This is a genomic window from Pseudomonas sp. Pse1 (assembly GCF_024519635.1).
Taxonomy (GTDB): Bacteria; Pseudomonadota; Gammaproteobacteria; order Pseudomonadales; family Pseudomonadaceae; genus Aquipseudomonas.
Map to the genome: position 1 here is coordinate 56,279 of NZ_JALJRO010000002.1, position 55,142 is coordinate 111,420.

Annotated in this window: 53 protein-coding genes (2 of these 53 running past the window's edge); 17 read left to right on the forward strand and 36 right to left on the reverse strand. The window is 61.1% G+C overall.

Annotated elements, in window-relative coordinates; all coding sequences use genetic code 11:
• The 3 genes from NR126_RS02915 to NR126_RS02925 all read right to left on the reverse strand — a co-directional run.
• A protein-coding gene (locus NR126_RS02915; protein ID WP_256829646.1) for an SdiA-regulated domain-containing protein crosses the window boundary here: on the reverse strand, positions 1 to 244 show its 5' portion. It extends 674 nt beyond the left edge of the window; the window shows 244 of its 918 coding nt (coding positions 1-244); it begins with the start codon at positions 242 to 244; its stop codon lies beyond the left edge, outside the window.
• Between the two features lie 223 nt (positions 245 to 467).
• Positions 468 to 1,133 carry a fumarylacetoacetate hydrolase family protein gene (locus NR126_RS02920; RefSeq protein WP_027616947.1) on the reverse strand — a complete coding sequence of 222 codons (666 nt, stop codon included), beginning with the start codon at positions 1,131 to 1,133 and terminating at the stop codon, positions 468 to 470.
• A 25-nt stretch (positions 1,134 to 1,158) separates the two neighbouring features.
• Positions 1,159 to 2,553, reverse strand: a complete 1,395-nt coding sequence (locus NR126_RS02925) for an FAD-binding oxidoreductase (protein ID WP_105753622.1) — start codon at positions 2,551 to 2,553, stop codon at positions 1,159 to 1,161.
• A 204-nt stretch (positions 2,554 to 2,757) separates the two neighbouring features.
• Here NR126_RS02925 and serA point away from each other — a divergent pair, with 204 nt between their 5' ends.
• Positions 2,758 to 3,987 (forward strand): phosphoglycerate dehydrogenase, encoded by a 1,230-nt coding sequence (gene serA / locus NR126_RS02930; protein WP_027616945.1) that lies wholly within the window; start codon positions 2,758 to 2,760, stop codon positions 3,985 to 3,987.
• Positions 3,988 to 4,046: 59 nt separating this feature from the next.
• Here serA and NR126_RS02935 read toward each other — a convergent pair whose 3' ends face one another.
• On the reverse strand, positions 4,047 to 4,469 hold the full coding sequence (locus NR126_RS02935) for a DUF4399 domain-containing protein (protein ID WP_027616944.1): 423 nt from the start codon (positions 4,467 to 4,469) through the stop codon (positions 4,047 to 4,049).
• A 131-nt stretch (positions 4,470 to 4,600) separates the two neighbouring features.
• On the opposite strand from NR126_RS02935, the gene NR126_RS02940 reads away from it, so the two are divergent.
• Complete coding sequence (locus NR126_RS02940) at positions 4,601 to 5,374, forward strand: transporter substrate-binding domain-containing protein (protein WP_027616943.1); 774 nt, start codon at positions 4,601 to 4,603, stop codon at positions 5,372 to 5,374.
• A gap of 12 nt (positions 5,375 to 5,386) precedes the next feature.
• On the opposite strand, the gene NR126_RS02945 is transcribed toward NR126_RS02940, so the two are convergent.
• Positions 5,387 to 5,872, reverse strand: a complete 486-nt coding sequence (locus NR126_RS02945) for a DUF523 domain-containing protein (RefSeq protein ID WP_105753620.1) — start codon at positions 5,870 to 5,872, stop codon at positions 5,387 to 5,389.
• Positions 5,873 to 5,874: 2 nt separating this feature from the next.
• Positions 5,875 to 6,507 carry a 2OG-Fe(II) oxygenase gene (locus NR126_RS02950; RefSeq protein WP_256829648.1) on the reverse strand — a complete coding sequence of 211 codons (633 nt, stop codon included), beginning with the start codon at positions 6,505 to 6,507 and terminating at the stop codon, positions 5,875 to 5,877.
• Positions 6,508 to 6,639: 132 nt separating this feature from the next.
• Here NR126_RS02950 and NR126_RS02955 point away from each other — a divergent pair, with 132 nt between their 5' ends.
• Complete coding sequence (locus NR126_RS02955; protein WP_027616940.1) at positions 6,640 to 7,392, forward strand: DUF2059 domain-containing protein; 753 nt, start codon at positions 6,640 to 6,642, stop codon at positions 7,390 to 7,392.
• A gap of 59 nt (positions 7,393 to 7,451) precedes the next feature.
• Here the strand turns inward: NR126_RS02955 and NR126_RS02960 are convergent, their stop codons facing one another.
• Entirely contained in the window at positions 7,452 to 8,399 is a 948-nt protein-coding gene (locus NR126_RS02960) for an alpha/beta hydrolase (protein WP_027616939.1), read from the reverse strand.
• 109 nt (positions 8,400 to 8,508) lie between these two features.
• Between NR126_RS02960 and NR126_RS02965 the strand changes: the two genes are divergently transcribed.
• Together NR126_RS02965 and NR126_RS02970 are read left to right on the forward strand one after the other, a co-directional pair.
• The gene (locus NR126_RS02965) at positions 8,509 to 9,087 is read left to right on the forward strand and encodes a DUF6436 domain-containing protein (RefSeq protein ID WP_027616938.1); all 579 of its coding nucleotides are present in this window, start codon (positions 8,509 to 8,511) and stop codon (positions 9,085 to 9,087) included.
• 103 nt (positions 9,088 to 9,190) lie between these two features.
• A complete protein-coding gene (locus tag NR126_RS02970) occupies positions 9,191 to 11,590 on the forward strand; it encodes a penicillin acylase family protein (RefSeq protein ID WP_256829649.1) in 2,400 nt (799 codons plus the stop codon).
• Between the two features lie 10 nt (positions 11,591 to 11,600).
• Here the strand turns inward: NR126_RS02970 and NR126_RS02975 are convergent, their stop codons facing one another.
• Entirely contained in the window at positions 11,601 to 12,506 is a 906-nt protein-coding gene (locus NR126_RS02975) for an AraC family transcriptional regulator (protein ID WP_027616936.1), read from the reverse strand.
• 111 nt (positions 12,507 to 12,617) lie between these two features.
• Here NR126_RS02975 and NR126_RS02980 point away from each other — a divergent pair, with 111 nt between their 5' ends.
• Positions 12,618 to 12,959 carry a carboxymuconolactone decarboxylase family protein gene (locus tag NR126_RS02980; protein ID WP_027616935.1) on the forward strand — a complete coding sequence of 114 codons (342 nt, stop codon included), beginning with the start codon at positions 12,618 to 12,620 and terminating at the stop codon, positions 12,957 to 12,959.
• 59 nt (positions 12,960 to 13,018) lie between these two features.
• Here NR126_RS02980 and NR126_RS02985 read toward each other — a convergent pair whose 3' ends face one another.
• The 7 genes from NR126_RS02985 to NR126_RS03015 form a co-directional block, all read right to left on the reverse strand.
• On the reverse strand, positions 13,019 to 13,900 hold the full coding sequence (locus NR126_RS02985; RefSeq protein ID WP_027616934.1) for an ABC transporter permease subunit: 882 nt from the start codon (positions 13,898 to 13,900) through the stop codon (positions 13,019 to 13,021).
• Positions 13,897 to 14,778 (reverse strand): ABC transporter permease subunit, encoded by an 882-nt coding sequence (locus NR126_RS02990; RefSeq protein WP_327192047.1) that lies wholly within the window; start codon positions 14,776 to 14,778, stop codon positions 13,897 to 13,899. Before NR126_RS02990 ends, NR126_RS02985 begins: the two co-directional genes overlap by 4 nt.
• A gap of 35 nt (positions 14,779 to 14,813) precedes the next feature.
• Positions 14,814 to 15,956 carry an ABC transporter ATP-binding protein gene (locus NR126_RS02995; protein WP_105753616.1) on the reverse strand — a complete coding sequence of 381 codons (1,143 nt, stop codon included), beginning with the start codon at positions 15,954 to 15,956 and terminating at the stop codon, positions 14,814 to 14,816.
• Between the two features lie 74 nt (positions 15,957 to 16,030).
• A complete protein-coding gene (locus NR126_RS03000) occupies positions 16,031 to 17,128 on the reverse strand; it encodes a polyamine ABC transporter substrate-binding protein (protein WP_027616931.1) in 1,098 nt (365 codons plus the stop codon).
• A 177-nt stretch (positions 17,129 to 17,305) separates the two neighbouring features.
• Positions 17,306 to 18,418: a polyamine ABC transporter substrate-binding protein gene (locus NR126_RS03005; RefSeq protein ID WP_027616930.1), complete on the reverse strand. Its 1,113-nt coding sequence runs from the start codon at positions 18,416 to 18,418 to the stop codon at positions 17,306 to 17,308.
• A 169-nt stretch (positions 18,419 to 18,587) separates the two neighbouring features.
• Positions 18,588 to 19,949: an aspartate aminotransferase family protein gene (locus NR126_RS03010; RefSeq protein WP_027616929.1), complete on the reverse strand. Its 1,362-nt coding sequence runs from the start codon at positions 19,947 to 19,949 to the stop codon at positions 18,588 to 18,590.
• A gap of 53 nt (positions 19,950 to 20,002) precedes the next feature.
• Complete coding sequence (locus NR126_RS03015; RefSeq protein WP_256829650.1) at positions 20,003 to 21,361, reverse strand: glutamine synthetase family protein; 1,359 nt, start codon at positions 21,359 to 21,361, stop codon at positions 20,003 to 20,005.
• Positions 21,362 to 22,106: 745 nt separating this feature from the next.
• On the opposite strand from NR126_RS03015, the gene NR126_RS03020 reads away from it, so the two are divergent.
• Both NR126_RS03020 and NR126_RS03025 read left to right on the forward strand, forming a co-directional pair.
• Positions 22,107 to 23,483, forward strand: coding sequence for a glutamine synthetase family protein (locus NR126_RS03020; RefSeq protein WP_027616927.1), 1,377 nt, complete (start codon positions 22,107 to 22,109; stop codon positions 23,481 to 23,483).
• Positions 23,484 to 23,666: 183 nt separating this feature from the next.
• Positions 23,667 to 24,299: a TetR/AcrR family transcriptional regulator gene (locus tag NR126_RS03025; protein WP_027616926.1), complete on the forward strand. Its 633-nt coding sequence runs from the start codon at positions 23,667 to 23,669 to the stop codon at positions 24,297 to 24,299.
• A 48-nt stretch (positions 24,300 to 24,347) separates the two neighbouring features.
• Here the strand turns inward: NR126_RS03025 and NR126_RS03030 are convergent, their stop codons facing one another.
• The 10 genes from NR126_RS03030 to argE all read right to left on the reverse strand — a co-directional run bounded on the left by NR126_RS03030 (position 24,348) and on the right by argE (position 34,577).
• Complete coding sequence (locus tag NR126_RS03030) at positions 24,348 to 24,563, reverse strand: molybdopterin-binding protein (protein ID WP_003213899.1); 216 nt, start codon at positions 24,561 to 24,563, stop codon at positions 24,348 to 24,350.
• A gap of 30 nt (positions 24,564 to 24,593) precedes the next feature.
• The gene (gene ssuB / locus NR126_RS03035; protein WP_027616925.1) at positions 24,594 to 25,400 is read right to left on the reverse strand and encodes an aliphatic sulfonates ABC transporter ATP-binding protein; all 807 of its coding nucleotides are present in this window, start codon (positions 25,398 to 25,400) and stop codon (positions 24,594 to 24,596) included.
• Complete coding sequence (gene ssuC / locus NR126_RS03040; protein ID WP_027616924.1) at positions 25,397 to 26,185, reverse strand: aliphatic sulfonate ABC transporter permease SsuC; 789 nt, start codon at positions 26,183 to 26,185, stop codon at positions 25,397 to 25,399. The genes ssuB and ssuC overlap by 4 nt, the downstream gene beginning before the upstream one ends.
• An 8-nt stretch (positions 26,186 to 26,193) precedes the next feature.
• Positions 26,194 to 27,342 carry an FMNH2-dependent alkanesulfonate monooxygenase gene (ssuD, locus tag NR126_RS03045; protein WP_027616923.1) on the reverse strand — a complete coding sequence of 383 codons (1,149 nt, stop codon included), beginning with the start codon at positions 27,340 to 27,342 and terminating at the stop codon, positions 26,194 to 26,196.
• A 25-nt stretch (positions 27,343 to 27,367) separates the two neighbouring features.
• Entirely contained in the window at positions 27,368 to 28,333 is a 966-nt protein-coding gene (locus NR126_RS03050) for a sulfonate ABC transporter substrate-binding protein (protein ID WP_027616922.1), read from the reverse strand.
• 90 nt (positions 28,334 to 28,423) lie between these two features.
• Entirely contained in the window at positions 28,424 to 29,017 is a 594-nt protein-coding gene (gene ssuE / locus NR126_RS03055) for an NADPH-dependent FMN reductase (protein ID WP_256829651.1), read from the reverse strand.
• Between the two features lie 211 nt (positions 29,018 to 29,228).
• Complete coding sequence (locus NR126_RS03060) at positions 29,229 to 29,867, reverse strand: peroxiredoxin (RefSeq protein ID WP_256829652.1); 639 nt, start codon at positions 29,865 to 29,867, stop codon at positions 29,229 to 29,231.
• Positions 29,868 to 30,152: 285 nt separating this feature from the next.
• On the reverse strand, positions 30,153 to 31,526 hold the full coding sequence (locus NR126_RS03065) for an OprD family porin (protein WP_256829653.1): 1,374 nt from the start codon (positions 31,524 to 31,526) through the stop codon (positions 30,153 to 30,155).
• A 469-nt stretch (positions 31,527 to 31,995) separates the two neighbouring features.
• On the reverse strand, positions 31,996 to 33,294 hold the full coding sequence (gene argA, locus NR126_RS03070; RefSeq protein ID WP_027616918.1) for an amino-acid N-acetyltransferase: 1,299 nt from the start codon (positions 33,292 to 33,294) through the stop codon (positions 31,996 to 31,998).
• Between the two features lie 134 nt (positions 33,295 to 33,428).
• Complete coding sequence (gene argE / locus NR126_RS03075; RefSeq protein WP_027616917.1) at positions 33,429 to 34,577, reverse strand: acetylornithine deacetylase; 1,149 nt, start codon at positions 34,575 to 34,577, stop codon at positions 33,429 to 33,431.
• A 138-nt stretch (positions 34,578 to 34,715) separates the two neighbouring features.
• On the opposite strand from argE, the gene NR126_RS03080 reads away from it, so the two are divergent.
• Positions 34,716 to 36,083 carry an inorganic triphosphatase gene (locus NR126_RS03080; protein ID WP_027616916.1) on the forward strand — a complete coding sequence of 456 codons (1,368 nt, stop codon included), beginning with the start codon at positions 34,716 to 34,718 and terminating at the stop codon, positions 36,081 to 36,083.
• 124 nt (positions 36,084 to 36,207) lie between these two features.
• Here the strand turns inward: NR126_RS03080 and NR126_RS03085 are convergent, their stop codons facing one another.
• On the reverse strand, positions 36,208 to 36,672 hold the full coding sequence (locus tag NR126_RS03085; protein ID WP_027616915.1) for an Lrp/AsnC family transcriptional regulator: 465 nt from the start codon (positions 36,670 to 36,672) through the stop codon (positions 36,208 to 36,210).
• Between the two features lie 125 nt (positions 36,673 to 36,797).
• On the opposite strand from NR126_RS03085, the gene NR126_RS03090 reads away from it, so the two are divergent.
• From NR126_RS03090 to NR126_RS03110, 5 genes are all read left to right on the forward strand, one after another.
• Entirely contained in the window at positions 36,798 to 37,136 is a 339-nt protein-coding gene (locus tag NR126_RS03090; RefSeq protein ID WP_027616914.1) for a hypothetical protein, read from the forward strand.
• A 111-nt stretch (positions 37,137 to 37,247) separates the two neighbouring features.
• On the forward strand, positions 37,248 to 39,029 hold the full coding sequence (locus NR126_RS03095) for a GspE/PulE family protein (RefSeq protein WP_256829655.1): 1,782 nt from the start codon (positions 37,248 to 37,250) through the stop codon (positions 39,027 to 39,029).
• Positions 39,030 to 39,099: 70 nt separating this feature from the next.
• Positions 39,100 to 40,020: an SPFH domain-containing protein gene (locus NR126_RS03100; RefSeq protein ID WP_027616912.1), complete on the forward strand. Its 921-nt coding sequence runs from the start codon at positions 39,100 to 39,102 to the stop codon at positions 40,018 to 40,020.
• Positions 40,021 to 40,030: 10 nt separating this feature from the next.
• On the forward strand, positions 40,031 to 40,480 hold the full coding sequence (locus NR126_RS03105; RefSeq protein WP_027616911.1) for an NfeD family protein: 450 nt from the start codon (positions 40,031 to 40,033) through the stop codon (positions 40,478 to 40,480).
• 72 nt (positions 40,481 to 40,552) lie between these two features.
• Positions 40,553 to 40,867 carry a DUF2388 domain-containing protein gene (locus tag NR126_RS03110; RefSeq protein WP_027616910.1) on the forward strand — a complete coding sequence of 105 codons (315 nt, stop codon included), beginning with the start codon at positions 40,553 to 40,555 and terminating at the stop codon, positions 40,865 to 40,867.
• A gap of 70 nt (positions 40,868 to 40,937) precedes the next feature.
• On the opposite strand, the gene gcvP is transcribed toward NR126_RS03110, so the two are convergent.
• Entirely contained in the window at positions 40,938 to 43,811 is a 2,874-nt protein-coding gene (gene gcvP, locus NR126_RS03115; RefSeq protein ID WP_256829656.1) for an aminomethyl-transferring glycine dehydrogenase, read from the reverse strand.
• A gap of 151 nt (positions 43,812 to 43,962) precedes the next feature.
• On the opposite strand from gcvP, the gene NR126_RS03120 reads away from it, so the two are divergent.
• A complete protein-coding gene (locus tag NR126_RS03120; RefSeq protein WP_256829657.1) occupies positions 43,963 to 45,102 on the forward strand; it encodes a DegT/DnrJ/EryC1/StrS aminotransferase family protein in 1,140 nt (379 codons plus the stop codon).
• A gap of 44 nt (positions 45,103 to 45,146) precedes the next feature.
• Here NR126_RS03120 and gcvH read toward each other — a convergent pair whose 3' ends face one another.
• From gcvH to NR126_RS03165, 9 genes are all read right to left on the reverse strand, one after another.
• Positions 45,147 to 45,530 (reverse strand): glycine cleavage system protein GcvH, encoded by a 384-nt coding sequence (gene gcvH / locus NR126_RS03125; RefSeq protein WP_105753611.1) that lies wholly within the window; start codon positions 45,528 to 45,530, stop codon positions 45,147 to 45,149.
• Between the two features lie 51 nt (positions 45,531 to 45,581).
• On the reverse strand, positions 45,582 to 46,664 hold the full coding sequence (gene gcvT, locus NR126_RS03130) for a glycine cleavage system aminomethyltransferase GcvT (protein ID WP_256829658.1): 1,083 nt from the start codon (positions 46,662 to 46,664) through the stop codon (positions 45,582 to 45,584).
• A 155-nt stretch (positions 46,665 to 46,819) separates the two neighbouring features.
• Positions 46,820 to 48,436, reverse strand: coding sequence for an iron ABC transporter permease (locus tag NR126_RS03135; protein WP_027616905.1), 1,617 nt, complete (start codon positions 48,434 to 48,436; stop codon positions 46,820 to 46,822).
• Positions 48,437 to 48,538: 102 nt separating this feature from the next.
• Positions 48,539 to 49,540: an extracellular solute-binding protein gene (locus NR126_RS03140; RefSeq protein ID WP_027616904.1), complete on the reverse strand. Its 1,002-nt coding sequence runs from the start codon at positions 49,538 to 49,540 to the stop codon at positions 48,539 to 48,541.
• Positions 49,541 to 49,647: 107 nt separating this feature from the next.
• Entirely contained in the window at positions 49,648 to 50,865 is a 1,218-nt protein-coding gene (locus NR126_RS03145; protein WP_256829811.1) for a 2-octaprenyl-3-methyl-6-methoxy-1,4-benzoquinol hydroxylase, read from the reverse strand.
• Positions 50,866 to 50,874: 9 nt separating this feature from the next.
• Complete coding sequence (locus tag NR126_RS03150; RefSeq protein WP_027616902.1) at positions 50,875 to 51,360, reverse strand: DUF4442 domain-containing protein; 486 nt, start codon at positions 51,358 to 51,360, stop codon at positions 50,875 to 50,877.
• Positions 51,353 to 52,540, reverse strand: coding sequence for a 2-octaprenyl-6-methoxyphenyl hydroxylase (ubiH, locus tag NR126_RS03155; protein WP_256829659.1), 1,188 nt, complete (start codon positions 52,538 to 52,540; stop codon positions 51,353 to 51,355). Before ubiH ends, NR126_RS03150 begins: the two co-directional genes overlap by 8 nt.
• The gene (pepP, locus tag NR126_RS03160; RefSeq protein ID WP_027616900.1) at positions 52,537 to 53,871 is read right to left on the reverse strand and encodes a Xaa-Pro aminopeptidase; all 1,335 of its coding nucleotides are present in this window, start codon (positions 53,869 to 53,871) and stop codon (positions 52,537 to 52,539) included. The genes ubiH and pepP overlap by 4 nt, the downstream gene beginning before the upstream one ends.
• Before the next feature lie 31 nt (positions 53,872 to 53,902).
• Positions 53,903 to 54,463, reverse strand: a complete 561-nt coding sequence (locus tag NR126_RS03165; protein ID WP_027616899.1) for a YecA family protein — start codon at positions 54,461 to 54,463, stop codon at positions 53,903 to 53,905.
• Between the two features lie 164 nt (positions 54,464 to 54,627).
• Here NR126_RS03165 and NR126_RS03170 point away from each other — a divergent pair, with 164 nt between their 5' ends.
• Together NR126_RS03170 and NR126_RS03175 are read left to right on the forward strand one after the other, a co-directional pair.
• Positions 54,628 to 54,837 (forward strand): TIGR02449 family protein, encoded by a 210-nt coding sequence (locus NR126_RS03170; protein WP_027616898.1) that lies wholly within the window; start codon positions 54,628 to 54,630, stop codon positions 54,835 to 54,837.
• Positions 54,834 to 55,142 carry the 5' portion of a cell division protein ZapA gene (locus NR126_RS03175; protein WP_027616897.1) on the forward strand. 9 nt of this gene lie beyond the right edge of the window, so only the first 309 of its 318 coding nucleotides appear in the window; the start codon lies at positions 54,834 to 54,836; the stop codon falls past the right edge of the window. Before NR126_RS03170 ends, NR126_RS03175 begins: the two co-directional genes overlap by 4 nt.

Sequence of the window (55,142 nt, forward strand, 5' to 3'; positions counted from 1 at the left end):
TGCGCACTGGATCGAAGGTCAACGCCGAGACGTCGTCGTCCAGGCCGTCAATCACCTTGGCTTCGATCACCACTCGGTAATCATTGAGCGCCATCGACTGCTCGGAGAGCGGGTGCAGCCAGCTTTGCAGATTGAACCAGGCGCGCTCGTAGAGACGGTAATACTGGCCCGCCACGCCCAGCGCCAGCACGACGGCGACCAACAGAATCAAGGCAAGCGGTTTGGGACGGGCAAGTCGGCGCATTCAGGCGGGCTCAAAAGCGAAACGGGCGGATGAAATATCACGCCTGGATGAATTCAAGCTTAATAGCCGTAGGCCATTGCCTACAACCTTGCAGGAAAACACCCTGTAGCTGGCTTGCCAGCGAAAAACGTCAACGATGCCCAGTCCACCCCCGATGAAACGCGGTGTCCTGGCTATCTTCGCTGGCAAGCCAGGTCCTACAAGGGTTCCGTTCAGGCTGGATTTAGCGAACGCTACTGGTAAAACGACTGGCACCCGGCAGTTCCAGCACCAACTCATCACCCACGTTCAGCGGACCGACACCCACCGGGGTGCCGGTGAGGATCACGTCGCCGGCCTGCAGCGAGAAGCAACCGGCCATGTGCTGGATCATCGGCACGATCGGGTTGAGCATGGCGCTGCTGTTGCCGTCCTGGCGCACTTCACCGTTGATGGTCAGGCGAATGCCGATGTCGGTCAGGTCGGCAAAGGTGCTGCCGACCACGAACGGTGCGATTACCGCCGCACCGTCAAATGACTTGGCGATTTCCCACGGCAGGCCCTTGGATTTCAGCTCGGCCTGCTTGTCCCGCAGGGTCAGGTCCAGGGCCGGGGCGAAGCCGGAGATCGCGTCCAGCACTTCCTCGACGCTCGGTTTGGTCGACAAGGGCTTGCCGATCAACACAGCGATTTCCGCCTCGTAATGCACCGAGCCACGCTCAGTGGGAATTGCGAAACCGCCTTCCAGCGGCACCACGCAACTGCCCGGTTTGATGAACAGCAGCGGCTCGGTCGGCACCGGGTTATCCAGTTCCTTGGCGTGTTCGGCGTAGTTACGCCCGATGCACACCACTTTCCCGAGCGGGAAATGAATGCGGGTACCGTCGACATACTGGTGCTGATAGCTCATTACCGCCTCCTGCCTCAAGGTTTGTTCAAACGGCGAAGATCTTGCCCGGGTTCATGATGCCGTTCGGGTCGAATACCGCTTTTACTGCTTTCATATATTCAATTTCAACCGGCGAACGGCTGTAGGTCAGGTAATCGCGCTTAGTCATACCGACGCCGTGCTCGGCAGAAATCGAACCGTTGTACTTCTCGACGGTTTCGAACACCCACTTGTTCACGGTCGCGCACTTGGCAAAGAACTCGTCCTTGCTGAGGTTTTCCGGCTTGAGGATGTTCAGGTGCAGGTTGCCGTCGCCAATGTGGCCGAACCAGACGATTTCGAAATCCGGGTAGTGTTCGCCGACGATCGCGTCGATTTCCTTGAGGAACGCCGGGACTTTCGACACGGTCACCGAAATGTCGTTCTTGTACGGGGTCCAGTGGGAAATGGTCTCGGAGATGTACTCGCGCAGTTTCCACAGGTTGTGCAGCTGGGTTTCGCTCTGGCTCATCACGCCGTCCAGCACCCAACCCTGCTCCACGCAGTGCTCGAAGGTTTCCAGGGCGTGGTTGGCCACTTCTTCGGTGGTCGCTTCGAATTCCAGCAGCGCGTAGAACGGGCAGTCGGATTCGAACGGCGCCGGTACGTCGCCGCGATCGAGGACTTTGGCCAGGGCCTTGTCGGAGAAAAACTCGAAGGCAGTCAGGTCCAGCTTGCTCTGGAAGGCGTGCAGCACCGGCATGATCGAGTCGAAATCAGCGGTGCCGAGCACCATCGCGGTGAGATTTTTCGGCGCGCGATCCAGGCGCATGGTCGCCTCGACCACGAAGCCCAGGGTGCCTTCGGCGCCGATGAACAGCTGGCGCATGTCATAGCCGGTGGCGTTCTTGATCAGGTCGCGGTTCAGTTCCAGCACATCACCCTTGCCGGTGACGACTTTCATGCCGGCCACCCAGTTGCGGGTCATGCCGTAGCGAATCACCTTGATCCCGCCGGCATTGGTGCCGATATTGCCGCCAATCTGGCTGGAACCCGACGAAGCGAAGTCCACCGGGTAGTACAGGCCCTTTTCTTCCGCAACGTTCTGCAATTGCTTGGTGACCACACCTGGCTGGCATATGGCCGTGCGGTCGGTCAGGTTCACCTCGAGGACCTGGTTCATGTAGTCGAACGACACCACCACTTCGCCATTGGCCGCCACCGCAGCGGCGGACAGCCCGGTACGACCACCGGACGGCACCAGCGCCACTTTGTGTTTGTTGGCCCACAGGACGATGGCCTGGACCTGCTCGGTGGTCTTGGGGAACACGATGGCAGTCGGGGCCGGGGCGAAATGCTTGGTCCAATCCTTACCGTAAGCATTCAGGGAGTCGGCGTCGGTCAGCACCTTGCCAGGCTCAACCAGGGTCTTCAGCTCATCAATCAGGGCAGGATTGGTCATCGACAGAACTCTCGAACAATTCATGGTCATCCTGAGAACGCTTCACGTCGCAGGAATGAGTGTTTAGCGGGGCGCATATGCTAGCATACCGACCCCGCAGCATAGTGCCCAAAGGCTGTTCTGCGGCGACGGCTTTCCTGCCGTCCGGGTCAGCATCTGCTGGCTATCTCCTGCCATTTTTCTCCGGGATACAGGTTTACGCAGATGAGCAAGACTTCTCTCGATAAGAGCAAGATCAAGTTCCTTCTTCTCGAAGGCGTCCACCAATCGGCTGTCGACGTCCTCAAGGCGGCGGGCTACACCAGCATCGAGTACCTCACAGGTTCTCTGCCGGAAGCCCAGCTCAAGGAAAAGATCGCTGATGCGCACTTCATCGGCATTCGCTCCCGTACTCAACTGACCGAAGAGATCTTCGATCACGCGAAGAAGCTGGTGGCTGTCGGCTGTTTCTGCATCGGCACCAACCAGGTGGACCTCAACGCCGCCCGCGAGCGCGGTATTGCCGTGTTCAACGCGCCGTACTCCAACACCCGCTCCGTTGCCGAGTTGGTGCTGGCCGAAGCGATTCTGCTGCTGCGTGGCATCCCCGAGAAGAACGCTTCCTGCCACCGTGGCGGCTGGATCAAGAGCGCGGCCAACTCCTTCGAAATCCGTGGCAAGAAGCTGGGTATCGTCGGTTATGGCTCGATCGGTACTCAACTGTCGGTCCTGGCTGAAGGCCTGGGCATGCAGGTGTACTTCTACGACACCGTGACCAAGCTGCCACTGGGTAACGCCACCCAGGTCGGCAACCTGCACGAGCTGTTGGGCATGTCCGACATCGTCACCCTGCACGTACCGGAAACCGCTGCGACCCAGTGGATGATCGGCGAGAAGGAAATCCGCGCAATCAAGAAAGGCGGGATCCTGATCAACGCCGCGCGCGGCACCGTGGTCGAGTTGGACCACCTGGCCGCTGCGATCAAGGACAAGCACCTGATCGGCGCTGCCATCGACGTGTTCCCGGTCGAGCCACGCTCCAACGACGAAGAGTTCGAGAGCCCGCTGCGTGGCCTGGACAACGTGATCCTGACCCCGCACATCGGTGGTTCCACCGCTGAAGCGCAAGCCAACATCGGCCTGGAAGTCGCTGAGAAGCTGGTGAAGTACAGCGACAACGGTACTTCGGTATCGTCCGTGAACTTCCCGGAAGTGGCTTTGCCGGCTCACCCTGGCAAGCACCGTCTGCTGCACATCCACGAGAACATCCCGGGTGTGATGAGCGAGATCAACAAGGTCTTCGCCGAAAACGGCATCAACATTTCCGGTCAGTTCCTGCAGACCAACGAGAAAGTCGGCTACGTCGTGATCGACGTCGACGCCGAGTACTCGGACCTGGCGCAAGAGAAGCTGCAGCACATCAACGGCACTATTCGTTGCCGCGTGCTGTTCTAACGCTCAAGCGTCAATAAAAAGGGAGCTCCGCGGAGCTCCCTTTTTTTCGCCTGGACGTTTTACTTGACCGTGATGGTGATCTTTTCCGAAAGGATAGGCGGGTCGAACGCCATGTGATTCTTGTCGCCCAGCTCCAGTTGCAGGGTGTGCTCGCCAGGGGTCAGGGTCAGTTCGCCCTGGGTTTGCGCCTTGCCGAAATGCACGTGGTTGGCATCAGCCGGGATCACTTTGCCAGCGGCAATCGGGGCGGTATCAATCAGCACGTGGTGGTGACCGGAATTGGGGGTGGCATCACCTGCCGGGGCCAGGGAGACATCTTCGACAGCGAACTTAATCTGGAAGGTCTGCGGCACGGTGCCGCCATCTGCCGGCGAAACAATGGAGACCTTAGCGCCCTCCGGAGCAGGCGTCGCGGCGCTGGCCAGCATCGAAGCACCGAGCAGCATCCCTGCAAAAACAGCACGTGACATAAAGGTTTTCATTCTTTTCTCCAGTTTTATGCTTAATCTTTATGAATGTGACAACTTCGTAGCAATTTGTTGTCGAAGGACCTCAACACCATAGCAAAGCGCGCCGAAGCAGCGCGTCGCACATAACGAATCAAGGAGAGACCATGCGCTTTTTGCCTGGCCTGATGCTGTTGCTGCCCCTTCTGAGCCCCCTTGCTCACGCTGAACTGATCGACGACGTCAACGATCGCGGTGAACTGCGCATCGCCCTGGAAGCCAATACTCCGCCCTTCAACTATAAGGACGACGGCAAACTTACCGGCTTCGAAGTCGAGCTAGGCCAACTGCTGGCCAGCGAGCTGGATGTACGCGCCGACTTCGTGGTGACCGACTCCACCGACCTGCTGCCCGGTGTCGAGAGCGGCCGCTACGATATCGCCATCAACCACATAGCACTGACCCCGGAACTCAAGGATCGTTTCGATATCAGCGAACCTTACAGCTATTCAAGCGCACAATTGATCGTGCGCCAGGAAGAACAACGTCCGCTGGGCTCGTTACCGGCGCTCAATGGCAAGGTGCTGGGCGTGGCCCAGGGCAGTCAGTTTGTCGATCAAGCGCGCAGTGTCGAAGGCGTCGACCTGCGCAGTTACCCGGATGCGCAACAGCCGCTCAAGGAAGTGGCGGACAAACAATTGGACGCGGCCATCAGCGATCGCCTGCTGATTCCCTACGCAATCCGCGACAGCCGATTGCCGGTGAAGGAAGGGGCAAAAATCGGCCCGACGCTGAGCCTGGTGATCCCGTTCCAGAAAGGCAACCCGGCATTCCAGGCGACCCTCGCCGGGGCTTTGGAGCGAATCAAGAAAGACGGACGCCTGATGGCCTTGTCCGAGAAGTGGTTCGGCATGGATGCAACCCAGCCACCGAAGCCTTGACCAGGCCGGCCCTCAGTCCAGCGCTGCCAGGGCGCTGGCCGCTTCGGCCAGTTGCGATTCGTTGAACACCCGGACCCCGTGACGGCTCAACAAGGCGGCGGTGACGCCCTCACCGCTGACCTTGACCCCGCTGAACGTGCCGTCATAGGTCAGCAGGTTGCCGCATGAAGGGCTGTTGGCCTTGAGCACGGCGATGTGGATGCCATGTTGCTGCACCAGCGCCAGAGCCTGCCGCGCACCGGACAGGAACTCGGCACTGACATCTTCACCCTCGGTGGTGATGACCCGGGCACTGCCGTCGAGCACCTCGACACCCTGTCCGCCCGGAATCTCAGCCGCCGCCCGAGGGGTAGGCAAGCCGCCCGCCACTTCAGGGCACAACGGCACCACCCGACCTTCGGCGATCCACTGCTGCAGCTGATCGAATGGTCCGCTGGCGCCGCCGTCGTAGCGCACGCGATGGCCCAACAGGCAGCGGCTGACGAGAATTTTCTGCATGCTCAAAATGGATCGTTGCCGCGACGGCGAAACCAGCCGGTCAACGACAAGCGTTCGCGGGTTGCCGGCAATACCTCATGGGGCACCTGGCCCGAAAGAAACACCACCAGGCAGCCGCCCACAGGGTCCACATCGTGTGCCGCGTCGTCCTCCAGGTACATACGCAGTTGACCGCCATGCTCCGGCATCCAGGCATCGTTGAGATAGATCACCGCCGAGACCATGCGCCGATCGTCGTCGCGAAAGCGGTCAACGTGGCGGCGGTAGAAGGCGCCGGGCGGGTACAGGGCGAAGTGGCTTTCGAAGTCCTCGAGACCGAGGAACAGGCCACGGTTGAGCGCCTCGCGCAGGCTGTCCATCAAGCTCAGATAGCTATCGCAGGCATCGGCCTGGCCGGGCTCCAGCCATTGAATATGATCGCCGCGAATACCCTCGCGAACCTCCGAAGCGGGGCCACGGCCCACCGCCGCCGGCGCCAGTTCGCCCTCGGCCGCACGTTTACGGCACTCGGCCGCCAGCTCCCCGGTCAAAGCCAGAGGCAGGAACAGGTTCTGCTGCGACCAGCCGTGAGTGGCGAGGTCGTCAACGATACGCAGCAATAGCGGGTGATCAGAGGGTATGGGCATGGCGCGCATAGTATTCCTGCGCCAGCAAATCCGACAGTGCCGGATAGCGGAGGATCGTCGGATATGCAGGTGAACCTGATACGAATTCTCGACAACCTGTGTCTGGCCCCGGAGAATAGTCGACTGCCGACAGGAGTCCTTATGCGCCGTTTGCTTTTTTCACTGTTGATGCTCTGTACTTTCCCCTCCTGGGCAGACGGCTACGACCAGTTGTACAAGGTCGCTGGCTGGCCGGACCAGCGCGCGCATTTCAGCGATGCCCTCACTGCCGCCCAACAACGCTACCAAAACAGTCTGCCGCCGGCGGTGTTCCAGGCGCTGGTCAACAACAGCAACCAGCGCTTTGCGCCACAGGCTGTGGATCAGCGCGCGCAGGCACAATTGCGCAAGAATCTCGCCGACCCGAAGCCGGCGCTGGCGTTTTTCCAGTCGGCGCTGGGGCGCAAGATCATTGCCGCTGAGTTGCTGGCGACGCGCCGCGATCAGTTGGCGAAGAACGCCAAGGGCTTGCCTAAGATCGAAGCCAGCGACACCCGCCAGTTGATCGTCGGCCACCTGGCCCAGGCGCTGCCAGCCCGCGAAGCCGGCGCCGAAGTCAGCCTGGCGATTGCCGGTGTGGCGGCGGACAGCCTGAGCCAGATGATTCCCGGCCTGCTCGGCGGCGGCCAGGCCCAGAGCATGCTCAACGGCCAGCGCCAGCGCCTGATGGAACAGATCGGCAGCGACCTCAACAACACCCTGCTGTACGTCTATCGCGACCTGTCGGATGCCGAGCTTGAGGAGTTTGCCAACTTCGCTGAATCCACCGAAGGCAAGGCTTATTACCAAGCGGCGCTGGCGGCGATTCGGGCGGGGTTGGCGGTGGGGCAAAGTGCTTCGAGTCTGGCTCCGTAATTTACGCGGTCTGTTAAACCGCTATCGCGAGCCTGCTCGCGATAGCGGTTTAACAGACACTACAAATTCCGGCCCTTGATCCGCCGACTCAAAAACCCAAAATACTCCTCCCGCAATGCCGCCGTTTCATTCGCCAAATGATGCCGCGCCTCCGGCAACTTCAGCACCTGCGGCCGATCGAACTTGGCCGCCAGCACCTGCAGATTGTGTTGCCAATCCACAGTCATGTCGGCCATCCCCTGAATGATCAACGGACGCCGCGGGCTCGCCGGCGCTGCTTCGATGCGCTTGATCCAGCGCGCCAGCGCCCCCACCCAGGCGGTCGGCAGGCGCAATGGTTGCAGCGGATCGGCCTGCAGGAACGGCAGGAACGCCGGGTCGTTGGAGTTCTCACTGAAGCGCCGGGCAATGCCTTTGACGAAAGGCCGCAGCAGGTAATAACTCAGGTGCGACCACCCCCAGGCACGTGGCCGCACCAGCGGCGATAACAGCAGTACCTGGCCTTGTGCCGGGCTGTCGACGCCCTGGTTGAGCACGTGGTCGATGACGATCGCCCCGCCGGTACTCTGCCCGCACAGGTGCCAGGGCTGTGGCAGGTCGATTGAGCGCGCCTCGGCGAACAGGCCTTGCAGGGTGTCCTGGTATTCGGCGAAATCGCGAATGCTCGCACGCTCGCCACTGGACAGGCCGTGCCCCGGCAAATCACAGGCAATCACTGCGAAACCCTGCTCCAGCGCCCATTCGATGACGTGCCGATAGAGCCCGGTGTGATCGTAGAAACCGTGAAACAGGAACAGCGTGGCTTTCGCCCGTTCAGGCCACCAAAGCTGGCTGACGACCTCGTAGCCATCGACCTCGAAACGTCCGAGGCCACGACGCAGCGTGCGTTGCGCGAAATCCAGGCCATAGAAGCGTTGATAGGCCTGCGCCTCGTCCGAGAGCGGCTGCGCACAAGCCAACGGCTGCAAGCTGGCGCGCAAATGATCGGCATTGAAGGTCACAGCCATGAGGAGATTCCAGAGCAGGCGCAGCGCGCGAAACAGACTTTATGGGCCTGCGATATTCTTCTGTCGTGGCAAGCATGGCAAGCTACGCGACCGCCAAGGATGCTTTCACATGCGCCCCCACACCCGCACGACATTGTTTGCCACCCTGATCGCACTGATCTGCGCCGGCGTGCTGTGGGCGGCCTACGACTGGTTCCAGGGCCGCTACCTGCGCGCCTTCAGCGAGCACACCGCCGTATTTTCCGGCGATCCGCTGCGCCTGCCCGACCACCTCGCCGGTCCCGGTTCGATCCGCGTCGTACACTTCTGGGACCCGTCCTGCCCGTGCAACGTCGGCAACCAGCAGCACCTCGCCGAACTGCTCGAACACTACGGGCCCCAGGGCGTGCAATTCTTCGCCGTGCAAAAACCCGGCAGCCAGGGCCAGTTGCCCAGCACCCTCAGTGGCCTGAAAACCCTCGACGTCCTCCCCGGCTCCACCCAGATCCCCGCCAGCCCAGCCGTCGCCATCTGGGACCGCGGCGGCAAACTCGCCTACTTCGGCCCCTACAGCGAAGGCCTGACTTGCAATTCCAGCAACAGCTTCATTGAGCCGATTTTGCAGGCGCTTAGCGAGGGTCGTCCGGTCAATGCCACCAACACCCTGGCGGTGGGGTGTTATTGCCCGTGGGCCAGTGAAACACCCTAGGGCATTCCGGACTTTTCAAGGTCGGACATCCCCGGCAGGCAAGGGCTGTGCTACATCTTGACCGCCCCGACAGGCGGCATTCCAAAAAGAACAAGGAGTCTCCATGAAGCGCGTCATGACCCTGCTGGCCTTGCTGCTCGTCCTGCTCGCCGCAGGCGCCGGCTGGTATGTGTATAGCAAACAACCCACCCGCCAGGGCCAGGTGCAGTTGCAACACCTCGAAGGCGCAGTGACGGTGCGTTATGACGAGCGTGGGGTGCCGCACATTCGGGCCACCAACGAGACCGACCTGTATCGGGCTCTTGGCTATGTGCAGGCTCAAGACCGCTTGTTTCAGATGGAAATCATGCGCCGCCTGGCTCGCGGTGAGTTGGCGGAGGTGTTGGGGCCGAAACTGGTCGACACCGACAAGCTGTTCCGCAGCCTGCGCATCCGCGAGCGTGCCGAAACCTACGTGGCCGCGCTCGACAAGCAATCCCCAGAGTGGAAGGCCCTGCTGGCTTATCTGGACGGGATCAACCAGTATCAAGACAGCCACGCCGCACCGGTGGAGTTCGACGTGTTGGGGATCCGCAAGCGGCCGTTCACCGCCCAGGACAGCATCAGCGCCGCCGGCTACATGGCCTACAGCTTTGCCGCAGCCTTTCGTACCGAGCCGGTGCTGACCTATGTCCGTGATCAACTGGGCAGCGACTACCTGAACATCTTCGACCTCGACTGGCAGCCCAAGGGCGTGCTTGTCGAGAAACCCGGCTCCGCGCCGGCCCTCAGCGCCGCCGACTGGAAGGACCTCAACGCCTTGGCCCGCCTCAGTGAGCAGGCGCTGGCCGAGCACGGCCTGCCGCAGTTCGAGGGCAGCAATGCCTGGGCGATTGCCGGCAGTCGCACCCAAAGTGGAAAACCGCTGCTGGCCGGTGACCCGCACATTCGTTTCTCGGCCCCGGCAGTTTGGTACGAGGCGCAACTGTCGGCGCCCGGCTTTGAACTGTACGGCCACCACCAGGCGCTGGTGCCGTTCGCCTTCCTCGGCCACAACATGGATTTCGGCTGGAGCCTGACCATGTTCCAGAACGATGACCTCGACCTGATCGCCGAGAAGGTCAATCCGGACAATGCCAATCAAGTCTGGTATCGCGGGCAATGGGTGGACCTGGTCAGCACCGAGCAGCAGATCGCGGTGAAGGGTCAGGAGCCGGTGAACCTGACCCTGCGTCAGTCGCCCCACGGGCCGATCATCAACGACGTACTGGGCGCCACCGCCGGCAAGACACCGATTGCCATGTGGTGGGCGTTTCTCGAGACGCAAAACCCGATCCTCGAAGGTTTCTACCAGCTCAACCGCGCCGACACCCTGGCCAAGGCCCGCACCGCCTCCTCCAAGGTCCAGGCACCGGGCCTGAACATCGTCTGGGCCAATGCCAAAGGGGACATCGGCTGGTGGGCCGCCGCGCAATTGCCCAAGCGTCCGGCCGGGGTCAAGCCGGAGTTCATTCTCGACGGCAGCAGCAACCAGGCGGACAAGGACGGTTTCTACCCGTTCAGCGCCAACCCCCAGGAAGAAAACCCGGCACGCGGTTACATCGTTTCCGCCAACTTCCAGCCGCTGTCGCCCACCGGCATGGAGATTCCCGGCTACTACAACCTGGCGGATCGTGGCCAGAAACTGAACCAGCAGTTGAGCGACAACAGCGTGAAGTGGGACGTCGAAGGCACGCAGAAACTGCAACTGGGCACCACTACCCACTATGGTCCGCGCACACTCGCACCGCTGTTACCGGTATTGCGTGAAGTGGTCAGTGATTCCGCGGAGCTGAAACTGCTGGAACAACTGGCGGCGTGGAAAGGTGACTACCCGCTGGATTCCACCAGCGCCACGTTGTTCAACCAGTTCCTCTACGACCTGGCGTATGGCGCGCTGCACGACGAACTAGGCGACAGCTTCTTCGACACCCTGCTCTCGACTCGGGTCATCGATGCCGCCCTGCCCCGGCTGGCCGCCAACGCCGACTCACCCTGGTGGAACAACCGCAGCAGCGGCACCGCGCAAACCCGTGCTGATGTCGTCAAGGCCGCCTGGAACGCCAGCCTCGCCCACCTCAAGGGCACCCTCGGGACAGACAGCACGCAGTGGCAATGGGGCAAGGCCCACACCCTGACTCACGGCCATCCGCTGGGCATGCAAAAGCCGCTGGACCGGATCTTCAACATCGGGCCATTCGAGGCGCCGGGTAGCCATGAAGTGCCGAACAACCTCACCGCAAAAATCGGCCCGGCACCCTGGCCTGTGACCTACGGCCCTTCGACCCGCCGCATCATCGACTTCGCCGACCCGGCCCATGCCCTGACCATCAACCCGATCGGGCAAAGCGGCGTGCCGTTCAACACGCACTATGAGGATCAGGCGGAGGCCTACATCGAAGGGATCTACCATCAGGCGCATTTCAGCGAAGAGGAAGTGGCCGCCAACACCCGCAGCACCTTGAAGCTGTTGCCGGCCCGCTGACACTCGGCGCCTACAGGCTCTGGCGCACCCGCCCCGGGGCCTCGCCGTAAGTGTCCTTGAACTTCTTGCTGAACGCTGCCTGGGATTGATAACCAACCTGGGCGGCGATGTCGTTCAGGCTCAGGCCGGACTGCCCCAAGAGGCTGTACGCCAACTCCATGCGCACCTGGGTCAGCAGCACCCAGGGCGAGACCCCGGCAACCCGCACAAAGGCACGCATGAAGGTGGCCCGCGACATCGTCGCAGCGGCGGCCAGGCTGTCGATGGTCCAGTCGTGCCCGGGATCGGCCAGCATCGCTTGCCAGGCACGGCTCAGGCGCTTGTCCGCGAGCAAGGCCAGGGTGCCGCTCGCCGGCGATTGCCCGGCCAGGTGCGCGCGCAGAATCAGGGTGAACATCGCCGACGACAGCGCATCGACGAAGAACCGTGCACCCGGCTGATTGCCATCCGCTTCGCCGCGCAGCAGTGCAATCAGCGCCACCAGTTGTGCATCGACCTGGCTTTCGCGACTGGAGATCACCAGGTATTCCGGGAGGGCCGAAAACAGCAGGGACTGTGGGTTGTAGTGGAAGCTGCCGCAGAGCATATCGACCTCCGGCTCGTCACTGCCCATGCGGTGCATCGGCAGCAGCCCACCAGCGATCACCCGCGGCACACTGGGGGCGATCCGCGCACCCTCGCTGCGCAGCAGATGGGTCGAGCCACCAGGCAGCAGCAGCACGTCGCCGGCGTTCAGGCGCACCCGCTGCCCGCCGGACAGTTCAGCGTGGCAGGTGCCCGTCAGGACGATGTGATACGGCGCCAGCCCGCGCCGGTCGGCCGGGTGATCCAGCGCCCAGTCGCCCTGGAACTGACAGCGCAGGTCGAGGCTGCCGCGCAGGCTGGCGAGGGCAATCAATTTATCGATCGAGTTCATTTGCGACGATTGGATAAATAACTGAGCGGATCGGGCAAACGCGCCTGACCCGGGTGGACAACACTGTATCTGCCGCAACAGTACACCCCAACCTGCTCAGGAGATAACGCAATGTTCAACAATTGGTCCGAACTGCTGCCCACTATCCAGAAGGCCTTCGGTGGCCTGGGCAAAACCAATCCGAAGATGGTCAAGGCCTATATGGCATTGGGTGAAGCCGCCGAAGAGAACAACGTGCTGGATGCCAAGACCCGCGAGCTGATTTCCATCGCAGTCGCCATTACCACCCGCTGCGACGGTTGCATCGGCGTGCACACCGATGCCGCGATCAAGGCCGGCGCGACCCGTGAGGAGATTGCTGCGACCTTGGCCACGGCGATTTCTCTGAATGCCGGTGCGGCGTACGTGTTCTCGCTGCGTGCGCTGGAGGCGCATGATGCGTTGAAGGGCTGATGGACTGATGGAGAATAATTGTGGGAGCGGGCTTGCCCGCTCCCTTTCCCACTCCCCTATCAAACCGCCTGCGGCCGGCGGACTTCCGGTTGTTTCCAGGAGTCGGCGGCGCTTTCTTCGATGGCTTGCTGAATCGCGCGCTTGCGGTTTTCTTCGGCACGACGGCTGAAGAACCAGACCAGGAAGGTCACGATCGACACCGCCAGCAGGATCAGGCTGGCCACCGCGTTGATCTCCGGCTTCACGCCCAGGCGCACCGCCGAGAACACTTCCATCGGCAAGGTCGTCGAGCCCGGGCCCGAGACGAAGCTGGCGAGCACCAGGTCGTCGAGGGACAGAGCGAACGACATCATGCCGCCCGCCGCCAGCGACGGCGCGATCATCGGGATGGTGATCAGGAAGAACACCTTCCACGGCCGCGCACCGAGGTCCATGGCCGCCTCTTCGATGGACATGTCCAACTCACGCAGACGGGCCGACACCACCACCGCAACATAGGCCGCGCAGAACGTAGTGTGGGCGATCCAGATCGTGACCAGGCCGCGCTCCTGTGGCCAGCCGATCATTTGCGCCATGGCCACGAACAGCAGCAACAGCGACAGACCGGTGATCACTTCCGGCATGACCAAGGGTGCCGTCACCAGGCCGCCGAACAGCGTGCGGCCCTTGAAGTGGGTGATCCGGGTCAGCACAAACGCTGCCAGGGTCCCCAGCGCCACCGCGGCAATCGCGGTGTAGCAGGCGATTTCCAGCGAGCGCACCACCGAGCCCATCAGTTGGGTGTTATCCAGCAGGCCGACGTACCACTTGATCGACCAGCCGCCCCACACCGTCACCAGTTTCGAGGCGTTGAACGAGTAGATCACCAGGATCAGCATCGGCAGGTAGATAAACAACAGACCCACTACCAGCATCAGGCTGGAGAAACGGAAGCGCTTCATTCTTTACCCTCCATTTCCTTGGCCTGACTGCGGTTGAACAGGATGATCGGCACAATCAGGATCGCCAGCATCACCACTGCCAGGGCGGACGCCACCGGCCAGTCACGGTTGTTGAAGAACTCTTGCCAGAGCACTTTACCGATCATCAGGGTTTCCGGACCGCCGAGCAGTTCCGGGATCACGAACTCACCCACTACCGGAATGAACACCAGCATGCAGCCGGCGATGATGCCGTTCTTCGACAGTGGAATAGTGATTTTCCAGAAGCTGTTGAAGGTGCTGGAACCCAGGTCGGAAGCCGCTTCCAATAGGCTGGTATCGTGCTTCACCAGGTTGGCGTAGAGCGGCAGGATCATGAACGGCAGGTACGAATAGACCACGCCGATATACACCGCGAGGTTGGTGTTGAGGATCTGCAGCGGCTCGCTGATAAACCCCATGCTCATCAGGAAACCGTTGAGCAAGCCGTTGTTGCTGAGGATGCCCATCCACGCATAGACGCGGATCAGGATCGCGGTCCAGGTCGGCATCATGATCAGCAGCACCAGCACGGTCTGCATTTCCTTGCGCGCACTGGCGATGGCGTAGGCCATCGGATAACCGATCAACAGGCAAAGGGTGGTGCTGATCAGCGCCATCTTCAACGAGCCGAGGTAGGCGGCGATGTACAGCTCATCCTCGCTGAGCAACACGTAGTTGCCGAGGTTGAGCAGCACCTGCAGCTTCTGTTCAACGAAGCTGTAGATCTCGGTATACGGCGGAATCGCCACGTCTGCTTCGGCGAAGCTGATCTTCAGGACGATGAAGAACGGCAGCATGAAGAACAGGAACAGCCAGAGGAACGGAACCCCGATGACCAACTGCCGGCCACCGGGAATTATTCGATTGAGTCGGCGTTTGAGCTTTCGCATGTTCATGAGCGCAGTACCACGCCGCTGTCGTCTTCCCACCAGACGTAGACCTGGTCACCCCAGGTTGGCCGCTGGCCGCGACGCTCGGCGTTGGCGACGAACGACTGCACCAGCTTGCCGCTCGGCAATTCGACGTAGAACACCGAGTGGCCGCCGAGGTAGGCAATATCGTGGACCTTGCCGCTCGACCAGTTGTACTCGCAGGTCGGCATGTCGGCGGTGACCAGCAGCTTCTCCGGACGAATCGCGTAAGTCACCGACTTGTCCTGGACCGAGGTGCTGATGCCGTGGCCGACGTAGATATTGCGGTCCAGATCCTTGCAGGTGATCAGGGCGTGGCCCTCGGCGTCGTCCACCACTTCACCTTCGAAGATGTTGACGTTGCCGATGAATTCGCAGACCAGGCGGCTGGTCGGAGTTTCGTAGATGTCGATCGGGCTGCCGATCTGCGCGATCCAGCCCAGGTGCATGATCGCGATGCGCTCGGCCATGGTCATGGCCTCTTCCTGGTCGTGGGTCACCATCACGCAGGTCACGCCAACGCGCTCGATGATCTCAACCAGTTCCAACTGCATCTGCGAGCGCAGTTTCTTGTCGAGGGCACCCATCGGTTCGTCGAGCAGCAGCAGCTTCGGACGCTTGGCCAGGGAACGGGCCAGGGCCACACGCTGACGCTGGCCGCCGGAAAGCTGGTGCGGCTTGCGCTTGGCGTACTGGCTCATCTGTACCAGCTTGAGCATCTCCGCCACACGCGCATCGACCTCGGCGGCCGGGATCTTGTCCTGCTTGAGGCCGAAGGCGATGTTCTGCGCCACGGTCATGTGCGGGAACAATGCATAGGACTGGAACATCATGTTGATCGGCCGCTCGTACGGCGGCATATCGGTGATGTCTACACCATCGAGGAAGATTCGCCCTTCGGTCGGTCGCTCGAAACCGGCGAGCATGCGCAGCAAGGTGGATTTGCCCGAACCCGATCCGCCGAGCAAGGCGAAGATTTCGCCTTTCTTGATTTCCAGGGACACGTCGTCCACGGCAATCGTCTCGTCGAACTTCTTCGTGACCCGGTCGATTTTGACCAACACCTGTTTCGGTGTCTGGTCGCCCTCGAGGGCTTTCTTATAGGCGCCGGAGGCAACTGCCATTTACGAAACTCCCAAAACAAAAGAGTGCAGGTCGCTCAAGGTGAGCCAACCTTGGATAGTTTGAGCCTTTGTCACTATTTACCCGACTTGACCTTGGTCCAGCTGCGGGTCATCAGCCGTTGAATGTTCGGCGGTAGTTCGATCGACACGTAGGTCTTGTCGAGCACGGCCTGGGGTGGATACACCGATTCGTCTTCGCGGATCGACTGCTCCATCAATTTGTCCGACGCCGGGTTCGGGTTGGCGTAGCCCACGTAGTCGCTGACCTGGGCGATCACCTCTGGCTTGAGCAGGTAATTGATGAAGGCATGGGCCTGTTTGACGTTGGCCGAATCCTTGGGAATCGCCAGCATGTCGAACCACAGAGCGCCGCCCTCTTTCGGAATCGAGTAAGCGATGTTCACGCCCTTCTTCGCTTCCGCCGCGCGGTTTTTCGCCTGGAACATGTCGCCGGAGAAGCCGATGGCGACGCAGATGTCGCCGTTGGCCAGGTCGCCGATGTACTTGGAGGAGTGGAAGTAGGTCACATAAGGGCGCACCGCGAGCAACTTGGCTTCGGCCTTTTTGTAGTCCTCAGGGTTGGTGCTGTTGGCATCCAGGCCCATGTAGTTGAGGACCGTCGGCATCATCTCGTCAGCCGAATCGAGGAAGGCCACACCGCAGCTTTGCAGCTTCTTGATGTTTTCCGGCTCGAACACCGCCGCCCAGGAGTCGATTTTGTCGACGCCCAGCACCTCTTTGATTTTGTCGACGTTGTAGCCGATGCCGTTGGTACCCCACAGGTACGGTACGGCATACAGGTTGCCCGGGTCGTTCTGTTCCAGGCGCTTGAGCAGCACCGGATCGAGGTTGCTGTAGTTCGGCAACAGCGACTTGTCGAGCTTCTGGAACGCCCCGGCCTTGATCTGCTTGCCCAGGAAGTGGTTGGACGGCACCACCACGTCATAGCCGGTGCGCCCGGCCAGCAACTTGCCTTCCAGGGTCTCGTTGGAATCGAACACGTCGTACACCGGCTTGATACCGGTGGCTTTCTGGAAGTCCGCCAGGGTGGTCTCGCCGATGTAATCCGACCAGTTATAAATATGCACGGTGCCGGCGGCTTGAACACTGGCAGCCAGTGTCAACCCGGCGCCAACCAGCATGGCTTTGCGCAACAAAGAAAAAATGGCCACGTGGAGGTCCTCTCTCAAATTAGTTGGGCGCAAGTTGCCCAGCGTTACCGGACAGTCTGGACTGCCTGGGAACAAAACCGGCGCGCAACTTACCCTCGATAAACCGATCCAGCAAACTTTAAAAAGATCCTTGTACGAACGAGCCTGTCGAATCGACAGGCTCGCTCCTACAGATACTTATTTACCCGATTTGATCTTGGTCCAGCTGCGAGTCAGGATCCGCTGGGTCGCGGCCGGCAGGTCGGCAATCGCGTACAGCTTGGCCAGCACGTCTGCCGGTGGGTAAACGCCCGGGTCACTGGTGATGTCTTTATCAACCAGTGGGGTTGCAGCGGCGTTACCGTTCGGGAAGCGTACGGCGTTGGTGATTTCCGCCATGATTTCCGGCTTCTGCAGGAAGGTCATGAACTTGTAGGCGCCTTCGACGTTTTCGGCATCTTTAGGGATGGCGACCATATCGTAGAAGCTGCCTGCACCTTCTTTGGGAATGTTGTAGCTGACCTTGACCTTGTCACCGGCTTCGGCGGCGCGAGTCTTGGCCTGATAGATGTCACCCGAGTAGCCGATCGCCACGCAGATGTTGCCGTTGGCCAGGTCGGAAATGTACTTGGAGGAGTGGAAGTAACCGATCGAAGGACGAACTTTGAGGAACAGTGCCTCGGCCTCGGCCAGTTGTTTCTTGTCCTGGCTGTCGGTCGGGTAGCCCAGGTAGTGCAGGGCCACCGGGATCATCTCGGTTGGCGAATCCAGCACGCTGATGCCACAGGATTTCAGCTTGGCGGCGTTTTCCGGTTTGAAGATCAGGTCCCAGGAATTGGTCGGTGCATCCGGACCCAGCGCGGCCTTGACCTTCTCGGCGTTGAAGCCGATGCCGATCGAGCCCCACATGTACGGGAAGGCGTGCTCGTTACCCGGGTCGCTGACCGAAACGGCCTTGAGCAGATCGGTGTTCAGGTTCTTCCAGTTCGGCAGCTTGGACTTGTCCAGCTTCTGGTAGACGCCGGCCTTGATCTGCTTGGCCAGGAAGTTGTTCGAAGGCACCACGATGTCGTAACCGGACTTGCCGGCCAGCAACTTGGCTTCGAGGGTTTCGTTACTGTCGAAGACGTCGTAGACAACCTTGATGCCCGACTCGTCTTCAAACTTCTTGATGGTGTCCGGCGCGATGTAATCGGACCAGTTGTACACGTGCAAGACTTTGTCATCTGCCTGAACCGCGCCCGCCATGATGCCCATCAGGGACATGGCAAGGAGTGTCTTGCCGGCGAGCTTTTTACCGAGTGCCTTCATGCGTAATGCTCCAAATTTTTGCTTTTTTGAACCACCTGTTCCGCGCCGAACCCGGGCATTTGGAACGGTGGCTAGTCTGGCAACATCCATGGCGGTCTTTCAAGGAAAGGCCAAGCTTTCTGACCGCTCTGAGCGAAAGTTCATACAACTCCCGCTCAGAGCCTAGCACTTAGCCCTGCAACACACTCAGGGTCAGGTCCAGGCACTTGCGTGCCTTGCTCACCAGCTCATCGATTTCCGCCTTGGTAATCACCAGTGGCGGCGCGATGATCATGGTGTCGCCAACCGCGCGCATGATCAGCCCGTTGTCGAAGCAGAACTGCCGGCAGATCATGCCCACGCCCTTGCCTTCGTAACGTTTGCGCGTGGCTTTGTCCTGAACCAGTTCGATAGCGCCCAGCAACCCTACCCCGCGAACTTCACCCACCAATGGATGATCGTTGAGTTCACGCAGACGCTTTTGCAAATACGGTGCCGTTTCTTCCTGAACGCGCTCGATAATCTTCTCTTCGCGCATGATGCGGATGTTTTCCAGGGCAACAGCCGCCGCTACCGGGTGACCGGAGTAGGTGAATCCGTGGTTGAAATCGCCGCCTTCGTTCAGCACTTCGACCACAGAATCGCGCACGATCAGACCACCCATCGGGATGTAGCCGGAAGTCAGGCCCTTGGCGATGGTCATCATGTCGGGCTTGAGGTCGTAGAAATCGCTGCCGAACCACTCGCCGGTACGGCCGAAACCGCAAATCACTTCATCGGCGACGAACAGGATGTCGTACTTGGCGAGGATTTCCTTGATGCGCGGCCAGTAGCTTTCTGGCGGCACGATCACGCCGCCGGCGCCCTGGATCGGCTCGGCAATGAAGGCGCCGACGTTGTCGACACCGACTTCGAGAATCTTTTCTTCCAACTGGTTGGCAGCCCAGATCCCGAATTCTTCCGGGGTCATGTCGCCGCCTTCACCGAACCAGTACGGCTGCGGAATGTGCACGATGCCCGGGATCGGCAAGTCGCCCTGTTCGTGCATGTAGGTCATGCCGCCCAGGCTGGCGCCGGCCACGGTCGAACCGTGGTAGCCGTTCTTGCGGCTGATAATGACTTTCTTGTTTGGCTGACCTTTGATCGCCCAGTAGTGGCGAACCATGCGCAGCATGGTGTCATTGCCTTCGGAGCCGGAACCGGTGAAGAACACGTGGTTCATGCCTGCTGGCGCGATATCGGAAATTGCCTTGGCCAGTTCGAGGACGGGCGGGTGAGCGGTCTGGAAAAACAGGTTGTAGTACGGCAACTCGCGCATCTGCTTGCTGGCAGCCTCGGCCAACTCGTCGCGGCCGTAACCGATGGCCACGCACCACAGGCCGGCCATGCCGTCGAGGATCTGATTGCCTTCGCTGTCCCACAGGTAAACGCCCTTGGCGCTGGTGATGACACGCGGGCCTTTTTCCTTCAATTGCTTGAAGTCACTGAAGGGGGCCAGGTGGTGTTCGGCGCTCAGGTTCTGCCATTCACGGGTTTGCGGGTTGTTGCTCATAAAGCTCTCCTAGTGAGGTTGGAGTGCGGCTTTTGAGGGCCGCACCCGGCGTGTCAGACGGCGAACAACAGGAATTCCCGTTCCCATGAGCTGATCACGCGCTTGAAGTTTTCATGCTCGGCCCGCTTGACCGCGACGTAGCCAGTGATGAAGTTGTGACCCAGGTACTTCTCGATGGTCTTGCTGTTTTCCATGCGTTCCAGAGCGTCTTCGATGGTCAGCGGCAGACGCAGGTTGCGCCGCTCGTAACCACGACCCACCACAGGCGCGCTTGGGTTGATACCTTCGACCATGCCGATGTAGCCGCACAGCAGGCTCGCGGCAATCGCCAGGTACGGGTTGGCGTCGGCACCCGGCAGGCGGTTTTCCACCCGACGGTTTTGAGGGCCGGCATCCGGCACCCGCAGGCCCACGGTACGGTTTTCTTCGCCCCACTCGACGTTCACCGGCGCCGAAGTGTCCGGCAGGAAGCGGCGGAACGAGTTGACGTTGGGCGCGAACAGCGGCAGCAGTTCAGGGATGAATTTCTGCAGGCCGCCGATGTGGTTGAGGAACAACTGGCTCATGCTCCCGTCTTCATTGGAGAAGACGTTCTTGCCGGTCTCGATTTCGATAATGCTCTGGTGCAGGTGCATGGCGCTGCCAGGCTCGCCGGTCATCGGCTTGGCCATGAACGTGGCGGCCACGTTGTGCTTGAGCGCGGCCTCGCGCATGGTGCGCTTGAACACCAGGATCTGGTCGGCCAGGGACAGCGCGTCGCCGTGACGGAAGTTGATTTCCATCTGCGCCGTGCCGTCTTCGTGGATCAGCGTATCGAGATCCAGCTCCTGCAGTTCGCACCAGTCGTAGACGTCTTCGAACAGCGGGTCGAATTCGTTGGCCGCTTCGATAGAGAACGATTGGCGACCGATTTCCGGACGTCCGGAACGGCCAACCGGCGGTTGCAACGGGTAATCCGGGTCGTCACTGCGCTTGGTCAGGTAGAACTCCATTTCCGGCGCCACGATCGGCTGCCAGCCCTTGTCGGAATAGAGTTTGAGGACTTTCTTGAGGACGTTGCGTGGCGACAGCTCGATCGGGTTGCCCTGCTTGTCGTAGGTGTCGTGAATCACCTGCGCGGTCGGCTCGATGGCCCATGGCACGAGGAACACCGCGTTCTGGTCGGGGCGGCAGATCATGTCGATGTCGGCCGGGTCGAGCAGTTCGTAATAGATGTCGTCTTCGACATAGTCGCCCGTCACTGTCTGCAACAGCACACTCTCGGGCAGGCGCATGCCTTTTTCGGCAATGAACTTGTTGGTTGGCGAGATCTTGCCGCGGGTGATCCCGGTCAAGTCGCCAATCATGCATTCGACTTCTGTGATCTTGTGGTCTTTCAACCAATCGGTGAGCTGGTCGAGGTTGTTACTCATAAATGCCTCTGGGCTGAGTGTCCCGGCTTCATTAGGGGCCGGGCGTTGTTTGACGCGTCCGCGTCGCGTTGGCAGACCTGGGAGACGCCCAGGACGTGCGAGCTAGAGCTTACCTGCCCTTGTGGCTGGCTGTGCAAGCCTGATGCAAAAGCCGTGCGTGCAGAAACCGCAACAGCACGGCGCGGCAACAGGCTGAAAGTGGAATCGCGTGCAGAATCATGAGCAGCTCCCGCAGAACACGCAGGGCCGCTATAGTGAAAAGGTTCTACAGTGGAAGAAGACCGGGTAAATAACAGTTTTTGCGGTGCGTCCAGAATAACGGACGCCGACAGCCTATTCGGCACCGTCGGCAGGTCGTTGGCCCTTGCGCCTGGAGCGCGGACGAAGCTGTCGCCACTGATATGGCAAGCCTGCAGGCCGATCTGCACAGAGCAGGCGGCGATGCCGATTGACGGCCGGCGAGACATGAAACACCCCGGTATTATTGCTGTTATGGGTTTGATCCGAGCTTAGCCTTGTTCATTTTTTTACACAACACCCCCGTAAAAAATACAACACGGCCCGCTCAAACCCGCAGCTGGCAAACAAGGGAAAGGCACTAAAACGCCCCAAACTGCCTCAGAAATGCCTTTCGAGCGCTTTTTTAGGGCAAAAAAGCCCTCGCTTGACTTAAGCATGCCGTTCGGGTTGACTGGAATCCGAAAAGATCAATGATTGATATTTTTAACAACAAAGGTGTTGCATCATGTCGGTACCCCCGCGTGCCGTTCAGCTTAACGAAGCGAACGCGTTCCTTAAGGAACATCCTGAGGTTCTGTACGTTGACCTTCTGATTGCGGATATGAATGGTGTGGTGCGCGGCAAGCGCATCGAACGCACCAGTCTCCACAAGGTTTACGAGAAAGGCATCAACCTGCCGGCCTCCCTCTTTGCCCTGGATATCAACGGTTCTACGGTGGAAAGCACCGGCCTGGGCCTGGACATCGGTGATGCTGACCGAATCTGTTATCCAATCCCTGACACCCTGTGCAACGAGCCGTGGCAGAAGCGTCCAACCGCGCAATTGCTGATGACCATGCACGAACTCGAAGGCGAGCCGTTCTTCGCCGACCCGCGTGAGGTGCTGGCCAATGTCGTGCGCAAGTTCGACGAAATGGGCCTGACTATATGCGCCGCGTTCGAACTGGAGTTCTACCTGATCGACCAGGAGAACGTGAACGGTCGTCCGCAGCCACCGCGCTCACCGGTCTCCGGTAAACGCCCGCACTCGACACAGGTCTACCTGATCGACGACCTCGACGAATACGTCGACTGCCTCCAGGACATCCTGGAAGGTGCGAAGGAACAAGGCATCCCGGCTGACGCCATCGTCAAGGAAAGTGCCCCGGCGCAGTTCGAAGTGAACCTGCACCACGTCGCCGACCCGATCAAGGCCTGCGACTACGCGGTACTGCTCAAGCGCCTGATCAAGAACATCGCCTACGACCATGAGATGGACACCACCTTCATGGCCAAGCCTTACCCGGGCCAGGCGGGCAACGGTCTGCATGTCCACATCTCGATTCTTGATAAAGACGGCAAGAACATTTTTGCCAGCGAGGATCCCGAGCAGAACGCCGCACTGCGTCACGCGATCGGCGGTGTGCTCGAGACCCTACCGGCGCAGATGGCCTTCCTCTGCCCGAACGTCAACTCCTATCGTCGTTTCGGCGCACAGTTCTACGTGCCGAACTCGCCATGCTGGGGCTTGGACAACCGCACCGTGGCGATTCGCGTACCAACTGGTGCCGCCGACGCCGTGCGTATCGAACATCGTGTTGCCGGCGCCGATGCCAACCCGTACCTGCTGATGGCTTCGGTCCTGGCAGGCGTGCATCACGGCCTGACCAACAAGATCGAACCGAATGCTCCGGTTGAAGGCAACAGCTACGAGCAGAACGAGCAGAGCCTGCCGAACAACCTGCGCGATGCCCTGCGCGAGCTGGACGACAGTGAGGTGATGGCCAAGTACATCGACCCGAAATACATCGATATCTTTGTCGCCTGTAAAGAGAGTGAGCTGGAGGAGTTCGAACACTCCATCTCCGACCTCGAGTACAACTGGTACCTGCATACCGTTTAAGCGGTTGCTCTGAAAAACGCCGCCGGCCTCACAGCCTGCGGCGTTTTTTTATGGCCGCCTTTCTCGGTTCGCGGGTCCGTGGCGAAAATCGAAAATGTGGGAGCGAGCCTGCTCGCGAAGGCGGGCTACAAGACAACACCCAACCCGCCTCGTACAATGCCCGCTGCCCTGTAGGAGAGTTCAATGACCCGCATCGCCACCGCCCGAAAACCCCGCGCTCGCAGCCAGGCCCGCATCGACTCGATTCTCGACGCGGCCCGTACTCTGCTGGCGGCCGAGGGCGTGGCCAGCCTGTCGATCTACAGCGTGGCCGAACGCGCCGAGATCCCACCCTCCTCGGTCTACCACTTCTTCGCCAGCGTCCCAGCCCTGCTCGAAGCCCTGACCGCCGACGTGCACGCCGCGTTTCGTGCCTGCCTGCAAGCACCGATAGACACTGCGACGCTGCACAGCTGGCGCGATCTGTCGCGGCTGGTGGAAGAGCGCATGTTGGTGATCTACAGCGAAGACGCCGCCGCTCGCCAGTTGATCCTGGCCCAACATGGCCTGACCGAAGTGACCCAGGCCGACCGCCAGCACGACATCGAACTGGGCGACCTGATGCACAAACTCTTCGACCATCACTTCGAACTGCCGAGGCTGCCCGAAGATGTCGATGTGTTCGCCCTGGCCATGGAGCTCGGCGACCGGGTTTACGCCCGTTCGGTGCAACAGCACGGGCAAATCACCCCGCGCATGGCCGAGGAAGGCATGCGCGTCTTCGACGCCTACCTGGGCCTGTACCTGCCGCCCTACCTGCCCAAGCGCCACGCATAAAAAACCCCGAAGGGTTCACACCCGTCGGGGTTGCTCGTTGCGCACCGCTTACAACTTGGCGATCGACACCTCGGTGGATTTGACGAAGGCGATCACTTCGCTGCCGATCACCAGCTCCAGCTCCTTGACCGAACGCGTGGTGATCACTGAAGTGACGATACCCGAGGCGGTTTGCACGTCGATTTCCGACAGCACGTCGCCTTCGACGATTTCCTTGATGGTGCCTTTGAACTGGTTGCGGACGTTAATGGCTTTGATAGTCATGCGCTTGATTCCTGTCTTGAGAAAGTAAGGTTATTGCGCCCAGCGCAGTTGCGTAGGCAAGGGTGAAACGGGTTCCGGGTCAGGCGGTACGCCCGGCACGGCCAACACTCGGTTGAGCACTTCAGTTTCCAGCGCTGCCAGTCGATGAGAGCCGCGAGCCCGAGGGCGCGGCAGTTCGACGTGCAGGTCCAGGCCAATCTCGCCCTCTTCAATCAGCAGTACGCGGTCGGCAATCGCCACCGCTTCGCTGACGTCGTGGGTCACCAGCAATACGGTGAAGCCGTGCTGCTGCCACAGGCGTTCGATCAATTGCTGCATCTCAATCCGGGTCAGGGCATCCAGCGCCCCCAAAGGCTCGTCGAGCAACAACAGGCGTGGTTTGTGGATCAACGCCCGAGCCAATGCCACGCGCTGCTTCTGTCCGCCGGACAAGGCCGCCGGCCACTCATGGGCGCGATCCGCCAAGCCCACAGCTTCGAGGGCATCCAGCGCCTGTTGCTGCCAATTGCCCTTGAGGCCGAGGCCGACGTTGTCGATGACCTTTTTCCACGGCAGCAAACGCGCTTCCTGGAACATCAGCCGGGTGTCTTCCCGCGCTTCGCTGAGCGCCGCGGAGCCGGCCAGCAGCTCGCCTTCGGTGGGCTGATCGAGACCGGCCAGCAAGCGCAGCAGAGTGCTCTTGCCGCAGCCGCTGCGACCGACCACGGCGACAAACTGCCCGGCCGGAATATGCAGATCGATCTCGCGCAGCACCTGCCGCGCGCCAAAAGTCTTTTGCAGTTTGCGCACTACCAGCGGAATCCCGCGCAGCAGGCGCGGCGGTTGTTGAGCCGTCATGCCGCACCTCCCTTGACCACTTGATAAGCCGGATGCCAGCGCAACCACACACGCTCAAGACCGCGAGCCGCGAGGTCGGCCAACTTGCCGAGCACCGCGTACAAAACAATTGCCAGCACCACCACGTCGGTCTGCAGGAACTCCCGGGCATTCATCGCCAGGTAGCCGATGCCGGAGCTGGCGGAAATGGTTTCGGCGACGATCAGCGTCAGCCACATGAAGCCCAGGGCAAAACGCACGCCCACCAGAATCGAGGGCAGCGCCCCCGGCAGGATCACCTGACGGAACAGGCTGAAACCACTCAGGCCATAACTGCGGGCCATCTCCACCAGCGCCGGGTCGACGTTACGGATGCCGTGGTAGGTGTTGAGGTAAATCGGGAACAAGGTGCCCAGGGCCACCAGGAAAATCTTCGCCGACTCGTCGATGCCGAACCACAGGATCACCAGCGGAATCAACGCCAGGTGTGGCACGTTGCGGATCATCTGCACCGAGCTGTCGAGCAGGCGTTCGCCCCATTTCGACAGCCCGGTGATAAACCCCAACGCCAGGCCAATCCCACCGCCGATGACAAAACCGAGCCCGGCGCGCCAGCCGCTGATGGCCAGGTGTTTCCAGATTTCGCCGCTCTGCACCAGGTTCACACCGGCCTCGATCACCGCGATCGGCGCCGGCAAAATCCGCGTCGACAACCAGCCCGCCGACACCGACAACTGCCACACCGCCAGCAACAGCAACGGCAAGGCCCAGGGCGCGAGACTGTGGATAAGCGTTTGCTTCTTCATAACGCGCCTCAGCTCTGCGACGCGGCTTTGGGAAGAATGTCGTTGGCCACCATCTCGCCGAACGGACTGACGTAGCCGGCGCTTTTCGGAAGCTCCGGGCGCACCACGTCCAGATGCGGGAACAGCAGCTCGGCCACCCGGTACGACTCTTCCAGGTGTGGATAACCGGAGAAGATAAAGGTGTCGATGCCCAGCTCCGCGTACTCCTTAACCCGCGCAGCCACGGTCGGACCATCGCCCACCAGCGCCGTACCGGCACCACCGCGTACCAGGCCGACCCCTGCCCACAGATTGGGGCTGACTTCCAGGTTGTCGCGGCTGCCGCCATGCAGCGCGGCCATGCGTTGCTGGCCCACTGAATCGAAGCGCGCCAGGGAGGCCTGGGCGCGGGCAATAGTGTCGTCGTCCAGGTGCGAGATCAGCCGATCCGCCGCCTGCCAGGCTTCGGCGTTGGTCTCGCGGACAATCACGTGCAGACGAATACCAAAGCGCACGGTGCGTCCCAGCTTCGCGGCTTTTTCGCGTACCTGAGCGATCTTCTCTGCCACCGCAGCCGGCGGCTCGCCCCAGGTCAGGACCATCTCCACCTGCTCGGCGGCCAGATCCTGCGCGGCTTCCGAAGACCCGCCGAAATACAGCGGCGGACGCGGCTGCTGGATCGGCGGATAGAGCAGTTTCGCGCCCTTCACGCTGATGTGCTGACCGTCGTAGTCGACCGTCTCGCCTTCCAGCACACGGCGCCAGATTCGGGTGAATTCCACCGAGGCCTGGTAGCGCTCCTCGTGAGTCAAAAACAGACCATCACCGGCCAACTCTTCCGGATCGCCGCCCGTCACCAGGTTGAACAGCGCACGCCCACCGGATAAGCGATCCAGGGTCGCCGCCTGCCGCGCTGCCACCGTCGGGGAAATGATCCCGGGGCGCAGGGCAACCAGGAACTTCAGGCGCTGGGTCACCGGGATCAGCGAGGCGGCAACCAGCCACGAATCTTCGCAGGAGCGTCCGGTGGGAATCAGCACCCCGCCGAAGCCCAGGCGATCCGCCGCTTGCGCGACTTGTTGCAGGTAGCCATGGTCAACGGCGCGCGCGCCTTCAGCGGTGCCAAGGTAATGGCCGTCGCCGTGGGTAGGCAGGAACCAGAAAATATTGAGGCTCATGGAGTGGTCTCCTTGGGAAGTCGGATTACTGTGCGTTGGCAACGGTCGCCGGGGGCGTCCAGATCACGTCTTTGATGCTCAGGGGTTTGGGAATCAACTTGAGCTGGTAGAAGCTGTCGGCGATTTTCTGCTGCGCCGCGACCACTTCCGGGGTGAGGAAATGCGCGCCGTAGCCTTGGCGTTTCACTGAAGTCAAGGTGATGTCGGCTGGCAGGCCGAGCAGCGGTGCGACCTGTTTGGTCACGTCTTCAGGGTTCGCTTGCGACCACTCGCCAACAGCACGTACCTGGTCCACCAGGGTCTTGATCACGGCCGGGTGTTGCTCGGCGTAGGGTTTGGTGGCGAGGTAGAACTGATGGTTGTCGACGATGCCCTTGCCGTCACGCAGGGTGCGCGCCTGCAACTGCTGTTCGGCGGCGGCCTGGTACGGGTCCCAGATCACCCAGGCGTCAACGCTGCCGCGCTCGAAGGCAGCACGGGCATCGGCCGGTGGCAGGAATACGGTCTGGATGTCGCTGTATTTGAGGCCGGCGTCTTCGAGGGCGCGCACCAGCAGGTAGTGCACGTTGGAGCCCTTGTTGAGCACGACTTTCTTGCCCTTGAGGTCCTGTACCGACTTGATCGCCGAGTCCTTCGGCACCAGGATCGCTTCACTGTGAGGCGCTGGTGGTTCGTAGGCGACGTAGAGCAGATTGGCACCGGCCGCTTGGGCGAACACTGGCGGGGTTTCGCCGGTCACGCCGAAGTCGATCGAGCCAACGTTCAGGCCTTCAAGCAGTTGCGGACCGCCGGGGAACTCGGTCCATTGCACGTCGACGCCTTGGGCGGCGAGGCTTTTTTCCAGGGTGCCCTTGGCCTTGAGCAGCACCAGGGTGCCGTATTTTTGATAGCCGATTCGCAGGGTTTCGGCCTGAGCTTGAGTAATGGCGCCGAAGGACACAGCCGCAACAAACAGAGCGACCAGACCGCGACGCAAAATGACAGGGCGCATGGCGCTCTCCTTTTTGCAGTAGGGTTTTGGCTGCACCTGCTTGCCCGTTAGCGGGCGAGTAAGGCCAGTACTTCAGTGGGTAGGTGAGGCTTAAATGCTCCAGCGAGCACTCAACAAACGTTCATTCAACAACTGGGGATCCAGTGGCTTGGGACGTCGGGCCAGAGCGCCGACAAACTGTTCCAACGCTTCGTGCAGACGCTGTTCCAGTTCCGGCGCCAGCTTCGCCTGGGCACTGCCTTCGCCGTAGGCGATCTGGCTGTCCTCGGCAAAAATTCCCTGGAGCATTTCCTGGGCCTTGAGCGCCGACAACACCGGCTTGAGCGCGTAGTCCACCGCCAGCATGTGGGCGATGCTGCCGCCCGTGGCCATTGGCAACACCACCTTGTGACTCAGGGCACGCTCAGGCAGCAAGTCCAGCAGGGTTTTCAGCGCCCCGGAAAACGACGCCTTGTACACTGGGGTGGCGATCACCAGGCCATCGGCATTTTCAATCTGTTGCAGCAGGTCTATCACCTTCGGGCTGTCGAAGCGTGCATGCAGCAAGTCCTCGGCCGGGAAGTCCCGTACCTGGTAACTCACCACTTCCACTCCCTGTTGTTGCAACCAGCGTTGGCAGCGCTCCAGCAGCACCCCTGAACGGGAGCGTTGGCTGGGACTTCCTCCGAGTGAGACGACCAGCATTGCCTTGATTCCTTGCGCGTTATGGGCGATTCGCGGCGGCGATCTCGCGTTGGTTGAAGCAACCTTAACAGGTGTTTTTTATATCCATAAATCATATTTATTCATTTGGTTATTCATTACAGATATATGGAAACAGCTTTCGATCGCCCATAAAAAAAGGCCGTCGAAACGGCCTGAAAACCCCTGCTTTGGATAAATCGGTACGGCTATATCAGCGATTCGGTTGTGGAGTCAGACGCAAGTAAGGCTTCACGGCGCGATAGCCTCTGGGGAAGCGCTGGGCAATTTCCGCTTCGTCCTTGAGCGAAGGCACGATCACCACCTCATCGCCGTCCTGCCAGTTGGCCGGCGTGGCCACCTTGTGGCTGTCGGTGAGTTGCAGGGAGTCGATCACCCGCAGGATTTCGTGGAAGTTGCGCCCGGTGCTGGCTGGATAGGTGATGGTCAGCCGAACCTTCTTGTTCGGGTCGATGACGAACAGCGAGCGCACGGTCAGGGTGTCGTTGGCGTTCGGGTGAATCAGGTCGTAGAGGTCGGAGACCTTGCGGTCGGCGTCGGCGAGGATAGGGAAGTTGACCTGGGTGTCCTGGGTTTCGTTGATGTCCTCGATCCAGCGGTGGTGTGAATCCACCGGGTCGACCGACAGGGCAATGGCCTTGACGCCACGCTGGGAAAATTCGTCCTTGAGTCTGGCGGTGAAGCCCAGCTCGGTGGTGCACACCGGCGTGAAGTCGGCCGGATGGGAAAACAGCACGCCCCAGCTATCGCCCAGCCACTCGTGGAAGCGGATGGTGCCGGCGCTGGAATCCTGTTGGAAATCGGGGGCGATATCGCCGAGTTTGAGGCTCATGGTGCGGCTCCTTGTGAGTGCGTGATGAACCTACTGTGCCTCGTCTTTTTATTAATTAAAAAGAATAAATATCGATTTATTTAGAACCGTAAAGAATATTAAATTTCTGTTCACTGGACGCTCGCACGCGCAGCGGCCACTCTGGCGCCAAGGTTCGAGAAGGCCTTGAGTTGCTGTAGAGAGGGAAGTGAGGAAGCACCCGCGGGGGCGGGCCTTCCTGCAAGACAAAGCCCCGCCCGGCGTGATGCCGGGCGGGGCTTTTTTCGTCGACTGCGAACCGCGCTGTTACAACAGCGGGATCGAGTAGCTGACGATCAGGCGGTTTTCGTCCTGGTCGCGTTGACCTGGGATGTCGTTGCGCCACATGGCGTTTTTCCAGGTCAGGCCGAGGTTTTTCAGCGGGCCCTGAGGCACGACGTAAGCCACGGTCAGGTCTCGTTCCCACTCGCTTGCGCCAGTCACGTTGACCTTGGTCTGCGGCTTGCTGGTACCGACGTTACCGGAGGTGTCGATGTCGTCGCCGCGCAGGTAGACGATACCGGCGGTCAGGCCTGGCGCGCCAATCTGGGCGAAGTCATAGGAGTAGCGAGCCTGCCAGGTACGTTCGCCAGCACGGGCGAACTTGGCGATTTGCATGTCGGTAGTCAGGTAAGCCGACGAGCCGTCACCCTGGTTCAGCCAAGGGAAATCGCTGTCGCCGTTGCTGACCTGGTAACCGCCACCGAAGGTGTGGCCGGAAACGGTGTACAGGAACAAGCCGCTGTACAGGTTGTTGTCGACCTTGCCCTTGGTGATGCCAGTACCATAGTCACCGGTGGTGTAGTACGCAGGATCGTTGCCGTTGGCACCGTCATCGCGGCTGTTGAAGTAGCGCAGATCGGACTTCAACACGCCCGGGCCGATCGCCCAGCTGTGGATCAGGCCCAGGAAGTGCTGCTTGTAGAAGTTATCCAGGTTGCCGTAGTAGTACTGGGCAGTCAGGTCCTTGGTGATCTTGTAGTCGCCACCACCGTAGATGAACTTGTTGCTGTCGCGACCCGAAGCAGTCGGGCTGTTGGCGCCGGCAATCGACAACTCTTCGTTGTTGCTCGAGTTACGGCCCTTGGCGTGCTCGATCTGGCCGCCGACCAAGGTCAGGTCCTTGATCTCGTTAGTGGTGATCTGGCCGCCCTGGAAGGTTTGCGGCAGCAGACGACCGTCGTTGGTCACGATCACTGGCAGTTTTGGCTGCAGGGTGCCCAATTTCAGTTCGGTCTGGGAGATCTTGGCCTTGGCGGTCAGGCCCAGGCTGGAGAAGTTATCAACGGCTTCACCGTTGGACTTGCTCGGGAACACGGTGCCGCCGTACGAAGTAGCGGTTGCGCCGTTGGTGCCGCCGCCGGAATCCAGCTTCACGCCCACCAGGCCGATGGCATCAAGACCGAAGCCTACCGTGCCCTGGGTGTAGCCCGAGGTGAAACGCAGGTCGAAGCCTTGGCCCCACTCTTCCTGCTTGTTCTGCGCACCGGCAGCTTTGGTGTTGTTGTCGCGGTTATCCGTGTTGATATAGAAGTTACGCAGGCCCAGGGTGGCCTTGCTGTCTTCGATAAAACCGGCGGCGCCTGCCTGCTGCGCGACAACCCCTACGGCCACAGCCAGGGCCAAGGTGGACTTGTTCATGTATCACTCCTCTCGTTTCTAATTTTTGTGTTTCTGGTCCAGAGTCTGTCGCCCCGGTTCCACAGATGCGCGATTAGCGTCTGAGCGCATCCGCCAAGTCAATCGTAACAAGGCGTGTCTACGACCATGGTCTAACCGCATGATTCGGTGTGTTCAGGTTAATGACTTTTCGATAAACCCAAAAAGAATTATTTCATAGTTTTTCATATGATTCTGGAATATAGCGCGACGGCATTCTCCGAACCGGGCGCAGGATATCGCCTACACCCGCTAATTCCTAAACGGCACTTCAAAAAGTTTTTTTAGAACATTCGTCTGAAAAAGACATTGACGGTCGTCAAAAATGATCAAAAAGCGCGACCTCGTTGGGCGAAGCGCATCATCCGGGGCAAATGTTACAGTTTGTGTATCGACTGAAATATTTTTGTCACCCTGGCTTTGATTGAAAGCCAGGGCGGTGGTGGCGGGGTCAGAGGGCTTTTTCGAAGATCTTCGAATTGCGCTGGTAGTTGTACAGCGAAGCCCGTGCCGACGGCAGGCGCTCGACGCTGCTGGGCACGAAGCCGCGCTCACGGAACCAGTGCGCAGTGCGGGTGGTGAGCACGAACAGGGTTTTCAGCCCTTGGGCACGGGCACGGCTTTCGATCCGTTCCAGCAGTTCATCGCCACGACGACCGTGGCGATATTCCGGATTGACCGCCAGGCACGCCAGCTCGCCGGCATCCGAATCGGCAATCTGATACAACGCCGCACAGGCAATGATCATCCCTTCGCGCTCGACCACGCTGAACTGCTCGATCTCACGCTCCAGCACCTCTCGGGAACGACGTACCAGAATCCCCTGCTCTTCCAGCGGACTGATCAGATCCAGCAATCCACCGACGTCTTCAATGGCCGCTTCGCGCAGCAGTTCAAACTGCTCCTGAGCGACCAGCGTGCCACCACCGTCACGGGTGAACAGCTCAGTGAGCAGCGCACCGTCCTCGGCATAACTGACGATGTGGCTGCGTCCCACACCGCCACGGCAGGCCTCGGCGGCGGCATCCAACAGTTCGCCCTGATAGTTTGACCCCAGGCGCTGCAAGTGCGCCGGCACCTGTTGTGGGCGCAACTCGCGCACCAGCCGCCCGTCTTCGCCGATCAGACCCATTTCGGCACCGAACAGCAGCAGTTTGTCCGCTCCCAAATCAATGGCCGCGCGGGTAGCGACGTCTTCACAAGCAAGGTTGAAGATTTCACCGGTCGGTGAGTAGCCCAGCGGCGACAGCAGCACGATGGAGCGCTCATCCAGCAGGCGGTTGATGCCCTTGCGGTCGACCCGGCGCACTTCGCCGGTGTGGTGATAATCCACGCCCTCGAGCACGCCAATCGGCCGCGCAGTCACCAGGTTGCCGCTGGCCACACGCAAGCGTGAGCCCTGCATGGGCGACGAGGCCATGTCCATCGACAGGCGTGCCTCAATGGCGATGCGCAATTGGCCAACGGCATCGATCACGCATTCCAGGGTCGCCGCGTCGGTGATGCGCATGCCGTGGTGGTAATGCGGGGTCAGGCCACGCGCCGCGAGGCGGGTTTCAATTTGCGGACGCGAGCCGTGCACCAGCACCAAGCGCACGCCGAGGCTGTGCAGCAGCACCAGGTCGTGGACGATATTGCCGAAATTCGGGTGTTCGACGCCGTCGCCAGGCAGCATGACGACGAAGGTGCAATCGCGGTGGGCGTTGATGTAAGGGGAAGCGTGACGAAGCCAGTTGACGTATTCGGGCATAGCACCTGTACCTGTAATAAGTAGCAGCCGATAAAAGGACTTGGCAAAACGCACAGCGGGCTGGTGGTTATCGTCGGAACAGGCTTGGCGACACGCGCGCTCTCCTTATGAATACGGTTGGACTGCCCCGGGATTCACGCCGGGGTCAGGCAGTAATGTTCGATCAGTTGTCTTAGTAGATGCACCGTAGGCTGCAAACGTGACATTTCCAGGAATTCTCCCGGCTGGTGGGCGCAGGCGATGTCGCCCGGGCCGAGCACCACAGTCTCACAACCAAGGCGCTGAAGATAAGGCGCTTCGGTGCCGAACGCCACTGCTTCGGCACTATGGCCAGTCAGTCTTTCCGCAACCTGGACCAGATCCGACTCCGCCGGTTGCTCGAACGGCGGTACTTCGGGGAACAGCGGCGCGTAGTCGATCTTCACCTGATGGCGCTCGGCAACGGCTTCGAGTCGCTGCCGAATGGCGGTGCGCAAGGCGTCGGGGTCCATGCCGGGCAGTGGCCGCAGATCGAATTCCAGCGAGCATTGCCCGCAGATGCGATTGGGGTTGTCGCCACCGTGGATACAGCCAAAGTTGAGCGTCGGTTGCGGCACGCTGAATTGCGGGTTGCGGAATTCGCGCTGCCAGAGCAAGCGCAAGCCACGCAGTTCCCCCATGGCATCGTGCATGGCTTCCAGCGCGCTATGCCCCAGGCGCGGGTCGGAGGAGTGACCGCTCTGGCCGAGGATGTCGATGCGCTCCATCATCACCCCCTTGTGCAGGCGAATCGGCTTGAGCCCTGTCGGCTCGCCGATCACTGCGACCCGCCCCAGTGGCTGGCCGGCGGCCGCGAGGGCGCGGGCACCGGACATCGAGCTTTCCTCATCGCAGGTGGCGAGGATCATCAGCGGCTGTTTGAACGGTTGGCCGAGCAACGGCAGCACGGCTTCGATGGCCAGGGCGAAAAAACCCTTCATGTCGCAACTGCCCAGGCCGATCCAGCGACCATCGACTTCAGTCAGTTTCAGCGGGTCGGTTTGCCACAACGCGCCATCGAACGGCACGGTATCGCTGTGCCCGGCCAGCACCAGGCCACCTGGACCCGAACCCAGCGTGGCGAGCAGATTGAACTTGCCCGGACTGACTTGCTGGATATCGCAGGTGAAACCCAGATCGCCGAGCCAGGTCGCCAGCAAGTCGATAACGGGGCGATTGCTCTGATCCAGGTGAGCCTGGGTACAACTGACCGACGGCGTGGCGATCAATGCAGCGAACTGGTCTTTCATGGACGGCAAAGGCATCGCTGGCTCCCACTCGCGGATTGAGCTTCATCATAGAACCATCCAGTGACAGGAATAAACCGTCGCGGCGCGGTACACTGCACGGCCTTGGCAGCCACACCTTCTCCGGCTGCACTCCCGATCCTGGATTTTCCGGCCATGCACAAAGAAACCGAAATCAAACTGCGCGTCAGCCGCGAAACCCTCGCCGCCTTGCGCGAGCATCCCCTGCTGAAAAAACGCAACAAAAGCGGCTGGGAAAGCCGTGAGTTGATGAACCAGTACTTCGACACCCCGGAGCGCGAACTGGCCCACGCCAAGGTCGCCCTGCGCCTGCGCCGCGACGGCGACGAAGTGATCCAGACCCTCAAGACCCGTGGCCAGAGTGTCGCCGGCCTGTCCGAGCGCAATGAATTCAACTGGGACCTGCCCAAGGCCAAGCTCGACATCAAAAAACTCGACGGTGAATGCTGGCCTGAAGCGCTGGCTGAGCTGGACAAAAAAACCCTTAAGCCCATTTTCACCACCGACTTCGTGCGCGAGCGCGCCGAAATCGCCTGGGGCCGCGGCAAGGCCAAGGTGGTGATCGAGGCCGCACTGGACCTGGGCCACGTCGTGGTCGGCAAGCAGAAAGAAGAAATCTGCGAGCTGGAACTGGAACTGCGCGAAGGCGAGCCGGCAGCCTTGCTGGAACTGGCCGCCGAGCTGGCCGAGAAACTGGCGCTGATGCCGTGCGACATCAGCAAGGCGGAACGTGGCTATCGCCTGTACGACGCCAACAGCTACTCGCTGAGCCTGCCGGCCCCCGAGCTGAGCTTCGAAATGCCGCTGGACGATGCATTCGCAGCCCTGTGCTGGCACTTGCTGGGCAGCAGCCAGCGTCTGGCCGAGCAGTACCGCTTCAACGGCCACTGGCGCCTGCTGCAGGACTGGGTCGAGTGCCTGGCCGAACTGCGCGCACTGATTGGTAGCCTCGGCCAAGCCGCGCCACGCCAGTCGACCCACGACCTGCGTGCGGCACTCGACGCCCTGCTCGAAGACTGGCGTCCACTGGTCCAGGCCGGTCTGGACGACGAAGACGTACGCAAGGTGGCACCCGAGCAATTCCTCGAAGAACTCGAAGACCCACGCTGGGGCCAGTTCTCGCTGAACGCGTCACGCTGGTTGCTGGCTCGCAGCTGGACCGCCGACCGCAACACCCGGGGCAATCGCCAGGGCGCTGCGCAGTTGGGGAACTGGTTGCCACGCCTGTTGGCTGAAGAAGCCACCTCGCTGCAATTGCAACGCTACCAGCAGCAGCCGGAAGACCTCGCCGAGCAGTTGCCGCGCATCGAACGTATCCAGGCCTGGCTGCACCACGCCCGCGCCGTGCTGGACGTGGCGGAAATGGATCGCCTGTATGGCGAGCTGAACAAACTGGCGCAACTGGCCAACGAGTCGATCACCGACGAAGTGCTCGATGCCCGCAAGCAGCAGGCGATTGCGGTGTATCAGAACCGCGCGTGGAAGACCTTGCTGCGTATGTAATGCCGCCATCGCTGGCAAGCCAGCTCCTACAAGGGACGTGTGGTGCACACAAACCCCCTGTAGGAGCTGGCTTGTCGGGCCGCCGCATCGCAGCGAAGAGGCCCGCCCAATCACCGCAAAACCTTCAAACCGGCAAACAGGTGGTCGACTTGATCTCCGACAACGCCACAATCGAGTTCACTTCCTGGATCCCCGGCACCATCGACAGTTTCTCGAAGAAGAAGCGCTCGTAGGCTTCGATGTCCGCCGTGACGATCCGCAGCAGAAAATCCACCGCGCCCATCAGCACATAACACTCCAGCACTTCAGGAAAACCGCGAATCGCCTCGGTGAATTCGGTGAAGTTCGAACGGCCGTGGGCGTTCAGTTTGACCTCGGCGAATATCTGCGTGTTGAGGCCGATTTTCTTGCGGTCAAGTAAGGTCACCTGACCACGAATCACCCCCTCCTCACGCATTCGCTGGATCCGGCGCCAGCACGGCGACTGGGATAACCCGACCTGATCGGCGATCTGCGCGCTGGACAGTGAAGCGTCCTCCTGCAGCAACGCCAGAATACGGCGATCGTAAGCGTCCAGCTCGCTGCGCATAAATAAACCTCTCTATCGTTTATCTGAGAATCAATTAATTCGACTGACCTGCAATTTCGCCTATCTTAGGCAAAAAAAACCCCACGACAGATGTAAAAATTTCTCCATCGCCCTGGAGACCGACCATGCCCCCGCTCGAAGCTGTCAGCAACCCACCTGTCCGCGCCGATGTCTGGCACGCAGCCAACACCCATTGCCAAGTCCACTACCAATTGCTCGCCGAAGCCGAGCCAGACCTGCTATGCCGGGCGCTGAACCTGTTTGCCCTGCAATTCCTCGTGCCGCTGCAGGTCAACGTGCAGCGTCAGGACGACCTGTTGGCCCTGGACATCGTGATCGACGGCTTGAGCTGGCATCGGGCCGAAGTGATCGCGGAAAAACTCCGTAACCTGATCAGTGTCTGCTCGGTGGAACTCACAACCACTGACTCTCACCGGGATGTAGCGATACTGGCGACCGGCTGAAGACCGCAGAAAAACCTCGCAACGCTTGATCCGGGCGTACCGCCAAGGCTGCGTCGGGGGAGATCTATCCTTGCCAATCGATGCTCTACATCGTTTCCACAAGGAGTGCGGATGTCCTCTCAACTCGCTACCCCGGATCGCTGGCTGGATCTCAACGAACTGCTGCGCGCCTTGATCGCTCAAGGGTTCCTCAGCCAAGAGGCGGCCGAACAGACGCTCAGCGCCCGACGCGACCCAGCCAACAGCCAATTACACCCACTGGAGTTTCTTGCCAGCCAGCAACTTGCCGACCGCCACCGACCGGGCCAACACCTGGATCTGGAAAGCCTGACCCTGTGGCTGGCGCAACAGGCCGGCCAGCCCTACATGCGCATCGACCCGCTAAACATCAATGTCGCCCGGGTCACTCCGCTGATGTCCTATGCCTTCGCCCAGCGCCACAAAATCCTCGCCGTGGCGATCGATCGCCACGCAGTGACCGTCGCCAGCGCGCAGCCTTACGTTCGTGGCTGGGAAGCCGACCTGGCCCATGTGCTGCAACTGCCGATCAAGCGCGTGCTGGCCAATCCGGCCGACATTCAGCGCTACAGCGTCGAGTTCTATCGCTTGGCCAAGTCAGTCCGCGGTGCCAGCCTGGCGGATCATGCAGCGACCGTCGGGGGCAACTTCGAGCAGTTGCTCAACCTTGGCGCCAGCGACCAGGAGCCCGACGCCAATGACGCGCACATCGTCAACATCGTCGATTGGCTGTTCCAGTACGCCTTCCAGCAGCGTGCCAGTGATATCCACATCGAGCCCAGGCGCGAACAGGGCACCGTACGATTTCGCATCGACGGCGTGTTGCACGTGGTCTATCAATTTCCGCCTCAGGTCAGCGTGGCGATTGTCAGTCGCCTGAAAAGCCTGGGGCGGATGAACGTTGCCGAAAAGCGCAAACCCCAGGACGGCCGCGTCAAGACCAGGACTCCGGAAGGCGGCGAAGTGGAGCTGCGTTTGTCGACCCTGCCCACCGCGTTCGGGGAGAAGCTGGTCATGCGCATTTTTGATCCGCAGGTACTGCTCAAGGACTTCAATCAACTGGGATTTTCCGCCGACGATCTACGTCGCTGGGAAGACATGACGCGCCAGCCCAACGGCATCATTCTGGTCACCGGCCCGACGGGATCGGGCAAGACCACTACCCTCTACAGCACCCTGAAACAACTCGCGACGACCCAGGTCAATCTGTGCACCATCGAAGACCCGATCGAGATGATCGAACCGGCATTCACGCAAATGCAGGTCCAGCACAGTATCGAGCTGGGCTTTGCCAGCGGAGTGCGCGCGCTGATGCGCCAGGACCCGGACATCATCATGATCGGTGAAATCCGTGACCTCGAAACCGCCGAGATGGCCATTCAGGCAGCGCTTACCGGGCACCTGGTGCTGTCGACCCTGCATACCAACGATGCGCCCAGTGCCATCAGCCGTTTACTGGAATTGGGCATCCCGCACTATCTGATCAAGGCGACCCTGCTCGGGGTCATGGCCCAGCGTCTGGTGCGCACCCTGTGCCCACACTGCAAGGTGCCACTGGCATTGTCCGACAGTGACTGGCGCAGCCTGACTCACCCAAGACCGCTGGCTCCGCCCACCAACGCACATCGCGCCACAGGTTGTCTGGAGTGCCGCAACACGGGTTACCGCGGCCGCGCAGGTGTCTACGAAATCATGCAACTGAGCGAGCGCCTCAAAGCCATGCTCAACCCGGCTGTCGATATCCAGGCCATCCGTTACCAGGCGCTCAAGGACGGCATGTGCAGTCTGCGCGAGGCCGGCGCGGAAAAAGTCGCCAAAGGCCTGACCAGCATCGACGAAGTCCTGCGGGTGACGCCACATCCTGAACGGAAGTAAAGCGTGTCGCGGACAAGCACCCACCGCTACACTCAGGCCTGCACCTTCATTGACTGAACAGGGATATTTCATGCAAACCGGTAGCGTACTTCTGCTTTTCGTTGGCTTGGTGGTGGCCATTTTGTTCATGGGGTTCAAGGTGGTTCCCCAGGGCTATCAATGGACCGTCGAGCGATTTGGCCGATACACCAACACCCTCAAGCCAGGCCTGAACATCATCATTCCGGTGATGGACCGCATCGGTCGCAAGATCAACGTGATGGAAAGCGTGCTGGATATTCCACCGCAGGAAGTCATCACCGCCGACAACGCCACGGTGCAGATCGATGCCGTGTGCTTCTTCCAGGTGGTCAACACCGCACAGGCGGCTTATGAGGTGAACAACCTCGAACACGCCATTCGCAACCTGCTGCAGACTAATATCCGCACTGTACTGGGTTCGATGGAACTGGATGCCATGCTCAGCCAGCGCGACGGTATCAACGAAAAACTACTGCGCACCGTGGATGAAGCGACCGCGCCCTGGGGCATCAAGATCACCCGGATCGAAATCAAGGACATCAGCCCGCCCGCCGACCTGATGGCGGCCATGTCCGGGCAGATGAAAGCCGAGCGGATCAAGCGTGCGCAGATCCTAGAAGCCGAAGGCCTGCGCGCCTCGGCGATTCTCACCGCCGAGGGCAAGAAGCAGGCACAGATCCTCGAAGCCGAAGGCAGTCGCCAGGCAGCATTTCTCGAATCCGAAGCCCGTGAACGCCAGGCCGAAGCAGAAGCCAAGGCCACCCAGGTGGTGTCTGAGGCGATCGCCAACGGCAACGTCCAGGCAGTGAATTACTTCGTCGCGCAAAAATACATCGACGCCCTCGGCAAACTGTCTTCGGCCAACAACAGCAAAGTCATCCTGATGCCGCTGGAAGCCAGCCAGGTGATCGGCGCGGTCGGCGGTATCGGCGAGATCGTCAAGGCCACGTTCGACAGCAAGAAGGCCTGAGGCGCGATTTATGTGGGCATTCCTGCAACAGCTTTCATTCTGGGACTGGCTGGCACTGGGCACTGTGCTGTTGATTCTCGAAGTGTTCGGTGCCGGCGGCTACCTGCTGTGGATCGGCTTGGCGGCCGCCGCCGTCGGCGTGCTGACTTTCGTCATTCCCGGCCTGTCATGGGAGTGGCAGTTCCTGCTGTTCGGCTTGCTGTCGATCTTCACCGCCCTGTACTGGTGGTATCGCCAGCGCAGTGCAGTGCGGACCAGCGACGAGCCGAACCTCAACCTGCGCGGCCAGGAACTGCTGGGCAAGGTGTTCGTGGTGCATCAGGCGATAGTCGACGGGCGCGGCAAGATCAAGGTGGCTGATGGCGTGTGGATGGCCAGGGGGCCGGACACTCCCGAGGGCGCCAAAGTACGGGTAGTGGGTTTGGATGGTGTGGTGATCGTCGTCGAGCATCTGGATTAGCCGGCGCGGAACAAAATCGCCCTTTGCCAATCCAAACGGCCAGTTCTTCCCAACCCGATGGAGTCACCCTAAATGCGCGTCAAACTGGCCGCCGCTACCCTTGCCCTGCTCTCGCTGAGCGCCGGGTCTGCCATGGCCGATACTTTCTGGAGAAACGTGATTTCCTCAGGTGCGACCACGGCTTCCACCTACCTGACCTCCAAGGATCACAAAATGATCGCGGCGGCCCAGGACGACGCCAGCAGCTTCGTCGCCAGCGACGGCGCCATTCGCGGGCCGTTCCTGGAGTCGGCCATGCACCAGGTGCGCGCCGAGCACCCGGGTCTGCAGGCCAGCGATATGGAATTGGCCAACGCGATTCTGGCGCGTAATACCACCACCGAGTAATGCTGCTTTTTGCAGGAGCGAGCAAGCTCGCTCCTGCAGTGGTTTCCAGCCCAAGCCCAGTGCCATTCCTTCAGCGATATTCATCCACCGGCACACACGCACAGTACAAATTCCGATCGCCATACACATTGTCCACCCGATTCACCGTCGGCCAGTACTTGTGCGCCCGAGTGTGGGCGTCCGGCGTCACGGCCTGCTCGATGCTGTAGGGCCTATCCCAGACCCCCGTGATATCCGCCAGGGTATGGGGCGAGCGTTTCAGCGGATTGTCATCGGCCGGCCAGGTGCCGTTCTGCACCTCGCTGATTTCCGCGCGAATGCTCAACATCGCATTGATAAAGCGGTCCAGCTCCGCCTTGGACTCACTTTCAGTCGGCTCGACCATCAAGGTGCCGGCCACCGGAAACGACATGGTGGGCGCGTGGAAGCCGTAATCCATCAGGCGTTTGGCCACGTCTTCCTCAGTGATCCCGGTCAGCGCCTTCAGCGGCCGGAGGTCGAGGATGCATTCATGGGCCACCCGCCCGTTGCGCCCGCTGAACAGCACCGGAAATGCGCCGGACAACTGTTCGGCCAGGTAGTTGGCGGATAGGATCGCCACCTCGCTGGCATCCGCCAGTTGCGGGCCCATCATGGCGATGTACATCCAGCTGATCGGCAAAATACTGGCACTGCCCCAGGGCGCGGCGCTGACCGCACCGTTCTGCGGATCCGGCCCGTCCAGCGGCACTACCGGATGATTGGCGACGAACGGCGCAAGATGAGCGCGAACTCCGATCGGCCCCATCCCTGGCCCGCCACCGCCGTGGGGAATGCAAAAGGTCTTGTGCAGATTCATGTGTGAGACGTCGGCACCGATGTCCGCCGGCCGCGCCAGGCCGACCTGGGCGTTGAGGTTGGCGCCATCCATGTACACCTGACCGCCATGACTGTGGATAACTTCGCAGATCTCGCTGATGCCCTCTTCGTACACACCGTGGGTCGAAGGGTAAGTCGCCATCAGGCAGGCCAGTTTGTCCCCCGCCGTCGCGGCCTTGGTTTTCAGGTCTTCCAGATCGACGTTGCCGGCCTCGTCGCACTCGACAATCACCACCCGCATCCCGGCCATTTGCGCCGAAGCCGGGTTGGTGCCGTGGGCCGATGCCGGGATCAGGCAAATATCCCGCGCACCTTGCTGACGGCTCGCGTGGTACTTGCTGATCGCCAGCAGCCCGGCGTATTCGCCCTGAGCCCCGGAGTTGGGCTGCATGCAGATCGCGTCGAATCCGGTGATCGCGCACAACCAGCTCTCCAGCTCACTGATCATCAAGCCATAGCCCGTCGCCTGCTCCTTCGGCGCAAAGGGGTGCAGGTTGGCGAAGCCCGGCCAGGTGATCGGGATCATTTCGGCGGTGGCATTGAGTTTCATGGTGCAGGAGCCCAGCGGGATCATCGACTGGTTGAGCGCCAGGTCCTTGTTCTCCAACTGTTTGAGGTAGCGCAGCATCTCGGTTTCACTGTGATGGGCGTTGAACACCGGATGGCGCAGGTACGTGCTGCTGCGCAGCAGGCTGGCCGGAATCCCGGACGCCAGGGGCTCGCCATCCAGCTCGGCGACCTCCAGCCCATGGGCAGCCCCCAGGAACACGTCGAACAGCTTGGCCACGGTGCGTTCGTCACAGCTCTCGTCAAGACTCAGGCCGACCTGGCCCCGGCCCAGGATCCGCAGGTTGATCTGCGCCGCCTTGGCGGTTTCGATGATCGCGGTCTGGCTGCCGCCCACTTCAAGGGTCAAGGTGTCGAAGAACTGTTGGTTGAGGCGGGTGATGCCGTTGCGCTCGAGCCCGGCGGCGAGGATGCAGGTCAGCCGGTGCACCCGTTGCGCAATGCGCTTGAGCCCTTGCGGACCGTGGTAGACCGCGTAGAAGCTGGCGATGTTGGCCAGCAGCACCTGAGCCGTGCAGATGTTCGAGTTGGCCTTCTCGCGGCGAATATGCTGCTCGCGGGTTTGCAGAGCCATGCGCAGGGCGACATTGCCACGGGCATCTTTCGAGACACCAATGATCCGCCCGGGAATCGCCCGCTTGTACTCCTCACGACTGGCAAAAAACGCCGCATGCGGGCCGCCATAGCCCATCGGCACGCCGAAGCGTTGGGACGAACCGAACACCACGTCGGCGCCCATTTCACCAGGCGGCGTCAGCAACAACAGGCTGAGCAGGTCAGCCGCGACGCAAGCCAGTGCCTGCTGGGCGTGCAGGTGATCGATCAGCGGCCGTAGGTCGCGGATCTCGCCGTGGGTATCGGGATACTGCAACAGCGCACCGAACACCTGGTGCTGCGGCAAGTTATCCACAGCGTCGACGATCAATTCGAAACCGAAACCCTGAGCCCGGGTTTGCACCACGGAAATGGTCTGCGGGTGACAGTTCTCATCGACGAAGAACAGATTGCTTTTAGACTTCGCCACCCGCTTGGCCAGCGCCATGGCTTCCGCGGCGGCCGTCGCCTCATCGAGCAGCGAAGCATTGGCCAGATCCAGGCCGGTCAAATCGATGGTCAATTGCTGGAAATTGAGCAGGGCTTCGAGCCGGCCCTGGGCAATTTCCGGCTGATAGGGGGTGTAGGCGGTGTACCAACCGGGGTTTTCCAGCACGTTTCGCAGGATCACCGCTGGCGTCAGGGTCCCGTGATAGCCCATGCCGATCAGGCTGGTCCAGACCTGGTTCTGCTCGGCATAGCCGCGCAGCTTTGCCAACGCCGCCTCTTCGTCCAGCGCCTGCGGCAGTTCCAGCGCACGATTGAAGCGAATGCCCGGCGGCACCGTCTGCTCGATCAATTCGACCCGGCTGCCGAGCCCCAGGCTGTCGAGCATCGCCTGTTGTTCAGTGGCGTCCGGCCCCAGGTGGCGGCGCAGGAAGGCATTGGGGTCGCGTAACTGGCTCAAGCTGGGCATTTGGGACATGACGGGCTCTCTCTTGATTGGCGCTCAGCGTCTGTTCAACTCGGTTCAGGCAGCATAGCTGCCCTGTGCGCAGGGTATGGTGTCTTCGGCCAATCGGAGCCATTCTGTTGCGCGTCTCGCCTACGTCCGCCCATCAGGTGCCCTGATCGTCATGAGCCAACTGCCTTTTCTGCCGTTTTCCAAACCTGTCATCGATGAAGCCACCATCAGCGCGGTCGGCGATGTCCTGCGCTCCGGCTGGATCACCAGCGGGCCCAAGGTCCAGGCCTTTGAAGCGCAACTCTCAGAGTTTTTCGGCGGCCGCCCGGTGCGCACTTTCAATTCCGGCACCTGCACCATGGAAATCGCCCTGCGCATTGCCGGTATCGGTGCCGGTGACGAGGTGATCACCACGCCCATCTCCTGGGTGGCAACCGCCAACGTGATCCTCGAAGTCGGGGCGACGCCGGTGTTTGCCGATATCGACCCGATCACCCGCAACATCGATTTGGACCAACTGGAAGCCGCGATCACCCCGTGCACCAAAGCCATCATTCCCGTGTATCTGGCCGGTTTGCCGGTGGACATGGCGCGCCTGTACGCGATTGCCCGCAAGCATGGCCTGCGGGTGATCGAGGACGCCGCCCAGGCGCTGGGTTCCAGCTGGAACGGGCAGCGGATCGGAGCCACCGGGGATTTCATTTCGTTCAGTTTCCAGGCGAACAAGAATGTCACCTGCTCGGAAGGCGGCTGCCTGGTCCTCAACACGCCTGAAGAGGCGCGACTGGCGGAAAAGTACCGCCTGCAAGGGGTGACCCGTAGCGGCTTCGACGGCCTGGATGTCGACGTGCTGGGCGGCAAATTCAATATGACCGACATCGCTGCCGCCATCGGCCTGGGTCAGTTTGCCGGGATAGAGGCGATCACCGCCCAGCGCCGGATGCTGGCCAAACATTACTTTGAGTGCTTCGGCGACGATTTCGAGGCCCGTTACGGTGCACAGTTGCCGCCGGCGGACTTCACCCAAAGTAACTGGCACCTGTTCCAATTGGTCCTGCCTGAACGCACCGATGGACTACCGGCACGCGCCACCTTCATGGAGAAAATGCAGGAGCTGGGAATTGGCATCGGCTATCACTACCCGCCGATTCATCTGCTGAGTCTGTACCGCGAACGCGGGTTCAAGGAGGGGATGTTCCCGGTGGCCGAGCGTGTTGGCCGGCTGATCGTGTCGTTGCCGATGTTTTCGACCATGAACTCGGGCGATGTCGAGCGGGTGGTGGCAGCCGTAAAAACCGTACTGCAGCGCTGATGGAGGTTGGCGCAGGAGCCGACTGAGCGGCTCCTGCGTGCGCATCACTCGCCGATAGCGGCCTTGTAGCCGGCGGCGTCGAGGAGTTTTTCCAGGTCGGCCGGGTTGCTTGGCTTGAGCTTGAAGATCCAGGCGCCGTAAGGCTCGGAGTTGAGCAACTCTGGACTGGCGCTCAGATCTTCATTGACGGCGATCACTTCACCGGCAACTGGCGAGTAGATGTCCGAAGCGGCCTTGACCGACTCCACCACACCGGCCTGGTCGCCAGCGCCGAATACATTGCCCACTTCAGTCAGTTCGACAAACACCACGTCGCCCAACGCCTCCTGAGCGTGATCGCTGATGCCTACCGTGACAGTGCCATCCGCTTCCAGGCGCGCCCATTCGTGACTTTCGGCAAAACGCAGGTCGGCAGGGATATCGCTCATGTTCTGTGTCCTCAAGAAGAAATGTCAGCGGTGCTGGCCCGCCGGAAATGGTTAGATCAAGGTTTTGCCATGCCGCACGAAGGTCGGTTTTACCACCCGAACCGGGTACCACTTGCCACGGATTTCCACTTCTGCGCGGTCGGCGGTTGCCATCGGCAATCGCGCCAGGGCAATCGATTTGCTTAGCGTAGGAGAGAAACTACCACTGGTGATCTCTCCTTCGCCAACATCAGCGATGCGCACCACTTGGTGCGCACGTAAAACCCCGCGCTCTTCGAGCACCAGGCCGACCAGTTTGTGCTGTACGCCAGCCGTACGCTCGGCTTCCAGCGCGACCCGGCCGATGAACGGACGAGCGGCGGGATCCCAGGCAATGCTCCAGGCCATGTTCGAGGCCAGCGGTGAAACATCCTGATGAATGTCCTGGCCGTAGAGGTTCATTCCAGCCTCCAGGCGCAAGGTGTCGCGGGCGCCGAGACCGATGGGCGAGATCCCGGCGCCGACCAGGTCGTTGAAGAACGCCTGGGCCTGATCGGCCGGCATGGCAATTTCCAGGCCGTCCTCGCCGGTGTAGCCGGTACGGGCAATGAACCAGTCGCCGTCGTATTGACCTTCAAAAGGCTTGAGTTGCTGGATCAGGACGCCACGGGACTGGCTGACCAGCTCGGCAATTTTCTGCCGGGCATGCGGCCCCTGGATCGCCAGCATTGCCAGGTCGCGGCGCTCGTGCAGTTGTACCTGGAACTGGCCGATCTGCGCCTGCATCCAGGCCAGGTCCTGATCACGGGTGGCGGCGTTCACCACCAGGCGGTAACCGTCTTCCTGGCGATAGACGATCATGTCGTCGACGATGCCACCACGCTCATTGAGCATGGCGCTGTACAGGGCACGGCCGTTGATGTGCAGGCGCTCGACATCATTGGCCAGCAGATACTGGAGCCAGGCCTTGGCCTGTGGGCCGCTGACATCGATCACGGTCATATGGGAAACATCGAACACCCCGCAATCGCGGCGCACCTGATGGTGTTCCTCGACCTGCGAGCCGTAATGCAGTGGCATATCCCAACCGCCAAAATCGACCATCTTCGCGCCGAGGGCGAGATGAAGGTCATACAGAGGCGTACGCTGTCCCATGGGTTTCTCCTTCCGGGCGTGGCGAAGGTGCGAACAGGTGCTATCGGGGTGAAAGCCTCAGAATAGAGGGCTTTCAGCCAATTTCAGCTACCCGGTCTGAAGGACGATCCGCACCGAATGCCGCGCATTGTAGCCGCAAGGTGTAGTACTGGCACCTAACCGATGCGATGAGCCGAACGGCGGATCAAGCCAATGACCGGCAACAGTCCCACCAGGATCAGGGTCAAGGCCGGCAAGGAGGCGCGCGCCCACTCCCCTTCGCTGGTCATTTCGAAGATCCGAACGGCCAGCGTGTCCCAGCCGAACGGGCGCATCAGCAGGGTGGCGGGCATTTCCTTGAGCACATCGACGAACACCAGCAGCGCCGCGCTAAGGGTCCCGGGCAGCAGCAATGGCAGATACACTTTGAAAAACAGTCGCGGGCCACTCACTCCCAGGCTGCGGGCGGCTTCGGGCAAGGATGGACGAATCCGCGCCAGGCTGTTTTCCAGCGGTCCGTAGGCCACCGCAATAAACCGCACCAGATAGGCCAGCAACAAGGCTGCCACGCTACCCAGCAGCAACGGCTTGCCGGCCCCACCCAGCCAGCTCGACAAGGGCACCACCAACTCGCGGTCCAAATAACTGAATGCCAGCATGATCGACACCGCCAGCACCGATCCCGGCAAGGCATAGCCGATATTCGCCACGCTGATCCCGGAGCGAATGGCCCGGGTCGGTGCCAGGCGGCGGGCGAACGCCAGGACCATAGCCACGCTGACGGTGATCAGCGCCGCCATGGCGCCCAGGTACAAGGTGTGCAGGATCAGCGCGGAGTAGCGCTCGTCGAGGTCGAAACGGCCACGCTGCCAGAACCACGCCAGCAACTGCAGCAACGGGATCACGAACGCGCAGGCGAACACCAGGCCGCACCAAGTGCTCGCCGCCAGCGCCTTGAACCCACGCAAGTGATACAGCGCCTTGCCACGCGGCCGCTCATTGCTCGCGCGACTGGCGCCACGGGCGCGTCGCTCGCCGTACAGCAGCACCATCACCACCAGCAGCAACAGGCTGGCCAATTGGGCGGCGCTGGACAGGCTGAAGAAGCCGTACCAGGTCTTGTAGATTGCTGTGGTAAAGGTGTCGAAGTTGAACACCGACACCGCACCGAAATCCGCCAGAGTCTCCATTAGCGCCAGGGCCACACCGGCACCGATGGCCGGGCGCGCCATGGGCAGGGCCACACGCCAGAACGCCTGCCATGGCGATTGCCCGAGCACCCGCGCCGCTTCCATCAGCCCCTTACCCTGAGCCAGAAATGCAGTTCGCGCCAGCAAGTAGACGTAGGGATAGAACACCAGCACCAGGACCAGGATCACCCCGCCCGTGGAGCGCACCCGAGGCAGGCGCAAGCCGCTGCCGAACCATTCGCGCAGCAGGCTTTGCACCGGGCCGGAGAAGTCCAGCAGGCCGACGAACACGAACGCCAGGACATAGGCCGGAATCGCAAAAGGCAGCATCAGCGCCCAATCCAGCCAGCGTCGCCCGGGAAACTCGCACAGGCTGGTGAGCCAGGCCAGGCTCACGCCCAGCAAGGTCACGCCGACGCCGACCCCGAGGATCAGGGTCAGAGTGTTGCCCAGCAGGCGTGGCATCTGGGTGTCCCACAGGTGCGACCAGATCTGCGCATCGACGGATTGCCACGACAGCAACAGGACGCTCAGCGGCAGCAGAACCAGGGCGGCGACGGCGAAAACCAGCGGATACCAGCGGCGTTGGGCGGGATGGGCCACAGGGCGAGATCTCAAGCAGAGGAAACAGGCAGCACGGGGATGAAGAAGACAGGCACCCAAACAAAACGCCCCGCTAGTGCGGGGCGCAGTATACCGGCTGACTCAATTCCAGCCAGCACGGTCCATCAAGCGAATGGCCTCGGCCTGACGCTTGCCCGCCACTTCAACCGGCAGGGCGTCCGGGACGAACTGACCCCAGGCGGCCACTTCGGCCGACGGTTTCACGCTTGGGTTAGCTGGAAATTCCTGGTTGACGTCGGCAAAGATCTTTTGCGCCTCAGGCGTGGTCATCCACTCCACCAGCGCCTTGGCGGCTTCCGGGTGCGGTGCGTATTTGGTCAGGCCGATGCCTGACAGATTGACGTGCACGCCACGGTCAGCCTGGTTCGGCCAGAACAGTTTGACCGGCAGATTCGGGTTCTGCTGGTGCAGGCGGCCGTAGTAGTAGGTGTTGACGATACCGACGTCACACTGCCCGGCGGCGATCGCCTGCATCACGGCGTTGTCATCGGAGAACACGTCGGTGGCCAGGTTATTTACCCAACCCTTGATGATCGCTTCGGTCTTGGCTTCGCCATGAGTTTCGATCAGCGTGGCAGTCAGCGACTGGTTGTAGACCTTCTTCGCCGTGCGCAGGCACAGGCGGCCTTCCCACTGTTTATCGGCCAGGGCTTCGTAAGTGGTCAGTTCACTCGGCTTGACCCGGTCGGTGGAGTACACCAAGGTCCGGGCACGCAGGCTCAGGCCGGTCCAGGCATGGGATTTGGCGCGGTATTGCTGGGGAATATTGGCGTCGATGGTTTTCGAGGTGAACGGCTGCAGGATACCCATTTGCTCGGCCTGCCAGAGGTTGCCGGCGTCGACGGTCAGCAGCAGGTCGGCGGTGGCGTTCTCACCTTCGGCCTTGATGCGCTGCATCAGCGGCGCTTCCTTGTCGGTGATGAACTTCACTTTGACACCGGTTTTCTCGGTGTAGGCATCGAAGACCGGTTTGATCAGCTCGTCGATGCGCGAGGAGTAGACCACCACCTCGTCGGCAGCCTGTGCCGTGGTGCCAATCAGGGTCAGGGCAAGGGCGGTCAGTAGACGCTTCGGTGCCAACATGGGAGCGGTCTCTCGATAGCAAAAATGAGCCGAAATGATAAGGACTCACATTTACCAGCTCAACCGATCCCTCCGCCGCACAAGTTACCAGATGTTGCGCGGCGCCCTCAGGTCTTGGCCAGTTCCGGCAGATCGCCGCTCAAACCCAGAGCCTGACGCACAAACAGCGCCTTGGCCTCGGGCATCTGATCGACCATTTTCAAGCCGCTGTTGCGCAACCAGCGCACCGGCAAGGGATCGGCCTGGAACAAACGCTCGAATCCTTCCATCGCCGCCATCAACGCCAGGTTGTGCGGCATGCGCCGCCGCTCGTAGCGACTGAGCACCTTCACCTCCGCCAGCCGCTCGCCACGGCCGGCGGCTTGCAGCAGCACTTCGGCCAGCACCGCGGCGTCGAGGAAGCCGAGGTTGACGCCCTGCCCAGCAAGGGGGTGAATGGTATGCGCGGCGTCGCCGATCAGCGCCAGCCCCTCTGCCACGTAGCGCTTGGCATGTCGCTGGCGCAACGGCACGCAGAGCCGTGGATCAGCGCCGAGCACGCGACCAAGGCGCCCTTCGAAGGCACGCTCCAGTTCTGCGCAAAATGCTTCTTCGTCCAGCGTCATCAGGCGTTGCGCCTGTTCGGGCGTCGTCGACCAGACAATCGAACACCAGTCGTGCTGACCGTCGCGCTCCAGCGGCAGGAACGCCAACGGGCCGTCGTCGGTGAAACGCTGCCAGGCGGTCATCTGGTGCGGTTGGGAGCTGCGCACGCTGGTGACGATTGCATGGTGTAGATAATCCCACTCCCGGGTGGCCACCCCGGTGAGGCGGCGCACCGCCGAGTTTGCGCCGTCGGCGGCAATCACCAGCGGGGCACGCAGGGTGCGGCCATCGGCCAGGGTCAGCAGCCAGTCATCGCCGGAGCGGCGCATCTGCTCCAGCCGCGCATTGGCCAGTAGACCCAGGTCGCAATCATGCAGGCGCTCGAGCAAAGCGTCCTGAACCACCCGATTCTCGACGATATGCCCCAGTGTCTCGGCGTGCACGCTGGCCGCCGAAAAGTGAATCTGACCGGTGCCGCTGCCGTCCCACACCTGCATGTCGGAGTACGGACTGCTGCGCCGCTTGAGCACACCGTCCCAGACGCCCAGACGCTCGAGAATCCGCTGGCTGGCGACGGACAACGCACTGACCCGCGGTTCGAAGGCCGATTGCGCATCAAAGGGTTTGACGCTCATCGGGCTGCCGTCGAGCAGCAACACTTCCAGGCCACTGTCCTGTAGCGCCAGTGCCAGGGCACTGCCGACCATTCCAGCCCCGACAATCAGCAGATCTGCGCGCATGTCCATGCTTTAAGCCTGTCTCGCTTGCGGCTTGAGCCGCACGTAAAGGGTTTTCTCGACCCGGGCAACCAGGGTGCCAGCGCCGTCGTGAATATCGATCCGCAATTGCGGCAGGTACTTTTCGCCATTGGCGGTGTGCTCGCGCACTTCGTCGAGCAGCCCCTGATCGATGCGAAAACGGGCGAATACCGGCCCCTTGCCAGGGGAAATGAAGTCGATATCGGCCGACTTGTCCCAGACGATGTAGTCGCGCCCGAGGTTTTCCATGAGCATCAGCATGAAAAACGGGTCGATCATCGAATACAGGCTGCCACCGAACTGGGTGCCCACGTAATTACGGTTGTACCAGCCCAGCCCCATGCTCACCTGGACATCGCGAAAGTCGTCGCTGATCTGCCGCACGCGCACGCCGGCACCGATATAGGGCGGGTAAAAGCACATCAGGATGCGCATCAACCGTGCCTTGCCGACTTTGCGGGTCAACCACTCAAACATCCGGACGCGTCCCCAGGCCCATGGCCTGCCGGGCGAACCAGCGTTTGGCCGGTGGCAACAAGTCGAGGCCCAACAGGCCGATATTGCGCCCCAGGGAAACCAGCGGCTGGGAGCTGCCGAACAGCCGCGTGACCTGATCGGAGAAGCCGACGGTGAGGTTCTGGTCGAGGCGTTGGCGCTCGCGATAAGCCTGCAGGGTAGCGAAATCACCCGGCATGCTGTCACTGGCGAGCAAGGCCTCGGCCAGGGCCAGGGCGTCGCGCAAGGACAGGTTGAAGCCTTGCCCGGCAATCGGATGCAGGCTGTGGGCGGCATTGCCCAACACCGCCAGATGCGGACGCACCTGTTCCTCGGCCTCGATCAGCGACAGCGGATACAAATGCCGTGCGCCGACCTGCTTGAGCGTACCCAGGCGGTACCCGAACACGCCCTGCAACTCACTGAGGAAACTGCGCTCATCCAGTGCCGCCAGGCGTTGCGCATCCATGCCCAGGCGGGTCCAGACCAGCGCGCAGCGATTTTCCGGCAACGGCAACAAGGCCATCGGACCGTCATCGGTGAAGCGTTCGAAGGCCATGCCGTTGTGCGCTTCACTGGGGGTGATGTTGGCGATCAAGGCGCTCTGGTTATACGGACGCGACTTGACGCCAATGCCCAACTGCTCACGCAAGCCGGAACGGCCGCCGTCGGCCAAAACCGCCAGGTCGCACTCGAGACTGGTTTCATCATTGAGGGTCAACCGATAGCCGTCTTCCAGCGGCTCCATGCGCGTGACCTCGGCCGGGCAACGCCAACTGATCACGTCCTTGTCCAGGCCCTGCCACAGGCATTGGCCCAGCCAGGCGTTTTCCACCACGTAGCCGAGGGCCGGTACGCCCTCCTCCATCGCCGACAGACGGGCGGTGGAAAAACGTCCACGGTCAGACACATGAATCTGCTTGATCGGCTCAGCACGCCGCGAAATCGCCTGCCACAGACCCAGGCGCTGGTAAATCTGCTGCGCGCCGTAGGACAACGCCGAAGAACGCGCGTCGTAACTCGGTTGATAGCTGTCACCGGGAGCGAAGGGTTCGATCAGCACGATCTTCCAGCCGCGCGCCTTGGCGCCCGCCTGCAAGGCTAACGCCAGACTGGCGCCGACCAGCCCGCCACCGATGATTGCCAGATTGACCCGGCTCATGCGACCTGGGTCCGGGCAGCGGCCATCAACGCCTCGATCTCGGCGACCGTCTTCGGCACGCCATGGGTCAGGATTTCACAGCCTTGCTTGGTCACTACCACGTCATCCTCGATGCGCACGCCAATGCCGCGCCATTTCTTCGCTACGTTCTGATTGTCCGCAGCGATGTAAATCCCCGGCTCGACGGTCAGGGCCATGCCGACTTCCAGCACCCGCCACTCCCCGCCGACCTTGTACTCGCCGACATCGTGCACATCCATGCCCAGCCAATGTCCGGCGCGATGCATGTAGAACGCCTTGTAGGCTTCGCTGGCTATCAACTCGTCGACCTCACCTTGCAGCAATCCCAGCTCGACCAGACCGGCGGTGATCACTTGCACCGTGGCTTCGTGTGCCTGATTCCAGTGCTTGTTCGGCGCAATCTGTGCGAACGCGGCTTCCTGCGCGGCCAGAACCAGCTCGTAGATCGCCTTCTGCTCCGCCGAAAACTTGCCGTTGACCGGCCAGGTGCGTGTGATATCGCTGGCGTAACAGTCGATCTCGCAGCCGGCGTCGATCAGGACCAGGTCGCCGTCCTTGAGCTGCGCGTCATTCTGTTGGTAGTGCAGGATGCAACTGTTGCGCCCGGCGGCGACGATCGAGCCATAGGCCGGCATTTTTGCCCCACCCTTGCGGAACTCGTAATCCAGCTCGGCTTCAAGGCTGAACTCGTGCAAGCCCACTCGGCTCGCTTGCATCGCCCGGATATGGGCCTGGGCGGAAATCCGCGCGGCTTCGCGCATCACCTTGACCTCTGCCGCCGATTTATACAGGCGCATGTCGTGCAACAGATGATCCAGAGCAACGAATTCGTTCGGCGGCTGGGCGCCGAGGTGCGCCTTGGAGCGAATCACGTTGATCCACTCCATCAGGTGCCGGTCGAATTCCGCGTTACTGCCCATCGCCGAGTACACCCGGTCACGGCCTTCGATCAGGCCGGGGAGAATGTCGTCGATATCGGTAATCGGAAAGGCATCATCAGCACCGAAATCGCGAATCGCGCCTTCCTGGCCGGCACGCAGGCCATCCCAGAGTTCGCGCTCGGCATTGCGCTCGCGACAGAACAGGATGTACTCGCCGTGCTCGCGCCCAGGGATCAGGACAATGACTGCCTGAGGCTCCGGGAAACCGCTGAGGTATTGGAAATCGCTGTCCTGGCGGTAGACGTGCTCGACGTCACGGTTGCGGATCGCCACGGCGGCGGCCGGCAGGATTGCGATGCTGTTGGGTTCCATCTGCGCCATCAGCGCCTTGCGGCGGCGGGTGTATTCCGATTTCGGGATATGAATCATGGGCAGATGGGCGTCCCTTTCCAGCAATGGATTAATGCAGCGATGGCTTGGCAGCAGCCGGTTCGGCGGCTTTTTTGGTCTCGGTAAACAGCAGCAATGGGGCGACCCGCAGGTACTCCATGACTTCCATATAGTCGTTTTCGCCGTCGTCGGACTCTTCCAGAGCGTCCTGGACCTGGGAAATGGCCGAAAGGTCCTGCAACACTTCGGTGGCTTCGGTACTCAGCATGCTGCTGTCACGGCAGTTCAGGCCAAAACCGCTGAGGAAACCCTGGCACCACTCGCCCAGCGCGGCTGCACGCTCAGTGAGCGGCGCATCGTCGGTTGGCAACAGCAGGACCACGGTCATGTCTTCGCCGGTCAGCTCGCCCTTGACCATCTCCTGCAGGCCGATCAGGGCGTTGCGGACATTGTCATGCGGCTCGCTTTCGAGCAGTTCGGCGGCATCGATCAGCCAGCCTTCGGCATCAAAGCCGGCGCCGGCGCAGCTGCGGCCGAGCAACAGGCCGTGCAGTTCGGCAGGCGAGACAGGATGGCCGCTGGTTTGCAGCAGGGTGGCAAAGGCTTGGTACGGAGAATTCTGAATGGGCATGGGTAGCTAGGCGCCAAGCGGCGCTATGTCTAGAATGAAGGCCTTGTATCCTACATCGACTCCCCTGTAGGAGCGAGCCTGCTCGCGATGTTAACGCCGAGCATCTGACACCACGCGGTGCGAGATCGCGCCTGAAGTCCGCCCCCCATCAGACAGTGAAGACAATGGAAGACGACGACCTGCAAGCGCTGATGGCCAGACTCGAGTTGTTAATTACCCGAGTCGAGCAACTAAAGAGTCAAAACGGACTCTTACTAGCTCAGGAAAAAACCTGGCGCGAGGAACGCGCGCACCTCATTGAAAAAAATGAAATCGCCCGGCGTAAGGTCGAATCGATGATTTCGCGCCTCAAGGCCCTGGAGCAAGACTCATGAGTTCAAGCAATAGCGTCACCGTGCAGATCCTCGATAAAGAGTATTCGATCATCTGCCCCCAGGAAGAACGCAGCAACCTGGTGAGCGCCGCCCGCTACCTGGATGGCAAGATGCGCGAAATCCGCAGCAGCGGCAAAGTCATCGGCGCCGATCGCATTGCCGTGATGGCCGCCTTGAACATCACCCATGACCTGCTGCACAGCCAGGAACGACCGGACGTGCAGGCCAGCGGCTCGACTCGCGAGCAGGTGCGTGATCTGCTCGATCGCGTCGACCTGGTGCTCGCGTCCGATCAGGATGTAGGC

What these genes read in the sequence shown, in the direction of transcription:
- NR126_RS02920 (WP_027616947.1), bottom strand. Translation starts at nt 1,133, where the DNA reads ATGAGCTATCAGCACCAGTATGTCGACGGTACCCGCATTCATTTCCCG.
- NR126_RS02925 (WP_105753622.1), bottom strand. Translation starts at nt 2,553, where the DNA reads ATGACCAATCCTGCCCTGATTGATGAGCTGAAGACCCTGGTTGAGCCT.
- serA (WP_027616945.1), top strand. Translation starts at nt 2,758, where the DNA reads ATGAGCAAGACTTCTCTCGATAAGAGCAAGATCAAGTTCCTTCTTCTC.
- NR126_RS02935 (WP_027616944.1), bottom strand. Translation starts at nt 4,469, where the DNA reads ATGAAAACCTTTATGTCACGTGCTGTTTTTGCAGGGATGCTGCTCGGT.
- NR126_RS02940 (WP_027616943.1), top strand. Translation starts at nt 4,601, where the DNA reads ATGCGCTTTTTGCCTGGCCTGATGCTGTTGCTGCCCCTTCTGAGCCCC.
- NR126_RS02945 (WP_105753620.1), bottom strand. Translation starts at nt 5,872, where the DNA reads ATGCAGAAAATTCTCGTCAGCCGCTGCCTGTTGGGCCATCGCGTGCGC.
- NR126_RS02950 (WP_256829648.1), bottom strand. Translation starts at nt 6,507, where the DNA reads ATGCGCGCCATGCCCATACCCTCTGATCACCCGCTATTGCTGCGTATC.
- NR126_RS02955 (WP_027616940.1), top strand. Translation starts at nt 6,640, where the DNA reads ATGCGCCGTTTGCTTTTTTCACTGTTGATGCTCTGTACTTTCCCCTCC.
- NR126_RS02960 (WP_027616939.1), bottom strand. Translation starts at nt 8,399, where the DNA reads ATGGCTGTGACCTTCAATGCCGATCATTTGCGCGCCAGCTTGCAGCCG.
- NR126_RS02965 (WP_027616938.1), top strand. Translation starts at nt 8,509, where the DNA reads ATGCGCCCCCACACCCGCACGACATTGTTTGCCACCCTGATCGCACTG.
- NR126_RS02970 (WP_256829649.1), top strand. Translation starts at nt 9,191, where the DNA reads ATGAAGCGCGTCATGACCCTGCTGGCCTTGCTGCTCGTCCTGCTCGCC.
- NR126_RS02975 (WP_027616936.1), bottom strand. Translation starts at nt 12,506, where the DNA reads ATGAACTCGATCGATAAATTGATTGCCCTCGCCAGCCTGCGCGGCAGC.
- NR126_RS02980 (WP_027616935.1), top strand. Translation starts at nt 12,618, where the DNA reads ATGTTCAACAATTGGTCCGAACTGCTGCCCACTATCCAGAAGGCCTTC.
- NR126_RS02985 (WP_027616934.1), bottom strand. Translation starts at nt 13,900, where the DNA reads ATGAAGCGCTTCCGTTTCTCCAGCCTGATGCTGGTAGTGGGTCTGTTG.
- NR126_RS02995 (WP_105753616.1), bottom strand. Translation starts at nt 15,956, where the DNA reads ATGGCAGTTGCCTCCGGCGCCTATAAGAAAGCCCTCGAGGGCGACCAG.
- NR126_RS03005 (WP_027616930.1), bottom strand. Translation starts at nt 18,418, where the DNA reads ATGAAGGCACTCGGTAAAAAGCTCGCCGGCAAGACACTCCTTGCCATG.
- NR126_RS03010 (WP_027616929.1), bottom strand. Translation starts at nt 19,949, where the DNA reads ATGAGCAACAACCCGCAAACCCGTGAATGGCAGAACCTGAGCGCCGAA.
- NR126_RS03015 (WP_256829650.1), bottom strand. Translation starts at nt 21,361, where the DNA reads ATGAGTAACAACCTCGACCAGCTCACCGATTGGTTGAAAGACCACAAG.
- NR126_RS03020 (WP_027616927.1), top strand. Translation starts at nt 22,107, where the DNA reads ATGTCGGTACCCCCGCGTGCCGTTCAGCTTAACGAAGCGAACGCGTTC.
- NR126_RS03025 (WP_027616926.1), top strand. Translation starts at nt 23,667, where the DNA reads ATGACCCGCATCGCCACCGCCCGAAAACCCCGCGCTCGCAGCCAGGCC.
- NR126_RS03030 (WP_003213899.1), bottom strand. Translation starts at nt 24,563, where the DNA reads ATGACTATCAAAGCCATTAACGTCCGCAACCAGTTCAAAGGCACCATC.
- ssuB (WP_027616925.1), bottom strand. Translation starts at nt 25,400, where the DNA reads ATGACGGCTCAACAACCGCCGCGCCTGCTGCGCGGGATTCCGCTGGTA.
- ssuC (WP_027616924.1), bottom strand. Translation starts at nt 26,185, where the DNA reads ATGAAGAAGCAAACGCTTATCCACAGTCTCGCGCCCTGGGCCTTGCCG.
- ssuD (WP_027616923.1), bottom strand. Translation starts at nt 27,342, where the DNA reads ATGAGCCTCAATATTTTCTGGTTCCTGCCTACCCACGGCGACGGCCAT.
- NR126_RS03050 (WP_027616922.1), bottom strand. Translation starts at nt 28,333, where the DNA reads ATGCGCCCTGTCATTTTGCGTCGCGGTCTGGTCGCTCTGTTTGTTGCG.
- ssuE (WP_256829651.1), bottom strand. Translation starts at nt 29,017, where the DNA reads ATGCTGGTCGTCTCACTCGGAGGAAGTCCCAGCCAACGCTCCCGTTCA.
- NR126_RS03060 (WP_256829652.1), bottom strand. Translation starts at nt 29,867, where the DNA reads ATGAGCCTCAAACTCGGCGATATCGCCCCCGATTTCCAACAGGATTCC.
- NR126_RS03065 (WP_256829653.1), bottom strand. Translation starts at nt 31,526, where the DNA reads ATGAACAAGTCCACCTTGGCCCTGGCTGTGGCCGTAGGGGTTGTCGCG.
- argA (WP_027616918.1), bottom strand. Translation starts at nt 33,294, where the DNA reads ATGCCCGAATACGTCAACTGGCTTCGTCACGCTTCCCCTTACATCAAC.
- argE (WP_027616917.1), bottom strand. Translation starts at nt 34,577, where the DNA reads ATGCCTTTGCCGTCCATGAAAGACCAGTTCGCTGCATTGATCGCCACG.
- NR126_RS03080 (WP_027616916.1), top strand. Translation starts at nt 34,716, where the DNA reads ATGCACAAAGAAACCGAAATCAAACTGCGCGTCAGCCGCGAAACCCTC.
- NR126_RS03085 (WP_027616915.1), bottom strand. Translation starts at nt 36,672, where the DNA reads ATGCGCAGCGAGCTGGACGCTTACGATCGCCGTATTCTGGCGTTGCTG.
- NR126_RS03090 (WP_027616914.1), top strand. Translation starts at nt 36,798, where the DNA reads ATGCCCCCGCTCGAAGCTGTCAGCAACCCACCTGTCCGCGCCGATGTC.
- NR126_RS03095 (WP_256829655.1), top strand. Translation starts at nt 37,248, where the DNA reads ATGTCCTCTCAACTCGCTACCCCGGATCGCTGGCTGGATCTCAACGAA.
- NR126_RS03100 (WP_027616912.1), top strand. Translation starts at nt 39,100, where the DNA reads ATGCAAACCGGTAGCGTACTTCTGCTTTTCGTTGGCTTGGTGGTGGCC.
- NR126_RS03105 (WP_027616911.1), top strand. Translation starts at nt 40,031, where the DNA reads ATGTGGGCATTCCTGCAACAGCTTTCATTCTGGGACTGGCTGGCACTG.
- NR126_RS03110 (WP_027616910.1), top strand. Translation starts at nt 40,553, where the DNA reads ATGCGCGTCAAACTGGCCGCCGCTACCCTTGCCCTGCTCTCGCTGAGC.
- gcvP (WP_256829656.1), bottom strand. Translation starts at nt 43,811, where the DNA reads ATGTCCCAAATGCCCAGCTTGAGCCAGTTACGCGACCCCAATGCCTTC.
- NR126_RS03120 (WP_256829657.1), top strand. Translation starts at nt 43,963, where the DNA reads ATGAGCCAACTGCCTTTTCTGCCGTTTTCCAAACCTGTCATCGATGAA.
- gcvH (WP_105753611.1), bottom strand. Translation starts at nt 45,530, where the DNA reads ATGAGCGATATCCCTGCCGACCTGCGTTTTGCCGAAAGTCACGAATGG.
- gcvT (WP_256829658.1), bottom strand. Translation starts at nt 46,664, where the DNA reads ATGGGACAGCGTACGCCTCTGTATGACCTTCATCTCGCCCTCGGCGCG.
- NR126_RS03140 (WP_027616904.1), bottom strand. Translation starts at nt 49,540, where the DNA reads ATGTTGGCACCGAAGCGTCTACTGACCGCCCTTGCCCTGACCCTGATT.
- NR126_RS03145 (WP_256829811.1), bottom strand. Translation starts at nt 50,865, where the DNA reads ATGCGCGCAGATCTGCTGATTGTCGGGGCTGGAATGGTCGGCAGTGCC.
- NR126_RS03150 (WP_027616902.1), bottom strand. Translation starts at nt 51,360, where the DNA reads ATGTTTGAGTGGTTGACCCGCAAAGTCGGCAAGGCACGGTTGATGCGC.
- ubiH (WP_256829659.1), bottom strand. Translation starts at nt 52,540, where the DNA reads ATGAGCCGGGTCAATCTGGCAATCATCGGTGGCGGGCTGGTCGGCGCC.
- pepP (WP_027616900.1), bottom strand. Translation starts at nt 53,871, where the DNA reads ATGATTCATATCCCGAAATCGGAATACACCCGCCGCCGCAAGGCGCTG.
- NR126_RS03165 (WP_027616899.1), bottom strand. Translation starts at nt 54,463, where the DNA reads ATGCCCATTCAGAATTCTCCGTACCAAGCCTTTGCCACCCTGCTGCAA.
- NR126_RS03170 (WP_027616898.1), top strand. Translation starts at nt 54,628, where the DNA reads ATGGAAGACGACGACCTGCAAGCGCTGATGGCCAGACTCGAGTTGTTA.